The 57,671-nt window shown below is 45.1% G+C and carries 49 protein-coding genes and 1 tRNA gene (2 of these 50 cut by a window edge); 10 read left to right on the top strand and 40 right to left on the bottom strand.

Annotation, left to right across the window (positions count from 1 at the left end):
- The 9 genes from AACT42_RS03770 to htpX form a co-directional block, all read right to left on the bottom strand.
- Positions 1–189 carry the start of a DUF3833 domain-containing protein gene (locus AACT42_RS03770; RefSeq protein ID WP_094132082.1) on the bottom strand. 339 nt of this gene lie to the left of the window's left edge, so the window shows 189 of its 528 coding nt (coding positions 1–189); its start codon is at positions 187–189; the stop codon falls past the left edge of the window.
- Positions 186–764, bottom strand: coding sequence for a chalcone isomerase family protein (locus AACT42_RS03765; protein WP_094132083.1), 579 nt, complete (start codon positions 762–764; stop codon positions 186–188). Before AACT42_RS03765 ends, AACT42_RS03770 begins: the two co-directional genes overlap by 4 nt.
- Positions 742–1,239, bottom strand: a complete 498-nt coding sequence (locus AACT42_RS03760) for a DUF2878 domain-containing protein (RefSeq protein ID WP_094132084.1) — start codon at positions 1,237–1,239, stop codon at positions 742–744. Before AACT42_RS03760 ends, AACT42_RS03765 begins: the two co-directional genes overlap by 23 nt.
- Complete coding sequence (locus AACT42_RS03755; RefSeq protein ID WP_017049911.1) at positions 1,239–2,486, bottom strand: SAM-dependent methyltransferase; 1,248 nt, start codon at positions 2,484–2,486, stop codon at positions 1,239–1,241. Before AACT42_RS03755 ends, AACT42_RS03760 begins: the two co-directional genes overlap by 1 nt.
- A gap of 57 nt (positions 2,487–2,543) precedes the next feature.
- Positions 2,544–3,284, bottom strand: coding sequence for a DUF1365 domain-containing protein (locus AACT42_RS03750; protein ID WP_094132085.1), 741 nt, complete (start codon positions 3,282–3,284; stop codon positions 2,544–2,546).
- On the bottom strand, positions 3,284–4,558 hold the full coding sequence (locus tag AACT42_RS03745; RefSeq protein ID WP_176429060.1) for an NAD(P)/FAD-dependent oxidoreductase: 1,275 nt from the start codon (positions 4,556–4,558) through the stop codon (positions 3,284–3,286). Before AACT42_RS03745 ends, AACT42_RS03750 begins: the two co-directional genes overlap by 1 nt.
- Positions 4,559–4,588: 30 nt before the next feature.
- A complete protein-coding gene (locus AACT42_RS03740) occupies positions 4,589–5,311 on the bottom strand; it encodes an SDR family NAD(P)-dependent oxidoreductase (RefSeq protein WP_094132087.1) in 723 nt (240 codons plus the stop codon).
- Positions 5,308–5,727, bottom strand: coding sequence for a nuclear transport factor 2 family protein (locus AACT42_RS03735; protein ID WP_094132088.1), 420 nt, complete (start codon positions 5,725–5,727; stop codon positions 5,308–5,310). Before AACT42_RS03735 ends, AACT42_RS03740 begins: the two co-directional genes overlap by 4 nt.
- A 220-nt stretch (positions 5,728–5,947) precedes the next feature.
- Positions 5,948–6,811 (bottom strand): protease HtpX, encoded by an 864-nt coding sequence (htpX, locus tag AACT42_RS03730; RefSeq protein WP_017044602.1) that lies wholly within the window; start codon positions 6,809–6,811, stop codon positions 5,948–5,950.
- A 306-nt stretch (positions 6,812–7,117) separates the two neighbouring features.
- On the opposite strand from htpX, the gene AACT42_RS03725 reads away from it, so the two are divergent.
- Positions 7,118–7,285, top strand: coding sequence for a hypothetical protein (locus AACT42_RS03725; protein WP_017041998.1), 168 nt, complete (start codon positions 7,118–7,120; stop codon positions 7,283–7,285).
- Positions 7,286–7,390: 105 nt separating this feature from the next.
- Here the strand turns inward: AACT42_RS03725 and AACT42_RS03720 are convergent, their stop codons facing one another.
- Positions 7,391–10,276, bottom strand: a complete 2,886-nt coding sequence (locus AACT42_RS03720) for a DNA translocase FtsK (protein WP_094167951.1) — start codon at positions 10,274–10,276, stop codon at positions 7,391–7,393.
- A 187-nt stretch (positions 10,277–10,463) separates the two neighbouring features.
- Positions 10,464–10,958, bottom strand: coding sequence for a leucine-responsive transcriptional regulator Lrp (gene lrp / locus AACT42_RS03715; RefSeq protein ID WP_010317439.1), 495 nt, complete (start codon positions 10,956–10,958; stop codon positions 10,464–10,466).
- A 156-nt stretch (positions 10,959–11,114) separates the two neighbouring features.
- Between lrp and ald the strand changes: the two genes are divergently transcribed.
- Positions 11,115–12,239 carry an alanine dehydrogenase gene (gene ald / locus AACT42_RS03710; protein WP_094133669.1) on the top strand — a complete coding sequence of 375 codons (1,125 nt, stop codon included), beginning with the start codon at positions 11,115–11,117 and terminating at the stop codon, positions 12,237–12,239.
- Between the two features lie 59 nt (positions 12,240–12,298).
- On the opposite strand, the gene AACT42_RS03705 is transcribed toward ald, so the two are convergent.
- Both AACT42_RS03705 and cysB read right to left on the bottom strand, forming a co-directional pair.
- A complete protein-coding gene (locus AACT42_RS03705) occupies positions 12,299–13,495 on the bottom strand; it encodes a methyltransferase (protein ID WP_094133670.1) in 1,197 nt (398 codons plus the stop codon).
- Positions 13,496–13,574: 79 nt separating this feature from the next.
- Positions 13,575–14,549: an HTH-type transcriptional regulator CysB gene (gene cysB, locus AACT42_RS03700; RefSeq protein ID WP_010317444.1), complete on the bottom strand. Its 975-nt coding sequence runs from the start codon at positions 14,547–14,549 to the stop codon at positions 13,575–13,577.
- Between the two features lie 299 nt (positions 14,550–14,848).
- On the opposite strand from cysB, the gene AACT42_RS03695 reads away from it, so the two are divergent.
- Positions 14,849–15,613 carry a hypothetical protein gene (locus AACT42_RS03695; RefSeq protein ID WP_013857174.1) on the top strand — a complete coding sequence of 255 codons (765 nt, stop codon included), beginning with the start codon at positions 14,849–14,851 and terminating at the stop codon, positions 15,611–15,613.
- 80 nt (positions 15,614–15,693) lie between these two features.
- Here AACT42_RS03695 and pyrF read toward each other — a convergent pair whose 3' ends face one another.
- The 13 genes from pyrF to tig all read right to left on the bottom strand — a co-directional run bounded on the left by pyrF (position 15,694) and on the right by tig (position 29,854).
- Positions 15,694–16,389, bottom strand: a complete 696-nt coding sequence (gene pyrF, locus AACT42_RS03690) for an orotidine-5'-phosphate decarboxylase (protein ID WP_094133671.1) — start codon at positions 16,387–16,389, stop codon at positions 15,694–15,696.
- A gap of 87 nt (positions 16,390–16,476) precedes the next feature.
- Complete coding sequence (gene lapB, locus AACT42_RS03685) at positions 16,477–17,646, bottom strand: lipopolysaccharide assembly protein LapB (protein ID WP_026028046.1); 1,170 nt, start codon at positions 17,644–17,646, stop codon at positions 16,477–16,479.
- Positions 17,647–17,665: 19 nt separating this feature from the next.
- Positions 17,666–17,941: a LapA family protein gene (locus AACT42_RS03680; RefSeq protein ID WP_017044598.1), complete on the bottom strand. Its 276-nt coding sequence runs from the start codon at positions 17,939–17,941 to the stop codon at positions 17,666–17,668.
- A 141-nt stretch (positions 17,942–18,082) separates the two neighbouring features.
- The gene (ihfB, locus tag AACT42_RS03675; RefSeq protein WP_010317449.1) at positions 18,083–18,367 is read right to left on the bottom strand and encodes an integration host factor subunit beta; all 285 of its coding nucleotides are present in this window, start codon (positions 18,365–18,367) and stop codon (positions 18,083–18,085) included.
- A 76-nt stretch (positions 18,368–18,443) separates the two neighbouring features.
- Entirely contained in the window at positions 18,444–20,114 is a 1,671-nt protein-coding gene (gene rpsA, locus AACT42_RS03670; RefSeq protein WP_013857179.1) for a 30S ribosomal protein S1, read from the bottom strand.
- Between the two features lie 103 nt (positions 20,115–20,217).
- On the bottom strand, positions 20,218–20,898 hold the full coding sequence (cmk, locus tag AACT42_RS03665; RefSeq protein WP_013857180.1) for a (d)CMP kinase: 681 nt from the start codon (positions 20,896–20,898) through the stop codon (positions 20,218–20,220).
- Between the two features lie 164 nt (positions 20,899–21,062).
- A complete protein-coding gene (locus tag AACT42_RS03660) occupies positions 21,063–21,362 on the bottom strand; it encodes a ComEA family DNA-binding protein (RefSeq protein WP_017044597.1) in 300 nt (99 codons plus the stop codon).
- 136 nt (positions 21,363–21,498) lie between these two features.
- Positions 21,499–23,358: a peptidylprolyl isomerase gene (gene ppiD, locus AACT42_RS03655; protein ID WP_094133672.1), complete on the bottom strand. Its 1,860-nt coding sequence runs from the start codon at positions 23,356–23,358 to the stop codon at positions 21,499–21,501.
- A 158-nt stretch (positions 23,359–23,516) separates the two neighbouring features.
- Entirely contained in the window at positions 23,517–23,789 is a 273-nt protein-coding gene (locus AACT42_RS03650; RefSeq protein WP_026027116.1) for an HU family DNA-binding protein, read from the bottom strand.
- Between the two features lie 195 nt (positions 23,790–23,984).
- Positions 23,985–26,336, bottom strand: a complete 2,352-nt coding sequence (gene lon / locus AACT42_RS03645; protein ID WP_094133673.1) for an endopeptidase La — start codon at positions 26,334–26,336, stop codon at positions 23,985–23,987.
- Between the two features lie 120 nt (positions 26,337–26,456).
- Positions 26,457–27,737 carry an ATP-dependent protease ATP-binding subunit ClpX gene (gene clpX, locus AACT42_RS03640; protein ID WP_013857185.1) on the bottom strand — a complete coding sequence of 427 codons (1,281 nt, stop codon included), beginning with the start codon at positions 27,735–27,737 and terminating at the stop codon, positions 26,457–26,459.
- Positions 27,738–27,820: 83 nt separating this feature from the next.
- Positions 27,821–28,447: an ATP-dependent Clp endopeptidase proteolytic subunit ClpP gene (gene clpP, locus AACT42_RS03635; RefSeq protein ID WP_010317461.1), complete on the bottom strand. Its 627-nt coding sequence runs from the start codon at positions 28,445–28,447 to the stop codon at positions 27,821–27,823.
- 105 nt (positions 28,448–28,552) lie between these two features.
- Entirely contained in the window at positions 28,553–29,854 is a 1,302-nt protein-coding gene (tig, locus tag AACT42_RS03630) for a trigger factor (RefSeq protein ID WP_013857186.1), read from the bottom strand.
- A gap of 581 nt (positions 29,855–30,435) precedes the next feature.
- On the opposite strand from tig, the gene AACT42_RS03625 reads away from it, so the two are divergent.
- On the top strand, positions 30,436–32,223 hold the full coding sequence (locus AACT42_RS03625; RefSeq protein WP_094133674.1) for a sensor histidine kinase: 1,788 nt from the start codon (positions 30,436–30,438) through the stop codon (positions 32,221–32,223).
- 49 nt (positions 32,224–32,272) lie between these two features.
- Positions 32,273–33,613 (top strand): sigma-54-dependent transcriptional regulator, encoded by a 1,341-nt coding sequence (locus AACT42_RS03620; RefSeq protein WP_094133675.1) that lies wholly within the window; start codon positions 32,273–32,275, stop codon positions 33,611–33,613.
- A gap of 49 nt (positions 33,614–33,662) precedes the next feature.
- On the opposite strand, the gene AACT42_RS03615 is transcribed toward AACT42_RS03620, so the two are convergent.
- The 7 genes from AACT42_RS03615 to AACT42_RS03585 all read right to left on the bottom strand — a co-directional run bounded on the left by AACT42_RS03615 (position 33,663) and on the right by AACT42_RS03585 (position 42,479).
- Positions 33,663–35,024, bottom strand: a complete 1,362-nt coding sequence (locus AACT42_RS03615) for a TRAP transporter large permease (RefSeq protein ID WP_013857190.1) — start codon at positions 35,022–35,024, stop codon at positions 33,663–33,665.
- Positions 35,025–35,027: 3 nt separating this feature from the next.
- Positions 35,028–35,714 (bottom strand): TRAP transporter small permease, encoded by a 687-nt coding sequence (locus AACT42_RS03610; protein ID WP_094133685.1) that lies wholly within the window; start codon positions 35,712–35,714, stop codon positions 35,028–35,030.
- 133 nt (positions 35,715–35,847) lie between these two features.
- Positions 35,848–36,843: a TRAP transporter substrate-binding protein gene (locus AACT42_RS03605; RefSeq protein WP_094133676.1), complete on the bottom strand. Its 996-nt coding sequence runs from the start codon at positions 36,841–36,843 to the stop codon at positions 35,848–35,850.
- Between the two features lie 462 nt (positions 36,844–37,305).
- Positions 37,306–38,559, bottom strand: a complete 1,254-nt coding sequence (locus tag AACT42_RS03600; protein WP_026027514.1) for an ABC transporter substrate-binding protein — start codon at positions 38,557–38,559, stop codon at positions 37,306–37,308.
- A gap of 147 nt (positions 38,560–38,706) precedes the next feature.
- Complete coding sequence (locus AACT42_RS03595; protein ID WP_094133677.1) at positions 38,707–40,161, bottom strand: ATP-binding protein; 1,455 nt, start codon at positions 40,159–40,161, stop codon at positions 38,707–38,709.
- Positions 40,162–40,163: 2 nt separating this feature from the next.
- Positions 40,164–40,892, bottom strand: coding sequence for a response regulator (locus AACT42_RS03590; protein WP_094133678.1), 729 nt, complete (start codon positions 40,890–40,892; stop codon positions 40,164–40,166).
- 117 nt (positions 40,893–41,009) lie between these two features.
- Positions 41,010–42,479: a protein adenylyltransferase SelO gene (locus AACT42_RS03585; protein ID WP_094133679.1), complete on the bottom strand. Its 1,470-nt coding sequence runs from the start codon at positions 42,477–42,479 to the stop codon at positions 41,010–41,012.
- 123 nt (positions 42,480–42,602) lie between these two features.
- Between AACT42_RS03585 and AACT42_RS03580 the strand changes: the two genes are divergently transcribed.
- Positions 42,603–43,970: an L-serine ammonia-lyase gene (locus tag AACT42_RS03580; protein ID WP_094133680.1), complete on the top strand. Its 1,368-nt coding sequence runs from the start codon at positions 42,603–42,605 to the stop codon at positions 43,968–43,970.
- 47 nt (positions 43,971–44,017) lie between these two features.
- Here AACT42_RS03580 and AACT42_RS03575 read toward each other — a convergent pair whose 3' ends face one another.
- Positions 44,018–44,791, bottom strand: a complete 774-nt coding sequence (locus tag AACT42_RS03575; protein WP_019282010.1) for a hypothetical protein — start codon at positions 44,789–44,791, stop codon at positions 44,018–44,020.
- 324 nt (positions 44,792–45,115) lie between these two features.
- Here AACT42_RS03575 and AACT42_RS03570 point away from each other — a divergent pair, with 324 nt between their 5' ends.
- Positions 45,116–46,354, top strand: a complete 1,239-nt coding sequence (locus AACT42_RS03570) for a DEAD/DEAH box helicase (protein WP_094133681.1) — start codon at positions 45,116–45,118, stop codon at positions 46,352–46,354.
- Positions 46,355–46,551: 197 nt separating this feature from the next.
- Positions 46,552–48,333 (top strand): alpha-amylase family protein, encoded by a 1,782-nt coding sequence (locus AACT42_RS03565; RefSeq protein ID WP_094133682.1) that lies wholly within the window; start codon positions 46,552–46,554, stop codon positions 48,331–48,333.
- Positions 48,334–48,430: 97 nt separating this feature from the next.
- Here AACT42_RS03565 and AACT42_RS03560 read toward each other — a convergent pair whose 3' ends face one another.
- The 3 genes from AACT42_RS03560 to AACT42_RS03550 all read right to left on the bottom strand — a co-directional run bounded on the left by AACT42_RS03560 (position 48,431) and on the right by AACT42_RS03550 (position 52,401).
- Positions 48,431–49,966 (bottom strand): BCCT family transporter, encoded by a 1,536-nt coding sequence (locus AACT42_RS03560; RefSeq protein WP_094133683.1) that lies wholly within the window; start codon positions 49,964–49,966, stop codon positions 48,431–48,433.
- Positions 49,953–50,852, bottom strand: coding sequence for a homocysteine S-methyltransferase family protein (locus AACT42_RS03555; protein ID WP_017044584.1), 900 nt, complete (start codon positions 50,850–50,852; stop codon positions 49,953–49,955). The genes AACT42_RS03560 and AACT42_RS03555 overlap by 14 nt, the downstream gene beginning before the upstream one ends.
- Positions 50,853–51,066: 214 nt before the next feature.
- The gene (locus AACT42_RS03550; protein WP_176429029.1) at positions 51,067–52,401 is read right to left on the bottom strand and encodes a ferredoxin reductase family protein; all 1,335 of its coding nucleotides are present in this window, start codon (positions 52,399–52,401) and stop codon (positions 51,067–51,069) included.
- Between the two features lie 332 nt (positions 52,402–52,733).
- Between AACT42_RS03550 and AACT42_RS03545 the strand changes: the two genes are divergently transcribed.
- Entirely contained in the window at positions 52,734–53,147 is a 414-nt protein-coding gene (locus AACT42_RS03545) for a VF530 family protein (RefSeq protein WP_013857204.1), read from the top strand.
- Between the two features lie 118 nt (positions 53,148–53,265).
- Here AACT42_RS03545 and AACT42_RS03540 read toward each other — a convergent pair whose 3' ends face one another.
- Both AACT42_RS03540 and AACT42_RS03535 read right to left on the bottom strand, forming a co-directional pair.
- Entirely contained in the window at positions 53,266–54,372 is a 1,107-nt protein-coding gene (locus AACT42_RS03540; RefSeq protein ID WP_081244912.1) for a M23 family metallopeptidase, read from the bottom strand.
- A 233-nt stretch (positions 54,373–54,605) separates the two neighbouring features.
- A tRNA-Arg gene (locus AACT42_RS03535) sits at positions 54,606–54,682 on the bottom strand.
- Positions 54,683–54,883: 201 nt separating this feature from the next.
- Here AACT42_RS03535 and folD point away from each other — a divergent pair.
- Positions 54,884–55,744 carry a bifunctional methylenetetrahydrofolate dehydrogenase/methenyltetrahydrofolate cyclohydrolase FolD gene (folD, locus tag AACT42_RS03530; RefSeq protein ID WP_010317168.1) on the top strand — a complete coding sequence of 287 codons (861 nt, stop codon included), beginning with the start codon at positions 54,884–54,886 and terminating at the stop codon, positions 55,742–55,744.
- A gap of 105 nt (positions 55,745–55,849) precedes the next feature.
- Here folD and AACT42_RS03525 read toward each other — a convergent pair whose 3' ends face one another.
- Positions 55,850–57,671 carry the 3' portion of an Ig-like domain-containing protein gene (locus AACT42_RS03525; RefSeq protein ID WP_094133230.1) on the bottom strand. Its footprint extends 719 nt past the window's final position, so 1,822 of the gene's 2,541 nt are visible here — the last part of the coding sequence; its start codon lies off the right edge, out of view; its stop codon occupies positions 55,850–55,852.

The following is a 57,671-nucleotide window of genomic DNA, read 5'->3' as shown; positions in this document are numbered from 1 at the left end:
GGCAACCTCGAAACGACGCGTTTGCATCCCCGTATAATCTTGCACCATCCCCCATGCGAACGTTCGACCAGAGAAGTATTCAAATAGATCAAACTTAGGTTGCATGGATTGGTATTGAGTGAGATCAGCGCTGCACCCCACTAACCAAAGTAGAAGTAACAGATAACTGCGTCTGGCTATCGCTTTCATGGTTGCATTCCTATCAATTGTTTGCGTAAGTGTGGGTATTGCGTCTGTGGCGACAGCCATATCGCGAGAAAGGCGTCATTTAACGCTTCATCAACTACTGTACCAACCTGCGCTTGAACACCGTTCTTAGGATGAAAAATAAAAGCGCCCTGCTGCCCATCGGAGGTATAAATCAAGCGGTCGCCCTCAGTAACGCTGGGAAAAATGGACGATAGGTGCACCAGCCACGGTGCAATTTGTTGCTCGGTTAATTTGAGTTTTTGCCACTGCTCTGCGGTCGATTCAACCAGCTGTTTACTACTGATGTCGCGCTGATATTCAATTTCAAGCGCCAAGGGATGAGGTGATAAATCGCTTCCTTGCTCGTACTGCCCTAATGGGGTACGAAGCTGCGAGGAATAAATATCTAGCCATAACCAGCTTAAATTCGCTTGGCCAATCACTGGCCAAGTTTGCCACTCGGTCAGTTTATCGTCTGTCACCGCCGCAAAAGCGTTATTCACCAAGCTGTGAAAGGCAATCACTATCAGTAACAGGTTGAATTTTCTTAGCCTATTTCTCTTTGCTAACATCATCGCTAAATACCCTAAGTATCAATGCACCGATCATCACCCACTGCAGCCACAAGATGGCCATAGTCAAACCCAATGGCCAATCAAAATGTACAGCGCCTAAACGTTCTGCCGCCCAATAACTTAAACTGCCTAACACGCCGACCATCAAACAAATGAGTTTGGATGGATAACGTTTCATCAGCACCACTAAATGGGAGGCATACCAAGAAAAAGCGCCCCACAACACCATTAACCAAATGGGAAAGTCATTGGTAGCAAAGCGTAATAATCCGAAATACTGATTAAGGGCATCGATAACAATACCCACAATGGTTAAGGCAATTACCCTTTCCAAAGAGTAAGAGAAGTGCCGCAAGGAAAACATCAATGCGGCTAACATCATGGTCAATGCCAACCACTGCAAACGTTCTGTCCCCAACACAGCAACAAACCAGATCGCTTGAAACCAAAGAGAGACAGCAAACAGCATTTTCATTACATCGGTCTTTGCAAAGTCATATGTACGGTGCTGATGGATTTTGCTAAAAATCCCCCCTCGCAGTAGCAGAAATAGTAACGCCACATACGCGTGAATCGCTCATCATACCCAAGTTGTGAAACCTGATGTTTTGCAAGCTCAAAACGGTGACGCCAATGAGCAAGCGTATGCGCATAATCAGGACCAAGATCAAACAGGTTGCGAACCACTAAATCACTGTGCTGTGTCGCCGCCGTTGTCAATGCAGTAATTGAGGGTAAAAAACCGCCGGGGAAAATGTATTTCTGAATGAAATCGACATTATTGCTGTAATAATCATAACGTTGATCAGCAATGGTAATGGCTTGAATCGCCATCAAACCATTGGGTTTTAGTAGTGACTGGCACTTTTCAATATAAGAGTCGAGGTACTCTTTACCGACCGCTTCGATCATCTCTATCGAGACTAATTTATCGTACTGACCTTGTAGCAGGCGGTAATCTTGCTTAAGCAAGGTGATTTGACTCTCCAGCCCCTGCCGCTCTATTTGCTGTGCGGTGTAGTAATGCTGCTCTTCAGAAATGGTCGTCGTCGTGACCTGACAGCCGTAAGTTTTGGCCATGTAAATCGCCATCGCACCCCAACCGGTGCCAATCTCAATCACGTGATCGCTTGCTTTGAGTTGCAACTGCTGGCACAAACGTTCCATTTTATTAATTTGCGCCTGCTCTAACGTTTCATCCTGATGCAGAAACAACGCGCTGGAATAGAGCATATTACTGTCTAAAAAGGTGTGGTAGAGATCATTGCCTAGATCGTAGTGGGCATGAATATTCTCTTTGGCTTTATCGATTGAATTTCGGTTGAGCCAATGGCTGACTTTATAAAAAAGTTTGGTCAACACACTACTGCGAGCTTCAATGCCATCTAATGCACTGACATTACGAGCCATCAGTTCCATTAGGCTGGTCAAATTCGGGCTATCCCACCAACCATCCATATAGGCTTCACCCGCTGCAATACTACCCCCTTTTAATAAACGAGCATAAAAATGAGGGTGATGTATTTCAATAGTTGCATGGGGTTGATGCTCTTTAAGTACGCCAAAAGTCTCCTGACTGGACGCGCCTTCATTGGAAAAGGTTTCAATGATGGTTAAAGTGCCGACGTCTAAACGCTGTAGACAGCGAAAAATGAAGCTTCTTGCACTCTTTTGCAACCCTGTCAGTTGCTTGGGCAACGCGAGAGTTTGTGAATTAAGCATTGAGCGTTCTCCTTGTTATTGTTATTTAGACACTGTCTCTGTGTAGATCTTGCGTATTTATGAATGTGGATTGGAGTAGAAAGGTGCTCCTTTAAGCCACAGCTTTAAAGCATGCCAGTAAATACCTATTGTCACTTTTACGGCCATCACGGGTGTTTTGATCAATAACTTGAGTAAATTTTTTGAATTAAATGGTTGTGCCTTCATCGATAAAGTCGCATCGAAAACTTTACCTTCTTTATGGCATTCCAAATGTACACTCAATGACGAACCAAGCGGCTTCAACTTCCAATGATATTGCTGATCAATAGGATTGAAGGGAGAAACATGAAACGCCTTTTGATGACGCCACTGTTGCTGCTCTTCTCCCGCTTGTGCTTTCACCGCGTAGTAGTGCCGTTGATTCCAAGGTGTATTACTCACTTCGGCCAACAAGTATTGCCATTCACCTTGTTGATCATAAAGATAGTAGAAATTAACCGGGCTGAAATAGATTCCTAAATAACGAAGGTGACATACTGCTATCACCTTTCCAGAGCAGCGGTCGCCCGTCAGCTCATGAACTTTATCTTGTATGCACTGTTTTAAATCCCCTTCACCAAGATAATCGGCGCGCTGAAAACGCGCCCAGTGCCACCATTTTTCGCCAAACCCCCAAACTGAATCACTCAGTTGATCCAGTTCATCGAGATCAATACACGGCATAAACAATGGATAATTGAGCGCATGTTCAATCGGAGTAAAGCGTCGATGACGTACCATGCCAACCATCAAACAACTGTTGGGCTCCGTCCCCATCACGCCGCGCCTTTTAACTGCTGCGCTTGCGCTTCAAGCTGTGTCACCACATCCAGCGCACTGGTCACGCCATCTTCATGAAAACCATTGCGCCAATAAGCGCCACAGTACCAAGTGTTATTCACACCGTTGACTTCAGGCTTGCGTTGCTGAGCCGCAATAGATTGCGTGGTAAATACCGGGTGGTGATAAGTAAACTGTCGTAAAACTTTCTCATCAGCAATGCGGTCACCGCTGTTGAGCGATACACAAAAAGTATGAGCGCCTTTAATATGCTGCAAGATATTCATATTGTAGGTCAGCGCTGGTAAACGCGATTCTTGATCTGGGCTGCCATCAAGCCAATAGTTCCAAGCTGCCCAAGCGGCTTTTCGCTTAGGCAGCAGTGATGTGTCGGTATGTAAAGTGACTTCATTGGCTTGATAGTGCATTACGCCGAGCACCTCTTGCTCAGCCTCTGTCGCTTGCTCTAACATACCTAATGCCTGATCGCTGTGACATGCAAAAATTACATGATCAAAGTGGTGTGATTGCCCATTAACAACGAGCTCGACACCCGCCGAGCTGCGTTTGACTTGTGTAACTGGGCTATCAAGATGAATCTTATCTTTAAAACCTTGCGTTAAGGGTTCGATGTACGCACGCGATCCGCCTTCAACCACATACCATTGTGGTCGGTTAGTGATCTCTAGCAGGCCATGGTTGAGGAAGAAACGCAAAAAGAAACTTAACGGAAAAACCCGCATATCAGCCAAGGAAGATGACCAAATCGCCGCTCCCATCGGTAAAATATAATTTTCACAAAAATAGTCAGAAAATTGGTGCTCAAATAAGAAATTACCTAAGGTTTGCATCGATTGATGCGCTTGTTCTGCTTGCTGTTTCGCTAACCGATTGAAGCGAATGATTTCAAAAATAAAGCGATAAAAGACAGGGTTTAACCAGTTCCGCTTTTGTGCAAACAACGTAGTTGCGGTATGACCGTTATATTCCAGCCCATTCGCATCATTACGCACACTGAAGCTCATTTGAGTCGGAATGCCTTTTACGCCAATTTCATTCATCATTGCGATGAAATTTGGGTAGGTCCGGTCGTTGTACACGATAAAACCAGTATCAACTGCATGATTTTGACCATCGAGCTCAATATCGACGGTGGCGGTATGCCCACCAATGTAATGATTGGCTTCAAACACGGTAACATCATGATGTTTATGCAGATAATAACCGCATGTTAACCCGGAAATACCGCTACCAATAATGGCGATTTTCATACTCAATTCCTTTAATTACAAAACAGATAGTTATTTAAGTAATGCCGCAACTAATTTGCCTTGCCATGCGTAAGGTAAGCTGCCAATCAAACGTAATAGGCTCGTAAAACGGGCCGGAAAATAGAGGGTGGTTTTGCCTTTTTCCAACCCACGGCGAATCGCCTGCGATGCATACTCGGCACTGACCATCATTGGCATCGAAAAACTATTTTTATCAGTCAAAGGCGTGGCAACAAACCCAGGATAGATCATCGTCACAGCAACACCTTGCGCTCGCCAATCTTGCATGAGCGAGCGTGCTAGGTAACTAACCGCCGCTTTAGAAGCGCCATAGGCTTCTGCTCTTGGCAGCGCGATTTCACTGGCGATGGAACCAACGATCGCCACACGGTGGTTAGCAACAAAGTGATGCTGTATCGCCTCAATGCAATGAGCTAAACCCAAAACGTTTACGTCAAACACACGCTTAAACCGGAGTGAATCCATTTGACCATGATCGATGTATTCGCAATCGCCAGCGTTGAGGATCCACAGTGAAGGAGTAAAAGGCAGTTGCGATAAAGCCGATTTCGTTTGCTCAAAATCGGTAATATCAAACGCAATACCTTGGATCTGCGGATGCTCTTGATGCATTTGATTAAGCTTGGCTTGGTTACGTCCACAAGCAATAACTTGCCAACCCGTTTTTGCATAATCAACAGCTAGCTGATAACCAATACCAGAAGTGGCTCCCGTGATAAGTACACTCTTCATTGCCCTAACCTCTGTTTGATCGAACGAATAACACTTCCCAGCAGCGGAATGTGTTCATAGAGCATTTCTCCCAAGTCGAAGTAATCACGGTGATAAATGACTTGGTTGTCTTGAAACTTGAGATGGCTCATCCCTTGCACTTGTATAAGTTTTCCACGAGCTAGCCGAGGATGCTGCAAAGACATAGTCCATGTGAGAAAGCCGCCGTCACCGACTTGCTGGTGATCATGGATGGTAAAATCACAACGCTCTACGTTCTGATACAAACGAGCAAAATAATCCGATAGCGCACGCCAACCTTCTATTCGATGAGCGGCATCCTCAAAAAGGACATTGTCGTGATAAACCTGACGTAATAAAGGCAAGTTCTCTTTGTTGAGTTGACGATAAACTTGAGCAACCGATTCGACATCCATTGTACGTTTCCATAAGTTATACAAAAACTTCACATGTACAAAATAGTACAAGTCGCTTAGTTATACAAAATATTTCTTGTATAACTTTGTATCTTTTCAATGCATACGTGGTTGCAAGGAATTAAGATCAAAAAAGAAAATAAAGACCAAAATTCCAATAGTTACGACGATCAAAAAGGCCAGCGTAATTCGCTGGCCTTCTCTTTTTAGTTAGCTTAGATTAACTATTGCGCAAAGCGGCGATGCGTTTATCAAGCGGCGGGTGACTCATCAATAATTCCGTCATTGAACGTTTACCGTTGATACCAAAAGCCATCATGGAACCTTCTAATTGAGATTCTTGCCCCATTTTTAAACGCTCTAACGCCGCAATCATCTTGTGTTTACCCACAAGCTTTGCTGCACCTGCGTCGGCGTGGAATTCGCGATGACGGCTATACCACATCGTAATAAAGCTCGCGAGGAAGCCAAATACCAATTCCAGCACCATAGAGATGCCAAAATAAACCATCATATTGCTACCGCCACCCTCTTCTGAATCACGAGACGACACGATGTTTGCGATAAAGCGCGATAAGAAAATAACGAAGGTGTTAACCACTCCTTGCATTAAAGTCATCGTAACCATATCGCCATTGGCAATGTGGCTCACTTCATGCGCCAATACCGCTTCGGCCTCGTCACGCGTCATGCTGTGCAATAGCCCCGTTGAAACAGCGACGAGAGAATCATCACGTTTAGCTCCGGTTGCAAAAGCGTTGATGTCCGGTGAATCATAAATTGCTACCGTTGGCATACCAATACCCGCTTGCTGAGCTTGACGACTTACAGTTTGCAATAACCAGTGCTCAGTTTCGTTACGTGGACTTTCAATCACCATTCCACCTACCGAGCGCAGAGCCATGCTCTTTGACATCAATAATGAAATAAATGAGCCGCCAAAACCAAACAACGCGGCCATGACGAGCAAGCCAGATAAACTGCCCGGCTGCATCCCCGTCACAGCATAAACAATATTTAATACAAGGCTAAGAACCAGAACCACCGCAAGGTTGGTTGCTAGAAATAACATGACTCGCTTCATTACTTATCTCCGAATGAAAAGCTTATTATGAGTGTAGGCTGCAAGCGACGCTAGCATGAACCTACACAATTTTTCATATACATATAGTCTAAGATTTGAAAAACAAGGTTAAGCGATAAATTGAAACATTTAATGTCTGACGCCGAGTTTTCTAAAATCTGTTATTGAATAGCAAGATGGTTAACCTACCCTTACAGCACGTGATGAGCAATTGAACGCATAAGACTTTGGTCGTATTGAGAGTCCCAGCTAAAGTGACTACATTGCATGGGAAACAGACATTTTCGACGGACAAAGGACAGCATCATGGCTGAAACGAGCAACTATCAAATGGCGATTGATTTACTGTGTTGCCACTTAGGTCTCTCTGAAGATGAAGCTAAACAACAATTGGGAATTGGCAGTACACCATCCGCGCAGCAGCAAATATCTGACACGCAACAAGCACTGATGGGACTGATGCAAGAAAAATAGCCGTTAGCAAGGCTGGCGGGAGTTTATGCTAGCTAAATTGAAACAGCGCCGCTCATGGCATCATGGGTGGCGCTGTTTTGTTTGTGTTGCCTACAATGACCGTGATTAATCTCGCGGCGGCGCTGGCGATAGTACTTCGCGATTACCATTATGGCCGGGAGCGCTCACAATACCTTGTGCTTCCAACTGCTCTACAATTCTTGCAGCGCGGTTGTAACCGATTTTAAATCGGCGTTGTACACCTGAAACGGAACCTCGACGCGTTTCCACTACATGTTCAACCACTTGATCAAATAGCGGATCCACTTCTTCATCACTTTCCATCTTCTCACCGGGTAGCAAGGCTTCTGGTCCTTGGTCACCATAAGTGATCTCTTCTATGTAGTTCGGCTTACCGCGTGCTTTCCAGTTGTTTACCACCGCATGCACATCTTCATCCGAGGCAAACGCACCGTGAACCCGGATCGTGTGGCTAGAACCCGGTGGTAGATAGAGCATATCGCCCATACCGAGCAGTGATTCCGCACCACTTTGGTCCAAAATAGTTCTTGAGTCGGTTTTAGTCGAAACGGTAAACGCAACGCGGGTCGGAATATTCGCTTTGATTAAACCGGTGATCACATCAACCGATGGGCGCTGAGTGGCCAAAATAAGGTGAATACCCGCAGCACGAGCCTTTTGTGCCAAACGCGCGATCAACTCTTCTACTTTTTTACCCACCACCATCATCAGATCAGCAAATTCATCAACAACAACGACAATGTAAGGCAGTTTTTCCAGCAGCGGCGGTTCACTCTCCATACTGTCCCCTTCTCTCCACAAAGGATCGTGGATAGGGTGACCAGCAGCAGCGGCCATTTTTAGCTTATCATTGAAGCCTTTGATGTTACGCACACCAAGCACAGACATTAATTTATAACGACGTTCCATTTCACCCACACACCAACGTAAAGCATTTGATGCGTCTTTCATGTCAGTCACAACTTCAGCTAGCAGGTGAGGAATACCCTCGTAGATCGATAACTCTAACATTTTCGGGTCAATCATAATAAAGCGAACGTCTTCTGGGCTCGCTTTATAAAGCATGCTGAGGATCATCACGTTGACCCCAACCGACTTACCTGAGCCTGTTGTACCAGCCACCAACACGTGCGGCATTTTGGCTAAATCCGCGACCAATGCTTCGCCAGCAATGTCTTGCCCTAAAACGATGGTCGTGGGTGATTTCGCTTCTTGGAATTGACGGCTTTTTATAACATCTGACAAATAGACGGTTTGACGACTCATATTTGGCAGTTCAAGACCAACATAAGGTTTACCGGGGATCACTTCAACCACCCTCACCGCCATTGCCGATAAAGAACGCGCCAAATCCATCGATAGGCTAGAAATACGGCTCACTTTTACGCCTGGAGCTAAATCTAATTCAAAACGAGTGATAACCGGCCCCGGAAAGATATCAACCACTTGCGCTTGGATTTTGTAATCCGCGAGTTTAGATTCAACCAAACGAGCAACCTCCTCTAATGCATCTCGGTCAATAAAGTGTTCACGCTTTTCTGGGTGATACAGAAGCTCTAACGTCGGTAGTGGCTCCGTCGGTTTAGGCAGGTTAGTTTCTTTTTGCATTAAAAATGGATTTTGCTTGGCCGCCATATTGGCCTGAGCCGAAGACACCATGTTCTGAAAAGCCGTCACATCACTGTCTTGCTGGCCTAACGGTGGCTCGTCATCTTCTGACATCACATCAAGATCAGCAGCCAACGCTTGATCTGATTCATCTTCATCCAGCACATCTAAATTGGAAATAACCGGTTCAACACGCGACACATCAAGATCAACTTCTGTCATCGTAAGCGACGGCTCGCTCACCTCTTCGTCCTCTGCCCATGCATATTGCTGAGCTTCTTGACTGGCATCGAGGTCGGCACTGGCTAATGCTTGATGCTCATTAGCTCTTTCATCTACCCAGTCTGCCGATGAAAGAGCAAGGTCATCCTCTTCCAACGCAACAGTTTCTAACTCTTCAATCGTTGCACTAAGCTGCTTGCTGCGATCAAATGGCGCTTCATCTGAGTGAGTTTCACTGAATTCAGGAGAAGTGTTAGCCTGAGTTTTGGCCGCTGGCATGTGAATATTAAAACGTCTTGGCGAGTGAGTCTGTTCCAGCTCTTCTTCAACCCCTACCGCAGGCGTGTATTGCTCGGCCCCAAACGCATCGAGGTCTGATTTGACATATTCTTCATTTGGCGAACTAGACTCAACAACGGCTAAGTCTGCGGATGATGATTCAAGCGGCGACAACTCCATTGGCGACAAAACGGGCGCAATATCTTCATCTTTCTCACCACGTAATCGATTGATCAACGCAACGCCAAGAGAAATACTCATCGTGCCTAACCATTCCACGATGCTTAGCCAGGAGATACCCGTTAGCAGCGTAAAACCAGCGCCCCATAAAAAGAGTAATACTAGGGTTGAACCTAGTAAATTAAGCGTTGGTAGCGCCAAACTGGTTAATACATCCCCAATCACACCACCAGATGAAAAATACCAAATATCGTCAAAGTTGATATCTGCAAGGCCACAACTGGTCAAAATCAAGATGGTTAAGCCGAGTAAACGCGTTCCCCACAGCACAAAATCAAGGGATTCATTCTCTTCTCTTTTACGCAGAAAAACCCATGCTAGCACAGTAATCATGAGCGGTATTGGGTAGGCCAGCGATCCAAAAATAAAGAACAAGGTATCGGCAATCCATGCGCCAATAATACCGCCTGCATTTTCAATATCGCCTCCCCATGCGGTTTGCGACCATGAAGGATCGGCGGGACTAAATGTTAATAAAGCGATGGAAAGAAGCACAGAGGCAAGCACAGCGACAATAAGCCCGCACTCTTTCAGACGCTGCGATCCATTGAGGCGTGAAGACTGAGGCTCTTCGCTGGTCTTAATAATGGTCTCAACTTTATTTTGGTTCTCTTTGAACATAAACCTAGATTCTGATTAACGCCAACACTCAAGGTTTATTGCGGCTTGATGCGTTGGTTTGGGTGAAAACAGTCCGAGCGGCAAAAGCCGCTCGGTTTGTTGTGTGATTTAACCACATCAAGGTTAAAAACCCAATTGGCGAACGTCAGAATGTGGAAAGAAGTACCACTATTCAGACAATCTGGTGTTATCGAGTTTTGATAACCAACTGGTTACTTTGCTTCACTTCTTCCATCACAACATAAGTGCGAGTGTCATTGACTCCGGGCAAACGCAATAGCGTATCACCCAACAATTTACGATACGCCCCCATGTCAGAGACTCGAGTTTTGAGAAGATAGTCAAAATCGCCCGAAACAAGATGGCATTCTTGAATGTCATCCAGTTTTTGAACCGCAGTATTAAACTGTTCAAACACATCAGGTGCACCGCGATTCAATGTAATTTCCACAAATACCAACAGCGAAGCATCAAGATATTGTGGATTCAACAACGCGGTATAACCAGTAATGAAACCTTGACGCTCTAAACGACGTACACGCTCTAAACAGGGGGTTGGAGATAAACCCACTCGTTTTGATAATTCTACATTCGAAATACGACCATCTTTCTGCAATTCATTCAAAATATTGCGATCGATACGGTCTAAATCCTTGGACGGCCTTTTATAGTTGTCTGCCATTTTTTATTCCACCTTATTACTTCCTTGCAAAAATATATACTACAACTTTTTAATATTCAGTATCAAATTTTACACATTCACATCTATACTAGTCACAAATTCGAAACAACAACCCTACATATAGTTATAACAACCAAAAAAACCTAAGGAGTCAGGATGATCATTGGAGTTCCTAAAGAAATCAAAAACCACGAATATCGTGTGGGCATGATTCCCGCAAGCGTGCGCGAACTTGTCTCACACGGTCACCAAGTTTATGTTGAAACAAATGCCGGTTCCGGCATCGGCTTTTCAGACGATGATTACATCGCTGTAGGCGCATCCATTCTTCCTACTGCTTCTAACATTTTTGCGAAAGCAGAAATGATTGTTAAGGTCAAAGAACCTCAGGCTGCTGAACGAGCAATGCTCCGCGAAGGCCAACTTTTATTTACCTATTTACATCTAGCTCCAGATTTTCCACAAACTGAGGAGCTAATCAAGAGCAAAGCTGTCTGTATAGCCTACGAGACTGTAACAGATAATATGGGTCGCTTGCCACTATTAGCACCAATGTCTGAAGTCGCTGGTCGAATGTCTATTCAATCAGGTGCGCAGTGTTTAGAAAAATCACACGCGGGCTGTGGTTTGTTACTGGGTGGTGTACCCGGAGTCGCACCAGCAAAAGTGGTGGTGATTGGTGGCGGTGTAGTCGGTGCCAACGCAGCCAGAATTGCTGTCGGAATGCGTGCTGATGTGACGATTCTCGACCGAAGTGTTGATATGCTGCGTAAACTCGATGAAGAATTCCAAGGTCACGCTAAAGTCGTGTATTCAACAAAGGATGCGATTGAAAAATACGTCCTCGAAGCCGATTTAGTAATAGGCGCAGTACTGATCCCCGGAGCAGCAGCTCCTAAACTCGTAACTAAAGATCTGATTTCTAGAATGAAACCTGGCTCTGCGGTCGTTGATGTGGCAATTGACCAAGGCGGCTGCTTTGAAACCTCACATGCTACCACTCATGATGACCCGACCTATATCGTTGATGACGTCGTTCATTACTGCGTCGCAAACATGCCAGGCGCTGTGGCTCGCACATCAACTTTCGCCTTGAATAACGCTACGTTGCCTTACATTGTTAAACTGGCCAATAAAGGTTATCAACGTGCATTATTAGAGGATAAAGGATTCCTAGAAGGTTTAAACGTGATACACGGTAAAGTCACCTGTAAAGAGGTCGCCGAGAGTTTCAACCTTGAATATCTTGACCCATCTGAAGCTATCGCTCTGTTTAACTAACGATAACAATTTGCGGTAAAGCTCTCCATTCTTAGCCAAGTGCGTCATGCGCTTGGCTTTTATTTTTTATAAGCGTGAACCAATATATTGCGTGGCGTTACTTTCCTAGCGCAAAATTGCTCAATCTGCACCTCATAGCCTTGCTCTTGAAGATAAAGTGCCTTATCCAATACCAACCAAAGCTCAATCATGCGGCGAAATGCCTGTTGTACTAAGCCTATCCTTTCCATCTGCCAAAAACGCTGCTCGCCTTTACGTTCATAAGCAGGCCAATCCACTTCTGGTAATGCGATGCCTTTTTGTGCCGCCGCCCAATAACAAAAAGCTAAAAATCCTTCGGCTAGTTGTGATTTTTTGAGGCTCGGAATTGGGCAATATTGATGATGCCCAAGCTCAGATCTTAGCAACAAATCAAAACCCAAACGAAACGTCATTTCTTGCAAACGATGACGGCGAACCCGATCTCCCCCCGTAACGGTTTCTTGCAGCGGAATACGCAGCTCTTCTTTGGACAAGGCAAGAGAAGAAGTACGACCGTAGCTGGACATGGGTTGGTAGCTATCGGCTTTGATTAAATGGTAGCAACATGGTGAAAACGTAATCGCAGGCAAGCGATGAGCAACAGAATATTCGAGTAGGCGAACATGGAGATCACCACAGGCATGTAAAGCGACGGCATGCTGATTGGTATTGAAAACGCCAAACGCTTGCGGCTCAAAAGCGTCCCCTTGAATAAATTGCATCGGAAGATCATGTTCATCGGCGCAAGCTTGTCCTGCATGACAGAGCTGCAACTGATATTCAAAACTAGTGACTTTTTGTTTTGACTGTGCTGCGATAATTCGACCTAAAAAGCCTTTACCCGCGCACCACTCTAGCCATTCCGTTCCTGAATGCCTAGAGAGGAGTGATTCGCTCATTAAACGAATTTGTTCTAGCTTTCTGCCAGGGATCCCCTGCTCTAAGTAAGGGCTGAGTGCTTGCTGAGTATTACGAGGGGCATCTTGAAGCCTAATCATGATATCCGCTTCTTTTAACCCCTCGATATACGGATGAAGTTGCTCAATGAGCGCTTGCGGCGATGACTTTAAGCTATCGATACTGTCCAAAGATAGCGTTTGCAACCACTGATCCAGCCTATGGTCTGAATGTTTCCAAGGTGAACTGTCTAAGCCACTATGATGAAAGGGCTCAAATCGCCAAAAACGTTGATTTTCAATTAAAAAAGCATCGATATGTTTGAAAAGCGCGCGCATACATCCCCCCTAGAAAGGCCAATTCTAGGAGGTGATGGTTTAATTAGGAAGTGTTTCGTTTTAAATGATCAAAATTTGCTTAACGAACTGGCAATTCAATGTCTTTAAACATCTCTTCTATTTCGATATTCGATTTTAACGAGGTAGCCCGTTCGACGACAGGGCGAGTAAGATGAGGCGCGAAACGTTCCATAAAGTCAAACATATAAGAGCGCAGGAATGTACCTCGGCGAAACCCAATGCTAGTCGTGCTCGCACCAAAAAGATGGCTGGCATCAATCGCGATAAGATCGGTGTCGCGTGATTTATCTATCGCCATACTTGCGATAACACCCACCCCAATTCCCATTCGGACATAAGTTTTTATCACATCCGCATCGGTGGCGGTGAAGACAACTCGCGGCGTTAACCCTACGCGATTAAATGCAGTGTCTAACTCTGAACGACCAGTAAAACCAAACACGTAAGTGACCAATGGATACGCGGCTAAATCCTCAATCGTTACCCGTTCTTTTTTTGCAAGAGCATGATCTTTAGGCACAACAATAGAACGGTTCCAATGATAACAAGGTAGCATGATGGCATCTTGGTACAGATGAAGCGCTTCTGTTGCTATCGCAAAATTAGCGGTGCCTTTTGCAACCGCTTCCGACATCTGACTTGGAGTGCCTTGGTGCATGTGTAGCGACACTTTAGGATAACGCGCAGTGAATCCTTTGATTACATCAGGTAACGCGTAGCGAGCTTGTGTATGAGTCGTTGAAATATTCAGCGTACCCATCTCAGGGTGCGTATGCTCCCCTGCCACGGCCTTAATGCTTTCCACACGTGAAAGGATCTCTTGTGAGATACGAATAATATCTTCACCTGCACCCGTGACTTGTGTAAGGTGCTTACCGCTACGCTCAAAAATTTGAATACCCAATTCATCTTCGAGTAAACGAACCTGTTTACTAATGCCTGGCTGAGAGGTATAAAGGCTTTCCGCAGTTGCTGAGACATTCAGGTTGTGATTAACCACTTCAACAATATATTTTAACTGCTGTAACTTCATTATTGGCCCCGTAATCCATTATCAAAGATCCAGATCTTTCAATCATAGTTTATAATTATTAGTTATAACGCTTAACACTCTCAATTCAAAGCTTGATGATTCAAGAGCGAAGAAAAAAGTAAGTATTTTGCGTAGCTGACTAAATTTTTGCCAACTATCGCCCAATCTAAGCAATAAAAGGCAGTTTTTAGGGGTCAAAACAGGAATAATAAAAATAGTCAATTTGAAGGTGTAGTGATAACTAAGGATCGTGTATTCTTAATTGCTAGCCACTGAATTCTAATAAAGATACGGATTATATGAATATAGGTTTAATCATTGCTCTTGTAGCAGTCTTGCTGGTGTTAGTCCTTGGCTATAACATCATGCTTCAATACAAAGTAAAGGTCGAGTCAGCTAAAAAGCAGGAGTCGACTCGATATATCGCCATTATTGATGCGACAGAAGACCTTATCGGCAACGCACACCACATGCCGTTTAGTAAAGAACTCTTAGTGTGTTTAAATACCCGTATCCTTGATGCCCTACTTAGTATGTATGAGCTTGACCCGAAAAATAAGCAGTTGGCACAACGCATTGAGCATATGAAAGGGCAAATTAAGCATTTACAAGAAAACCACCCAGGTGGTGACAGTACAACGTTTAAAGTACCCACCAGCGATAAACAAGCTTTGATTATGCTTAAACTAGTGAAACGTTTAAGAGACACGATTCGTAGTGAGCACAATAAAGGACGTTTTGAAACACAATCTTACGTCGCTGAAAATGCGCGTCTAGAAACAATACAAATTCGAATCAACATTGAAAATGTTGTTAAGCGGGCAAATGATTCGATCGTTCGTGGGCAACCCGGAACTGCGATTCAGCTATTGCGTAAAGGGATCGATGTTCTTAGCTCAAAAAATGATGCTTATTCCAATCAAGCTCGTGAAAAACTTCAGTCAATGTATGATGACTTAGAAAAACGACGCCAAACAAAAAGTGCAACGGATCTTCAACAAATTGAAGATAACGAGAGAAATAGTGATATGGAAGCACTGTTTGGTGAAAAGAAAAAATGGTAGCCCATTATTTTTGCTTAGGAAGTATTTTTAAGGTCGCATAAGCGACCTTTTTCATACAACAACGTAAAGAAAACATTAATTTAAATTAACGTATCATTTATCGCTTTTAGGACTTCATCCGGTCTTGTTGCCTGAGTAATTGGGCGACCGATGACTAGATAATCTGAACCAGCTTTTATGGCCTCACTCGGAGTCATAATACGTCTTTGGTCTCCTGTTTCAGAACCAATAGGACGAATCCCTGGCGTAACTAATTTAAACTCTTGACCAAGATAGCTCTTAAGCATGTGCGCTTCTTGAGCTGAGCATACCACTCCATCTAACCCTGCATTTTGAGTTAGGCTAGCCAGACGCATTACATGCTCTTTAGGCGCAACATCAATGCCAATACCACGAAGATCAGATTGTTCCATACTGGTTAGTACTGTGACAGCAATAAGTAGTGGTCTATCGTTACCATAAGGTTCAAGAATCTGGCGAGACGCCGACATCATTCTCTCCCCACCACTGGCATGAACATTCACCATCCATACGCCAAGCTCAGCCGCCGCACGTACGGCTTTAGAGCACGTGTTGGGAATATCATGAAACTTTAGGTCTAAGAATACCGAAAAACCTCTTTTGTGTAGCTCACGCACAAAATCGGGACCAAACAGGGTAAACATCTCCTTACCCACTTTTAATCGACAGCTGCTGGGGTCAATTTTATCAACAAAAGCTAACGCTTCCGCTTGTTGCTCATAATCCAACGCGACAATTACTCTCTGGTCTTTCATTTTCACTCCTAAAATAATTAAGCTAAAAAAATGCAGCTTTCATAAGCTGCAGTTTTCGAGTCGATCAGTAACTCCAGTACATGAACTCTATTCACCATCCAAACCACGGATAGGTTTAATTGAACCCCAATTCTTACATGATGGGCAGTGCCAGTAGAGAGAATGGGTTGAGAAACCACACTTTCTGCATCGGTAGTGAGGTTTTACTTTTAGTTGCTCACCTACCAATTTTTGCAAGGTCGACAAGCTCTCTTTCGCTCGACCTTCCTCTGCTTCGATGAGATGGTAGTCAATTAAACGGTAGAAACCCTTCATGGTCGGATTTTTAACCAATTGCCGTGTCAAAAGTTCCTGTGCAGCTCCAGCACCATCATGTTGTGCCACCAACTGTGCGAGCATCAGTTCAGCTGACACTCCAGCTTCATTGATAATGCACTCGCGTAAAAACTCAACAAGTTCACCCTCTTTCCCAATATGGTGATAGCACTCAGCAAGCGTCGGCAATACCTCGCCGATAAAATCAATGTCCTGCTCCAAGACCATCTGCATATACTGGATTGTATGACGGTAGTCATCATTTTCAAGATACAGCTTACCTAAAGAGATCGTTGCGCGTACACACTTCGGATCTTCAGACAGCGCTTTTTTAAGATATTGAATCGCTTTGCTATCGCGTCCTTCAGCCTTCTCTTGCATTGCAAGTTCACACCAAAAATGGGCTATAACACTGTGCATCCTTTTTCTGCCTAATTTTACCAACGCATAGGCGTAATCGATAGCTTTATGCCACTCTCGAGTTTGTTGGTAAATAGAAACCAATTGTTGCAACGCCGCTTCTTTGTGTTCGGGCTCTTCAATCAGTTGTTCAAATATTTTTTCAGCGCGGTCGAGAAAGCCTGCCACCATATAATCTTTTGCTAATTGTTGTAAGGCGAGATTTTTTTGGTCAATAGTAAGGCTTGAACGGGATATAAGATTTTGATGGATGCGGATAGCACGATCAACCTCTCCTCTTGAACGGAATAAGTTGCCCAGCGCTAAGTGGGTATCAATCGTTTCATTGTCTACTTGGAGTAGCTCGATAAAATGGTCAACGGCCTTATCTGATTGATCAGAAAGCAGTAAGTTAAGACCCGTCACATACTGACGAGAAATTTGGTGAGAGTGTTTCTGCTTATCTTGCTGAGCACTGCGATTTCCCATATACCAGCCGTAGGCGGCGGCAATAGGTAATAGCAAGAAGAGAATTTCTAACATCAAGTCAGCCTTTATTTCACTACGCTTTACTTGTTACAGAGCTATTCTCTGCTGTTTGCTTTTTCAGTTGCTTATTCAACTTTCTAACTTGCAACTGAGACTTGAAGTAGAAGCTACTGCCAAGCAAACAAGCAAGTAAAAAACCAGAGACAAAGACAGTGCCAAGTAAAGTAGACAGGTGAAATTCGCCTTGAGCGATCAAATAGTTAAATGTCACAACTGCTTGATTTTGAGCCCCTAATGCTAAAGCAATCAAAAAAAGTGCAAGAATTAGAACGATTTTTATAATTTTCATATGCCACTACCTATCCAGTATTGATCTGGTCTGATTATGCAGGAAAATGGCCTTACAAACCACGTCTATTATGGATTCCTTTCTTAAAAAAACGGCATACTTAAACTGTATGCCGTTTTTTAGAATACTCTCTAAATCGCTTTAGATATTCTCATTAACTCGCTCACGTAACTCTTTACCTGGCTTGAAATGAGGGACGAATTTGCCATCCAACACCACTTTATCACCGGTTTTAGGATTACGACCTACTCTAGGCTCACGATAGTGCAAAGAGAAACTACCAAATCCGCGAATTTCGATTCGCTCTCCGCTTTCTAAAGTTGATGCCATATGTTCAAGAATATCTTTCACAGCGTCTTCAATTTCTTTAGCAGATAGGTGCGTTTTCTCAGCACAGAGTCTTTCTATCAATTCAGACTTAGTCATAGTTTCCCTCATTACTTATCAAAGTAGGCACTAACTGAAAAAAAAGGAGCCTTACGGCCCCTTTTAGCGAGTTAGATTATTCGCCTTTAGCAGCCTTGAATGCATCAGCCATAGCATTACCAAACGCACCTTCATCAGCTTTGTTCAGTGTAGCCATTGCTTCTTGCTCATCAGCTTCATCTTTAGCTTTGATAGATAGGTTGATTACGCGGTTTTTACGGTCTACACCAGTAAATTTCGCTTCAACGCTGTCACCAACGCTTAGGACTAGAGACGCATCTTCAATACGGTCACGAGATGCTTCAGAAGCACGGATGTAACCTTCAACGCCGTCTACAAGTTCAATTGTAGCACCTTTCGCGTCAACTGCAGTAACAGTACCGTTAACTAGAGTACCTTTTTTGTTATCAGCAACATATGCGTTGAACGGGTCGTTTTCCATTTGCTTAACGCCAAGAGAAATACGCTCACGCTCTGCATCTACTGCTAGAACAACTGCAGAGATTTCATCGCCTTTCTTGTAATCACGTACCGCTTCTTCTCCAGGAACGTTCCAAGAGATGTCAGATAGGTGAACTAGACCGTCGATGCCGCCGTCTAGACCGATGAAGATACCGAAGTCAGTGATAGACTTGATCTTACCAGTAACTTTGTCGCCTTTAGCTTGCGCTTCAGCGAATGACTGCCATGGGTTAGCTTTACACTGTTTAAGACCTAGAGAGATACGACGACGCTCTTCGTCGATATCAAGAACCATAACCTCAACTTCGTCGCCAACATTAACAACTTTAGATGGGTGGATGTTCTTGTTAGTCCAATCCATTTCAGAAACGTGTACTAGACCTTCAACGCCTTCTTCGATTTCAACGAAGCAGCCGTAGTCAGTTAGATTTGTTACACGGCCAGATAGTTTATGACCTTCTGGGTAACGCTTAGCGATAGCTACCCATGGATCTTCGCCAAGTTGCTTAAGACCTAGTGATACGCGAGTACGATCACGATCAAACTTAAGAACTTTAACTAAGATTTCGTCACCAACGTTAACGATTTCTGATGGGTGTTTAACGCGTTTCCAAGCCATATCTGTGATATGTAGAAGACCATCAACACCACCAAGGTCAACGAATGCGCCGTAGTCAGTAAGGTTCTTAACGATACCTTTAACTTCAGTGCCTTCTTGTAGAGTTTCAAGAAGTTCGTCACGTTCAACGCTGCTTTCTGATTCGATAACAGCACGACGAGAAACAACAACGTTGTTACGTTTCTGGTCTAGTTTGATAACTTTGAACTCTAGCTCTTTGTTTTCTAGGTGAGTAGTGTCACGGATAGGACGCACGTCAACAAGAGAGCCTGGAAGGAAAGCACGGATACCGTTTAGTTCAACAGTGAAGCCACCTTTAACTTTACCATTGATAATACCAATAACAGTTTCAGCTTCTTCGTAAGCTTTCTCAAGAACGATCCAAGCTTCATGACGCTTAGCTTTCTCACGAGAAAGTTGAGTTTCACCGAAACCATCTTCAACAGCGTCTAGAGCAACGTCTACTTCAGAACCAACTTCAACTTCAAGTTCGCCAGCAGCGTTCTTGAACTGTTCAGCAGGGATAGCAGACTCAGACTTAAGACCAGCGTCAACAAGAACGAAACCATTCTCGATAGCGACTACAGTACCTTTAACGATTGTACCTTGTTGAAATTGTGTTTCGTTTAAAAACTCTTCAAAGAGTTGAGCAAAAGATTCAGTCATTTATTTAATCTTCAATAATTAAACTTCCATGGGTATCCTACCGCATGGGGTTATTAAATTCGCCAGTCATCATCCTTGCGACCGACGCTCTTACCTAGCAGAACTACTCTGCCAGCTTAGATTCTACGTATTGTAATGCTTCTTCTACAACTTCGTCGATAGACATTGAGGTTGAGTCAAGCAATAGCGCATCCTCTGCAGGGCGTAATGGGGCCACTGGGCGGTTACGATCTCGGTCGTCACGCTCTTGGATCTCGCTTAAAAGGGCGTCAAATTTAACATCTAGCCCTTTGAGTTGCAACTGCTTAAAGCGACGTTGGGCTCGCTCTTGCGCGCTGGCATCGAGGAATATTTTCACTTCTGCTTGAGGAAACACAACTGTGCCCATATCACGTCCATCAGCAACCAGTCCCTGCCCTTTCGCAAAGGCTCGTTGGCGACGTAATAATGCCTCACGAACTCTAGGCAATGCCGCTACTTTTGATGCCGCCATTCCTGTCTCTTCTTTGCGCAATTCTTTCGATACGTCCTCACCTTCAAGAATCACTCTAACCAAGTCGCCTTCTGCGATAAATTGGACATCTAAATGTGTCGCCAGAGGAACAAGCGCTTCTTCCGACTCCGTATCCACACCGTGGTGAATCGCCGCCAATGCAAGAACGCGGTAAATAGCTCCAGAATCGAGCAAATGAAAGCCTAATTTCTTAGCCAACAACATACAAAGAGTGCCTTTACCTGCACCACTTGGTCCATCTACGGTAATTACCGGAGTGTGAGAGGACATGATTTACTCCACTTAGTTTTTATGCGGCTTGCTTGCTCGCTTTTGTCGGCGACAAATTATAGTGCTTATCCGTTACAGGCGCTAGGAAGGAATGGTGATATGACTGAAATTTCACAGTGATACAAGCGTCGCTTTTTAGGGGGCGACGCTTTTGATAGAGACTTTTATAAAATGATACGCTCAGCGTTTTGCCTGACAGTAGCGGCACCAATGCCTTTCACCAAGCTCAGATCTTCTTTGGTTTTAAAATCGCCATTTTGTTGACGATATTCAACAATCGCTTGTGCTTTTTTAAGTCCAATACCTTTCAACAAAGTAGCAATTTCCTCAGCGGAAGCCTGATTTATATTAACCGTAATTTCAATGCCTTGGTGCGTTTCTACCACCTTTTCTTCTGCTAATGTCGGTGAAAGAGGCAATACGATACTTAGAAGTAACAACCCGAGTTTTGTTTTCAATTTCATATGAACATTTCCTTGTTTATTAATGGGTACCAATATTAATTGAGCTTGGAAATGAGAGGGAATCAAAAAGGTAGAAATTGAAATGGGCTGCATAAGCAGCCCATTTTGAGTTTCATATCAATTACATTACTAGCCTTTATTGGCTCACAACATAATATTCAATGTCTGTATTTTTACGCAAAGTTGTAAGTATCGCAGCCAAATCACGTTGGCTACCGATGCGCTCTAACTGAGCCGTAATTTGATCGTTGTACTGAGGTGTGACTTTAGCCTCAACCTTATGTAGTTCAACAAGAACAATATCACCGTTCATTGCTTTCGCTTGACCGTAAACCACACTATCTGTAGCGGGTTTAGGGAGAGAAAACACCGTACTCGCCAATGGAGAGCTACGATCAATCATTTCCAACTCAGCAAATTTTAACCCACGCTGTTCCAATAAGGATTGGTCACCTTGCTTTAGGGTATCAATCAATTTTGTGGCTAACTCAATCGCTTGTTGTTCGCCTTTGACTTTAGAAAGCTGAGTAACCACTTGCTCTTTCACTTCAGCCAAAGGAAGAACCATTTGTTCCCGAGCATCATCAACACGAACAACGATAACGTGTTCTGGGGCAACTTCTAATACCTCAGAATTGAGCCTATCTTCTTTTACCTCTGGGCTTAGAATAGCTTGAAGAACAGCTGGATTTTTAAGAATTTCAGGCGCATCTTGCTGAGAAATAAAATCGGTTTTCTGAATCTTAGCTGAGATAGCGTTTGCTGCTTCATCCAGAGAGTCAGGTGATTCAAATGCCACTTTTTCTAGCTTGGTCTGCAACTCATAAAACTGATCAGCGGCCTTTTGGTCTACCATTTCAGCTTTGATTTCAGAGGCAACCTGTGCGTAGGGCTGTGCGATAGGGGCTTTAACATCATCAAGACGGATAATGTGATAGCCAAATTCAGATTTGACCAACCCTGTGATATCCCCTATCTGTTCGATAGCAAAGGCTGCTTGTTCAAAAGCTGGGTCCATCACATCATGTTCAATCCAACCTAGCGAACCACCCTCTTCTGCGCTTCCTACGTCTTCTGATTTTTCTTTCGCTAAAGTCGCGAAATCAGCGCCAGCATTCAGTTCATCGAGAATCGCCTGCGCTTTAGTTTTATCATCACCTTGAACCAAAATATGGCTTACTTTACGCTGTGCTTGAGTGGAGTATTTGTCTAAATGCTCTTGGTAGTACTGCTCGGCCTGTTCATCAGACACTACAATTTGGTCTTTCAATTGTTGGGCAGAAAGCTCGATATAAGCCACTTTAACCTGCTCTGGACGGGTATAGCGCTCTGCATTTTGTTGATAATATTGAGTAATTTCTTCATCACTCAACTCAACATTTTTAGCAAAGTCGCTGAGTGACAATGTGAGCGCACGGATATCACGGGTTTGAGAGATCAGTTCACTTTGCTGATTAACCTCACCCTGCAACGTAAATTCACTACCTTGGATAGCACTAAGTAACTGGTTACGGATAAGATCACGACGTAGATATTCTGCAAAGCTTTCAGCAGAGAAACCTGCACGGCGAAGAGCCGCTTGATAGATTTCTTGGTCAAACTTACCGCCAGTCTGGAATTGGGGCATGTCTAAAATCATTTTACGAACCTGATCATCGCTCACTCGTAAACCTAGTGATTGTGCATGCTGCTCCAACAATAAATCGTTAACCATACGATCAAGCACTGACTTACGAAATGACTCGACATACTGAGGATCAGCGAGCAAGTTAGCAAAATAATCCCCTAATTGGGATTGCATGCGATTGCGCTCGTTCTGGTACGCTTGTTCAAATTCACCACGGCCAATCTCACTATTGCCAACTTTAGCCGCAGCATTACTGCCACCGCTGACCAAGTAGCTACCGACACCTGCGAATACGAATGATAAGATAATCATTCCTAGAATAATTTTCACCGCGATGCTGTTCACGCCTTCGCGTAATCGATCCATCATAATCTAACTGCTCTCCGGATAAGAAGCTTCACACTTCAGCCTAAAAATTGAATAGCGCGATAATATCAGAAAAAGAAATGCGCATCAGTAGGATGCGCATAATTTCAAAAGGTTCGAATTAATTTTGCGCTTAAGCCGCAAAAAAATAACGATTTTGATTAGTTGCAAGCGTCTTTAAGCGCTTTGCCTGCTTTGAAAGCAGGTACTTTTGCTTCTGCGATTTGGATCTCTTCACCCGTTTTAGGGTTACGACCCGTGCGCGCTGCACGAGTGCGAACGCTAAATGTACCAAAGCCAACAAGCGCTACTTGATCGCCAGATTGAAGAGTGCCACTAACGGCTTCGATGAATGCATCAAGAGCACGGCCTGCCGATGCTTTAGAGATGTCAGCGTTTTCTGCGATTTTTTCTACTAATTGTGTTTTATTCACTGTGATTCCCCTTTGCGTCACCCATTATTATTTTTTAACGGTGACTTTTCGTTCCATTAAGTTCCCAAACTAGCTTGAAGCCTTATTACATCTGGGCTGCAAGCTATAGGGGCTTACGTTAGCGCCCAAAAAAAACGCTGACAAGCCTTTTTAAGCCTATCAGCGTGATCTTTTACTTATTTTTGCTGCACATCACTATTTTTTAGCATCAAATTCAACCCCAGAAGGGTCTCGTTCAAGTGCGATCTTCAAAACTTCATCAATCCATTGAACGGGAATGACTTTTAGATCAGCAATCACATTTGCAGGGATCTCTTCCAAATCACGCTCATTCTCTTTTGGGATCAATACGGTGGTGATACCACCACGATGTGCTGCGAGCAGTTTTTCTTTCAAACCACCGATAGGTAATACTTCACCACGCAACGTTATCTCACCCGTCATCGCGACTTCCGCTTTCACAGGATTACCCGTCAAGCTAGAGACAAGCGCCGTACACATAGCAATACCCGCGCTTGGGCCATCTTTTGGTGTTGCGCCTTCTGGCACGTGAACGTGAATGTCACGCTTTTCATAGAAATCAGCGTTAATCCCTAATTTCTCGGCGCGTGCGCGAACCACAGTCATCGCAGCTTGAATGGATTCTTGCATCACCTCGCCCAGAGAACCAGTTTGCGTCAACTTGCCTTTGCCAGGCATTGATTCGGTTTCAATAGTCAGCAAATCACCGCCTACTTCTGTCCATGCTAAACCCGTAACTTGGCCAATTTGGTTACTGTCGTCGGCTTTGCCAAAATCACAACGTTGCACACCTAGAAACTCTTTTAAATTCTCTTGGTTGGCTACCACGGTTTTTACGTCTTTATTCAACAAGATTTTCTTCACCGCTTTACGGCAAATTTTTGAAATCTCTCGCTCTAAGCTTCGTACACCCGCCTCACGTGTGTAATAACGGATAATACCAATGATGGCTGAATCTTCGATAACAATTTCATGAGGCTTCAAACCATTCCGCTCAACTTGCTTAGTCACTAGATGGCGTTTAGCAATATTCAGCTTTTCGTCTTCTGTATATCCGGAAAGGCGGATAACTTCCATACGGTCAAGCAGCGGACCTGGGATGTTCATTGAGTTTGATGTCGCAACAAACATGACATCAGACAAGTCATAGTCCACTTCTAAATAGTGATCGTTAAAGGTGCTGTTTTGTTCAGGATCAAGCACCTCCAACAATGCGGAAGATGGGTCACCACGCATATCTGAAGACATTTTGTCGATTTCATCAAGCAGGAACAGTGGGTTTTTCACGCCAACTTTCGCCATTTTTTGAATCAACTTACCCGGAAGAGAACCGATGTAAGTACGGCGGTGACCACGAATTTCTGCTTCATCACGCACTCCACCTAACGCCATACGGGTATATTGTCGACCTGTTGCCGCCGCTATCGAGCGGCCAAGAGACGTTTTACCAACGCCCGGGGGACCAACAAGACACAAAATTGGCCCTTTCAGCTTGTTGATACGACTTTGTACCGCGAGATATTCTAAAATACGCTCTTTGACACGATCTAAACCATAGTGATCGGCATTTAAAATCTCTTCAGCTTTTGCCAAATCTTTCTTAACTTTTGAACGTTTGGCCCAAGGAACATTGACCATCCAATCAATATAGCTACGCACAACGGTTGCTTCTGCAGACATTGGAGACATCATCTTTAATTTCTGCAGCTCTTGTTCCGTTTTTTGGCGCGCTTCCTGCGGCATTTTGGAATCGTCAATCTTCTTCTTCAGCATTTCAAATTCATCAGGTGCGTCATCCATCTCACCTAATTCTTTCTGAATAGCTTTCATCTGCTCGTTGAGGTAATACTCACGCTGAGATTTTTCCATCTGCTTTTTAACGCGACCACGAATTCGTTTTTCAACCTGTAATAGGTCGATCTCCGCTTCCATTTGTCCCATTAAAAATTCCAAACGTTCACTGACATCAACAATTTCGAGAACTTTTTGTTTTTCAATCAATTTCAATGGCATGTGAGCGGCGATGGTATCAGCCAAACGCGCTGCTTCATCAATCCCATTTAACGACGTTAATACTTCAGGCGGGATTTTCTTATTGAGTTTGATAAAACCATCAAATTGGTTGATTGCGCTGCGAACGACGACTTCCTGCTCTTTATCATCCAACTCAGGAGTGACAAGATACTGCGCTTCTGCGGAGAAAAATTCACGCTCGATGAAGCGATCAATTTTCGCTCGCTGTTGGCCTTCAACCAACACTTTCACGGTACCGTCAGGTAATTTCAGAAGTTGTAAAATCGTTGCAACTGTCCCGACTTCAAAAAGATCTTCAATTTTCGGTTCGTCGGTTTCCGCTTGCTTTTGTGCCACAAGTAACACTTGCTTGTTGTTATCCATCGCCGCTTCAAGGCATTGGATGGATTTTTCTCTGCCAACAAACAAAGGAATGACCATGTGAGGATAAACCACCACGTCACGTAGAGGTAGTACGGGGATCTCGATACGCTCGGAACGTTCCAAGTTCATATTATTCTCTCTTCCGCTTCAACTGATTACCGAGTATATGGGGGCTAACTCACTGGATTCAATAACAGAATAAAAAAAAGGAGGCATTTGCTACCTCCTTTAAATATTTCTGATTGAGATTTACTCTGCGCCAGCCGCTTGGCTCTCATTTCCGCTGTAAATTAGTAGCGGTTGTGATTCACCATTAATGACTGATTCATCGATAACCACTTTGCTGACATCGTTTACCGATGGCAGTTCATACATGGTTTCGAGTAGTACGCCTTCCAATATAGAGCGTAAACCACGTGCGCCCGTTTTGCGGTTCATTGCTTTTTTTGCAATGGCGCGCAATGCGTCTTCACGAAACTCTAGGTCAACGTTCTCTAACTCAAACAAGGCTGCGTACTGTTTCGTCAGCGCGTTTTTCGGCTCACACAGGATTTGAATCAGTGCTTCTTCATCCAGCTCTGTCAAGGTAGCCGTTACGGGAAGACGACCGATAAATTCAGGGATCAACCCATATTTTACCAAATCTTCAGGCTCTACTTGATTGAACAACTCACCGATAGTTTTGGTTTCATCTTTAGAGCGAACTTCTGCACCAAAGCCAATACCTGAGCCTGTCGCAACACGTTGTTCAATCACTTTATCTAGGCCCGCAAATGCACCACCACAGATAAAGAGGATTTTAGATGTGTCTACCTGTAAAAACTCTTGTTGTGGATGCTTACGGCCGCCTTGGGGCGGAACTGAAGCGATAGTGCCTTCCACTAATTTCAACAGCGCTTGCTGAACCCCTTCACCTGAGACATCTCGGGTAATTGAAGGATTTTCTGCTTTACGAGAAATCTTATCAATTTCATCGATGTAGACGATACCCCGTTCCGCTTTTGCAACGTCATAATCACATTTTTGCAGCAGCTTTTGGATGATGTTTTCAACATCTTCGCCGACATAACCTGCTTCAGTTAATGTGGTGGCGTCTGCCATTGTGAAAGGTACGTCTAGGAAACGAGCTAATGTTTCTGCAAGCAGTGTTTTACCACTACCTGTTGGGCCAATAAGAAGAATATTACTCTTACCTAACTCAACCCCATCGCTCGTTTTATCACCGTTTCGTAAACGCTTGTAGTGATTATATACGGCCACTGCGAGCACTTTTTTTGCATGTTCCTGGCCAATCACATAGTCATCAAGATGTTCACGGATCTTATGCGGCGTAGGTAACGCCTCAGATTCCTTTTTTGGCAGAACATCCTTAATCTCTTCACGAATGATGTCGTTACATAAATCAACGCATTCATCACAGATGTAAACAGAAGGACCGGCGATCAGCTTGCGAACTTCGTGCTGGCTTTTGCCACAGAAAGAGCAATACAACAGTTTACTACTACCGCTCTCTTTGCTTTTGTCTGTCATTCGCTAACCTCTTAGCCTTTACTTTTAATCGTCTGAGTGTAACTCAAATTACGCCAAAATGCGTCAAACAATTCTGAGAACTGTTATTCGCCGCGGTGACGCAAGACTGCATCGACTAAACCGTATTCCACAGCTTGGTCAGCAGACATAAAGTTATCACGGTCGGTATCACGCTCGATAACTTCAAGCGGTTGGCCTGTATGCTCAGCAAGCAATTTGTTGAGTTTTTGCTTGATGGTAAGGATCTCTTGAGCATGGATCTGGATATCCGAAGCTTGGCCTTGGAAACCACCTAAAGGCTGATGAATCATCACGCGTGAGTTAGGCAACACATAACGTTTCCCCGGAGCGCCACCAGCCAATAGGAATGCTCCCATTGAACAAGCTTGGCCCATACAAACAGTGCTAACATTCGGCTTGATGAACTGCATGGTGTCATAAATTGACATACCAGCAGTCACACTACCTCCTGGCGAGTTGATGTAGAGGAAAATATCTTTATCAGGGTTTTCCGATTCTAAAAACAACAGCTGCGCTACAACAAGGTTAGCCATGTGATCTTCAACTTGACCTGTTAAGAAAATCACTCGTTCTTTGAGTAGGCGAGAATAAATATCGTATGAGCGCTCACCGCGGGAAGTCTGCTCAACCACCATGGGTACTAGCGCGTCAAAAATTGGCGACATTGCGTTTTTTTCTTGGTAGCTCATATTGTTATGTCCCTAAAATAAATGGCCCGAATGATGGGTATCACACGGACCATTGTTAGCAGAATAGTTAACCTGTAGTCAACCACCTACGCTACATATTGCTTATTAAGCAGGTTGCTGGTTCATTAGCTCATTGAAGCTAACAGCCTTTTCAGAAACCTGTGCTTTAGCAATGATCGCGTCGATTGCTTGCTCTTCTAGAGCAAGGTTACGCATGTTGTTCATCATTTGCTGATTTTGAGAATAGTATGCCATTACTTCAGCTGGATCTTCGTACGCTGTTGCCATCTCTTCGATCAATGCTTTCACTTTATCTTCGTCGGCTTTTAGCTCTTCAGACTTGATCACTTCACCAAGAAGTAGGCCAACCACTACGCGACGTTTTGCTTGTTCTTCGAACAATTCACGTGGTAGTTGAGCGGCGGCTTCTGGGTTACCGCCAAAGCGTTGCGCAGCTTGTTGACGCAGTACGTCGATCTCTTGATCGATCAGTGCAGAAGGAACATTGATATCGTTCTCTTTTACTAGACCTTCAATCGCTTGCTCTTTAATGCGGTTTTTTACTGCTTGCTTAAGTTCACGTTCCATATTCTTGCGAACTTCAGCTTTCAGCGCTTCAACGCCACCTTCAGCGACACCAAATTTGGCAACGAACTCGTCGTTTAACTCTGGTAATTCACGCACTTCAACTTTGTTGATTTTAATTGCGAATTTCGCCGCTTTACCTTTTAGATTTTCCGCGTGGTAATCTTCAGGGAAGTTAACGTCGATTTCAAATTCCATACCTTTGGTTTTGCCAACGATACCGTCTTCAAAACCAGGGATCATGCGACCTGCACCCATTTCTAGAGGGAAGTTTTCAGCTTTACCGCCTTCAAACTCAACGCCATCAATAGAACCAACGAAATCGATCGTCGCGCGCGAACCCGCTTCCGCAGCTGCGTCTACTTCTTTCCACGTTGCTTGTTGCTTGCGTAACGTTTCTAGCATCTCAGCAACGTCTTCTTCCTTCACTTCAACCGCTGGTTTTTCAACAGTGATGTTTTCTAGACCTTTTAACTCAACTTCTGGATATACTTCAAAAGTTGCATTGAAAACAAGGTCTTGGCCTTCTTCGATAGAAACTGGTGCGAATGTTGGTGCGCCTGCTGGGTTGATTTTCTCTTTTACGATAGCTTCAATGAAGTGGCGTTGCATCACTTCGCCCATGACGTCTTGACGTACCGCTTTACCGTACATTTGCGCAACCATTTTCAAAGGCACTTTGCCTTTGCGGAAACCATCGAAACGACGATTCTTAGCGATATTGCGTAGCTCTTTTGTAACTGCATCTTCGATGTTAGCAGCAGGAACAGTAATATTCAGACGGCGCTCTAGGCCTTCTAGCGTTTCAACAGTAACTTGCATTATTTATAAACCTCAAAACTGGCCCAGTATTTCTGAGCAATATGAGCCGCAACTTAGGCGATGCCTTGTGCTTGGCTGCATCCTTGTGTTGTGCTCTATCCGAACACTTATATTAAAACCAGCATCAACATTGGCCAAAAGACCCAATATTGGACTAATAAGCGATATCTTTAGAGACTCTAATGCATCACAAAAGGTATCTCTGATTAGTCTCAGGACAGAAAATTTAGACGCGACATTCTACCGACCAGAATCAGTGCTGTCGAGCCAATCACCGCAGAGAGATGATTCCGTACCCTAAATTGCTTTCTAAGTGCTAAAAATTCCACCAACGTGAAAAAGCACAGTTTTGAAATGGGGACAATAAAGGCTTTTTCAAGGGAATCGAGGCTTTTTTTACCCCAAAAGCGTAAAAAGAGATCTTGCTCCTGTTTTGCACCCCACAATTGCGCTCTTTTTAAACATCACCCAAAGGAAAACCAGTAGAATTATGAGTCAATGCTGGGAGCATTATCACTTGCAAAAATGGATATCTCTCGCAAAAGAACTGCCCTTGTCGCGCCGCTGAACATGGAGAAAGGATGCTACATATTCGCCGAGTAAACCTTATTTTTGTAACGTTATTCCTTTTGTCTACCGCGGCTGGGGCGCATTTTGTTTGGCGGCACAACTACCAAAGTTTATTGATTGAACATCAAGCTCAGCTAGAGCGATTCTCTAGCCACATCACCACAAAACTTGATAAATATGCACATATCCCAAGATTGCTAGCCAAAGATAAAGAACTCATTGACGCTTTACACAGCCCCAGCAATAGCGCCCAAATTGAAATCACTAATCGCTATTTAGAACAGGTCAATGAAGTGATTCAAGCCGCTGACACCTACCTCATCGACCAATATGGCAACACGATCGCAGCAAGTAACTGGCACCTCACTCATTCATTTATTGGCCGAAACTTCGCTTGGCGGCCTTACTTTAAAACGGCCATAACTGGACAAGAGAGCCAATATTTTGCGTTAGGATCAACATCGGGGCAACGAGGATATTACTACTCCTACCCTATCGTTTATGCCGCGGATGTTATTGGCGTAGTGGTAGTGAAGATGGATCTTTCCGCGATTGAGGAAAACTGGCAGAGCAAACAAAGCTATTTTGTCGCCACCGACAACAACAACATTATTTTCATGTCCAGCCAACCAGAGTGGCTGTTTAAAAGTGTTGCCATGCTGAGCGAAAGCGATCGAATTGCGGTTCAAAATAGCCGCCAATATCTTGATACCTCTATTCGCTCACTCGGATTGATCGGCGATTTCAATGCATCCGTTGCCGAATGGGAAAATCCTTATCAAACTTGGATTAAAGGCGATTTCATCGTTTCAACCAAACCGCTGCTCAGTATCGGGCTCAACATTCGGGTTTTATCGCCCAAAATAAACATTTTCTGGGATAGCTTTGGATTTACTCTGATCAACAGCATGCTGTTTGCCATCGTCTACTTAGGGCTATTACTGGTTCATCACCGCCAACTCAAACAGCGCCAAATCGAACAGTTACAGTCTGAAGCAAAACAAAAATTAGAGTTTCTGGTGATGGAGCGAACCTCTGCACTGCACGCGGAAATTGCGGAGCGAAGTAAAACAGAGAGCATGTTACGCCAAACTCAAGATGAATTGATTCAAGCAGCGAAACTGGCTGTGCTTGGTCAAATGTCCGCCAGTATTAGTCACGAGCTGAATAACCCACTGGCCGCTATCCGCAGTTTTGCCGACAATGGGCGGCGTTTCTTAGCCAATGGTAAGCCGGAACGGACCGATGACAACTTGACTCGCATTTCAGCGCTCACCGAACGCATGGCTAAAATCAGTGAACAGCTCAAATCGTTTGCGCGAAAAAGTAACACCGATGAGAAAGTGAACGCGCAATTATTACCGATTATTTTGTCGACAAAAGAGTTGATGCAACCGCAATTTAAATCGAATTTGATTCAGTTTGAGATGGAATTACCCACAATGGATCTTTGGGTGCGTGTCAATCCAATCCAACTAGAACAAGTCTTGATTAACTTGCTAACCAACGCGATACAGGCCCTTGAGGAACAGCATCAAAAATGCGTTCGTTTGAGCACTGAGTGCAAGGCCTCTCAAGTGTTGATCCATATTGATGATAACGGCCCGGGAATTACACAAGAAAAAATAGCTCATCTTTTCGAACCGTTTTTCACCACGAAAAAAAATGGCTTAGGCTTAGGCTTGTCGATTTCACAGCAGATAATACAAAGCATGGACGGTGAGTTAACGATGACCAGTTCACCGCAGTGTGGGGCGCGATTTTCAGTCTCTCTACCGATCGTTACGCCAAGCGCGTGATTTACAGACAAAGTATGGTTTAAAGATAAAAAGCAGTTAAGGACAACCAATGTGTGATGTATTTTTTATCGATGATGAGGCGGATATCCGTATCGCCATTGCGCAAAGTTTCGAGCTCGCCGACCTCACAGCGCGGTTATTTTCCAGTGCGGAAGAAGCCTTACTGGCGGCCAAAGCCGACGGGCTGCCTCTTGTGGTGGTGAGTGATATTTGCTTACCTGGCCTCAGTGGCCAGAGCTTACTCAACTCGATTCATCATCAAGATGCTGAGGTCCCTGTTATTTTGATCACAGGACATGGCGATATTTCGATGGCCGTACAAGCGATGCACGATGGCGCATACGATTTTATCGAAAAACCTTTTGCTACTGAACGCTTGATAGAAACCATCCACCGTACGATAGAAAAACGCCACTTAACGTTAGAAAATCAGCAGCTAAAACGCAGCTTAAAAGCGAGCCAAACTCTTGGACCACGCATTATCGGTAATACTGGCAACATCCAAGCGTTAAGGGACACCATCACTCATGTCGCCGACACTCAGGCTGACATTCTACTGTTTGGCGAAACTGGCACAGGAAAAGAGCTAGTTGCTCGCTCGTTACATGAGCAGAGTTCTCGCCGCGAGCTCAATTTCGTCGCACTGAACTGCGGCGCAGTGCCTGAAAATTTGATAGAAAGTGAACTTTACGGCCATGAAAAAGGCGCCTTTACTGGCGCTGAAACCAAACGCATTGGTAAATTTGAACACGCACAAGGCGGCACCTTATTTCTGGACGAGATTGAATCAATGCCGATGCAGGCACAAATTCGTTTATTACGCGTATTGCAAGAAAGAGTCATTGAACGAGTTGGATCCAATACCTTGATCCCTCTGGATATTCGAGTCATCGCCGCAACAAAAGTCGATTTAAAGCAAGCAGCTCAAGCAGGCACCTTTCGTCAAGATCTCTACTATCGCTTAAACATTGTCACATTAGATATTCCACCACTTCGCCAACGTAAAGAGGATATTCCTGCGCTTTTCCATCATTTTTTGTTAGTGGCCGCGGCTCGTTACGGTAAAGCGGCAACCGCACTCTCTCAACCTGAGATGCAGCGCTTAATCAGCCATGACTGGCCGGGAAACGTGCGCGAACTACGCAACGCCGCAGAGCGCTATGTGCTATTGGGGAAACTGGCTCAGTTAGGCGACAACGAGCCATCACAAAAATTACCCACCCATTTAGTCGAACAAGTGGCCGAATTTGAAAAATCAGTGATTGAACAAGCATTGATTGAGTGTGGTGGGCGTATCAATGAAACAATGGAAAGGCTCAACGTACCGCGTAAAACGTTGTACGACAAAATGCAGCGTTACGGATTAGACAAAGAGCTCTATAAAATATAGAGCTCTAATAACATGCCGCAGCCATAGAAATTTCAGGTCAGCATTTTGGTTACTTAGTGATGATTTCCGGCCCCATTAAGGTGGTTGGTAACCAAGTGGAAATCCAAGGCACGTAGGTCACAATCATCAAAAATAGGAACATAATCGCCACCCACGGTAGCGCCGCTTTCACCACATTCATCATCGACATTTTGGCAACCCCTGCAGTGACAAACAAGTTTAACCCGACGGGCGGTGTGATCATCCCTATTTCCATGTTCACCACCATCATGATCCCAAGGTGAATGGGGTCAATACCGAGTGCGATGGCGATGGGGAAGACCAATGGAGCAACAATGATCAGCAGCCCTGATGGCTCCATAAACTGACCACCAAGTAGCAGTAATATGTTGACTACAATCAAAAATGTTATAGGCCCGAGACCGGCAGAAAGCATCGATTCAGCAATAATTTGCGGAATGCGCTCTTCGGTCAGAACATGTTTCAATATCAATGCATTGGCGATAATAAACAGCAGCATGATGGTCAGTTTGCCTGCATCAAACAAAGTCGCTTGCGTATCTTTATGGAAAAAGGCTTGCACAATTTTGACCAAGGCTGGTTTGGTATTTTCTTTGTCGGCGAACGGCCCCATATCTTTGTAAACAAAATTGGCAATCAAGAAAGCGTATACCGCTGCCACCGCAGCCGCTTCGGTTGGCGTAAAGATACCACCGTAAATCCCGCCGAGAATGATCACCACCAGCAACAAACCCCAGCTGGCATCTTTGGCGGCGAAGATCGCTTCTTTCCAACCCACAAAAGGTTGTTTCGGTAGGTTTTTAATTCGTGCAAAAATGTAGATAGCAACAATCAGCATCAAACCCGCTAATAAACCTGGGATCACACCGCCTAAAAACATGCGCCCTACCGATACATCAGTAGCAGCGGCGTACACGACCATCACAATCGAAGGTGGGATCAAGATGCCCAATGTGCCAGCATTACAAATAACCCCAGCGGCAAACTCTTTGCTGTAGCCATTTTTGACCATTCCAGCAATAACAATACTGCCGATCGCCACCACTGTCGCCGGTGAAGAACCTGACAGCGCTGCAAACATCATACAGGCCACTACCGAAGCAATCGCCAGCCCTCCCCGAAACCAACCCACCATAGCGATAGCGAAACGGATAATGCGTTTTGCCACACCTCCGGTTGACATAAAGCTGGAAGCCAAAATAAAAAATGGAATCGCAAGCAAAGTGTAATGGCCTTCAAAAGCGTTAAACAAGGTTTGAGCCACTGACGCTAAAGAAGTATCGGAGTGCCAAAGTAGGAACAGAACGCTGGATAATCCGAGCGAGATAGCAATGGGTACACCGACTAACATAAAGCCGATGACCATAACAAACAGCAGTAAAATATCCATGAATTAACGCTCCTTGCGAGAATCAATAGGCGGGGTCGCTTCGCGGTTCGGCTCTAACATGGTCTCGCTCACTTGAGCCATTTCCGCTTTCAGCGCTTCAAGATCTTCCTCGGCTTCATGGCCAGAAATCATTCTGTCTAACTTACCGCTGAGAATTTGATAGGCGATTTGTAAAAAGCGAAAAGTGAGTAATCCCATTCCGATAGGCAATGCCATGTATGGAATAAAGCGCGGTATTTTTTCATAGCGCTCCCCTTCATTGAGCCAATCGGAGAGAAATTGCAGCATTTCCGGCATAGGAATATCGTCGGTTTCATACCAAGCACGCTCAGTCGCAAACGGATACCAGTAATTCCACGAACCGATGAGCAGTAAAATAGAAAAGGTTAAACAACAAGCCACCGCGACCAGTGCAGACACTTTTCGCATGGTTGCAGGCACCATGTTAATGACCACATCAACTCCGATGTGAAAGTGTTTCTTTACCCCATAGGACGCACCAACCAGTACCATCCATGCAAACATGAACACGGTTAATTCCAATGCCCATAAAATGTTGCCGTTAAAAACATAGCGATAAACAACGTTAACGAACGTTAATAAGGTCATCGAGCCCAAGAAGAATGCAATCAGCATTTCTTCAATCGCATCGGTAAATCGGCCGACTTTAGAGAAAAAAGAGTGTTCCATGTGATACATCGCTCTCATAGTAATTATCGGAATTGACTCAAGGTCACCGCACGGCTTCAGGTTAGTTATCAATGAGACGAGCAATAAACGCGTTGAGTCCAACCCCACCACGCAAGGTGGGGTTGGAGGCTTATTATTTGTTTGAAGCCAGCGCTGCCTCAATCAAATCTGAACCGATGTCTTTTTCAAATTTCTGCCACACAGGCTTCAGCGTTGTAACCCATTGCTGGCGCTGTTCAGGTGTGAGAGTGCGGATCACGCCTCCGGCTTCCAACACGTATTGTCTATTTTGGAGCTCGACTTTATTTGATTCCGCATTACGTGCTTCAGTGACTTCTTTTAAAATGGTCGCGAACTGGTCACGCACGTCGGCTGGTAGGCTGTCCCACCACTTGGTTGACGTCACCACTAGGTAGTCCAAAATGCCGTGATCGGTTTCGGTAATGCCATCTTGCACTTCAAAGAATTTCTTACCGTAAATGTTGGACCATGTATTTTCTTGACCATCAATAACTTTAGTTTGCAAACCGCCATACACTTCTGCAAAAGACATTTTTTGCGGGTTTGCACCAAGCTGCTCAAACTGAGCCACCAGTACATCAGATGCTTGCACGCGGAACTTTAATCCTTTTGCATCCGCTGGAACGAGTAGAGGTTTATTGGCTGACATCTGTTTCATACCGTTATGCCAAAACTCCAACCCTTTCACACCACGACGTTTCATTGAATTCTTTAGTTTTTCACCGTCAGCCGAGCTTTGGAAACGGTCAACTGCGTCCACATCCTCAAATAGGAATGGCAGGTCAAAAATACGGAATTTTTTGGTGAATTTTTCAAATTTTGATAATGAAGGCGCCGCTAGCTGCACATCGCCGTTGAGCATGGCTTCCAATACTTTGTCGTCATCGTATAAGGTTGAATTAGGGAAAACTTGTAGGCAAGCCTTACCATTCATCTCCTTATTAACACGCTCTTCAAGCAGCGAAGCCGCAATGCCTTTAGGGTGCTTATCTGTATTCGTGACGTGGCTAAACTTAATGACGATTTCGCCGGGGTCGCAATTTGCGGCCGCATTAAAACTGGTTACAGCAAGAATGGAAGCGGTCAGCAAAGTCAGTGGCTTTAACATTATTATTCTCCTTGATTGAACATATCAGCCCCATCAATGGGTGCTGGTTGTTTTCTATAAGGCAATTAACAAGCCAACATGACACATTCCATTAACAAGCCAGTAACCATAAGGTGTCACCAGCTATTCAGTTAACAACAACCCATAGAATCTTATGATAGAAAGCAAAAATGGGTAGAAAATGACCCAAGGAATATGAATTTTGGGTGGGAAATGACACCCAGCTAAATCCATCAAAGGGCGGCGATGAGAATGACAAAAAAATGTGAAACAGGAAGGAAGCGCACCCTCCGCCCAAACAGCAAGCCTAGTTTGGGCACTCCCCCCGAGCTCTTTATCGGAGAGCGCGCTAATTGGTTAGAACCGACAGATTATGTTAGTAGCACACTGAAAGTGGTGTGCTACAAAAAAGAAGAGGGTGAGCAGGCAGGCTAAAAAACCTACCCACTCTGGGGGTTAGGGCTACATCGCAGCTTTCACCGCTTTCGCTAGTTTTTGTGCTGCTTGTTTTGGATCCGCTTTTGGATCATTGAAGAAGTTCGTTACGACATCAAAAATCGCGCCTTGGGCATAGCTGGTTGTCGACATACCATGGGCAATACTGGGCACAAGGTTGTTGGACTTAGCCGTCGCTTTAAAGGCCGCCATTGAGTCCAACGCGCACTGGTCAAATTTTGACATATTCATATCTGTGCGTACCGGGATCGAGCCTTTGTTGAGGTTAAATACCTCTTGGAATTTAGGATCTAGGATCGTGGCGGCTAGCGCTTTTTGCGCCTGCTTATTGTCTGCATCAGTTAGCTCAAAAAAGACAAAACTATCGACATTATGGATAAATTGATCGGCCGTACCTGGCGCGGCCACGCACAGGTAATCTTTACCCGCAACTTTGCCCGCTGCGGTAAACTCCCCTTTTGCCCAGTCGCCCATGATCTGCATCGCCGCTTCACCATTTATCACCATTGAAGTCGCAACGTTCCAATCACGGCCTGGAGAGTTAACATCAATGTAGTCATGAACTTTTTTAAACTGGCTGAACACGTCAACCATTTTGTCGCCCGCGAGCACAGCCATATCAAGCTCAACAAATGCTTTCACGTAATCTTGTGAGCCAAGAACGCTCAACGCCACCGTTTCAAAAACCGTCGCGTCTTGCCAAGGTTGACCACCGTGCGCCAGTGGCACATAACCCGCGGCTTTGATCTTATCGCCCGCAACAAAAAACTCGTCTAACGTAGTTGGCACTTTAGCACCCACTTTAGCCAGTACCGCAGGGTTAACCCACAACCAGTTGACGCGATGCACGTTAACTGGCACGGCCACATACTGGCCATTCCACTTCATGACATTGGTGATCATCGGTGGTACGACTTCATCCCAACCACCCTGTTTGGCTACGTCATTAAGGTTCGTGAGAAAACCAAGCCCCGCCCATTCTTGAATATCGTGTCCTTTAATTTGAGCCGCCGACGGTGGGTTACCCGACACCGCGCGCGTTTTCAATACCGTCATGGCACTTTCACCACCACCACCTGCGACAGCGAAATCTTTCCAACTATGGCCTTGCTGCTCCAACATTTCGGTGAGCACAGCTATCGACTTGGCTTCACCACCGGAAGTCCACCAATGGAGTACTTCCACTTCACCAGCGTGAGTCGAAGGGATGAAAGAGACAGAGAGGAAAGATAAAGCAAGCAGAGTGTTATGAAATTTCATCATCATCTTCCTTGGTTTTGATTCGGCAAACCTGATTCGCAAACTTTTATTAACCATTAAAGTGCTGATCGTTTACCTACTAGTCTAATCAAAGAAAATTTTTTTCGTTGAAACAAACCGTAATTTTAACGTAACGAAAGCGTTACACTACACCGCTAAGGTAGGTGGGATAAAGACTTGTGCTTCCAGACCACCATGAGCTGGATTGCGTAAAATGAGATCTCCGCCGTGTCCATGTAAAATACTTCGGCATATTCCAAGGCCAAGACCGTGGCCTTGGTCATCATCGGCAAGGCGAAAATAGGGCTCAAAGACCGCTTCTAATTTATCTATCGGGATCCCCGGGCCTTGGTCTTGAATGGTGATAACCACCCACTCTGGATTTTCTTCCAACTTCACCCACACTTGCTGACCATACTTCACGCCATTGTCAATCAAGTTTGTCAATACTCGTTGAATAGCTAGAGGCTTAGCGATTATCGGTTCAAGCTGTGTAGGCGAAAAATGGACCACTTGGCGAGTTAAGTTGTACCCTTCAGCAATCATCTGAATCATCTCATTGAGATCAATACTGCTGTTATTTTCGTGTAAATCGGTATCTCGCACGCACTGCAATGCCCCTTTAACCATCATCTCTAGCTCATCGAGATCGCGGTTAAATTTTTCGCGCTTAACATCGCTTTCGAGCAATTCAGCCCTTAGGCGTAAGCGGGTGATGGGTGTTTTTAAATCATGAGAGATGGCAGAAAACAGATGCTCTCTATCGGCCACGTAACGTCGAATTCGTTGCTGCATACGATTGAATGCGCGGGTCGCCGTGATCAATTCTGTCGCCCCCTCTTCACGCAAGGGACGCTGGGCAATATCCATACTCATCTCATTCGCCGCTTTGGCTAAATTTCTCAGTGGCCGAACTTGGCGGCGCATAAGCAAGTAGGTCAACGCTAACAAAATAGTGGTGGAAAAAAAGAGAAATAAGATCTGCTCTTTTCTTAATAGAGTGTCATCCAGTTTCACGTATGGGGCGGGAAGTAGCGCCGCCACGTAAACCCATTCATGGCTTGATAGTTCGATTTGTACCACCAGCACTGGCGGGTTTAGCGGTTCAAGTGTGAGTGTATGGTAGGCCCACGACTTAGGTAAGTCGCTGAGAAAAATATCGTTTTTTAGTAACCGCAAATGTTCTGGTTTGGTAAATTCAACTTGAATACTCTCAACGTTATTGAGCTTTTGTTGCAACACTTCCCTCACTGCATCGACTGAAGCTCGCTTGAGCGGCGTATCGATAATCGGCTCCACAGTCAATGGCTCTTTATTGAATGAGACAAAAAAACGGGTTCCCCCCATATTGCGAATTTGATCCAGCACGATATGCCGATATTTGACGGGCAGTGATTGAAAAAAGGTCACGGTGGAAGCAAACATACCTGCCATGCTAGAAGAAACGGAACTTATCCCTTCCAACTCTTTTTGTTTAGATTGGCTGTACCAAATCGCCGTTGCAATGCCCTGCGCTATCACCACTGCCAACAAAGTCAGCAGCAGTGTTCGTGAGACAAGAGAGTTGGGTTTTAAGCGTGAAAAGAGACGTCTTAGCGTCATTTTTAATGGCCGTAACTGACCGAAACGGCCAGAATATAGCCGTTGCCACGCATAGTTTTAATGTAGTGAGGGTATTTTGCACTATCACCCAATCGCTGACGTAAACGGCTAAGTTGCACGTCGATACCTCGCTCAAAAGGGAGCGCTTCACGTCCACGAGTAGCAAATGAGATGGTATCGCGATCAAGCACTTCCTTAGGCCGGGTTAAAAACAGCATCAGTAGTGCAAAATCACTGCCCGACAAGTCATGCTCATCGGCACGCTCTAGATGTGTAATTCGGTGTGACAAGGTATCGAGTTGCCAATCACCAAACGTAATCTGTTTGGGCAGCGCATCGGTTGTTTTTTCATCATTGACTTGTACCCGGCGCAGCAAAGCCTTGATGCGCGCCATTAACTGACGCGGGTTGAAAGGTTTCGCCACATAATCATCCGCACCAATTTCTAAACCAATGATTTGGTCAGTTTCATCAGAAACCGCGGTCAACATAATAATAGGAACGTTCGAATGACGACGGATTTTTTGGCATAAAGTAAAACCATCGTCTCCGGGCATCATCACATCCAACAAAATAAGATCGGGATAACTGTTACGTTCCAAATAGGCTAATAGCTCGATGCCATCCGCGGTGGTGACGATATCAAAACCAGACTTCGTCAAGTACTCATCTAATAATTGCCGAATCTCTTCGTCATCATCCACGACTAGAATGCGCGTTCTTGCCTGCATGTCCACTATCCATATTTTCAACTGATCGGCCTAGTGTAGCTATAGGTCATTTTTTTGATTATTGATATTTATGTAAAGTTTGAATTCTGTCTAGATAGAGATCACAAAATGCGTTACTTATGAGGAACAACTGATTTCCATTTTTTTCCCCCATTCAGGAGGAAGCTGGGCAAAATGACTCTTTTCTGGCTGCTCAGCATAAGGGTTGGCTAACAATTGTGCTAATTGGTGCACTTGTTGGTAATCACCTTGTTCTGCTTTATCGATCGCTTGTTGAGCCAAATAATTACGCAAAATATATTTCGGATTCACTTTTCTCATCTCTGCGCAGCGCTGCTCAATCGAAATCGCGTTCCCCGAACTGTCGATTTCTCGCTCACAACGAGCCAGATACTGTTCAAGCCAAGACTGAGCGGCAGCGCGGTCAATGAAGAGATCCAATACAGGTTGCTCCCCTTCTCGATCCAAGTTAGATAGTTGCCGGAAAAAGCGAGTGTAGTCGGTGTGATTTTTGGTTAATAACTCAAACATTTGCTCAAACAACACCGAATCACCGGGCAGAGAGGCCAACACCCCCAATTTACAACGCATTTGCTGGCTAAAATAACGGCCGAGCTGCGCTTCAAACTGAGCGAGAGCCGCTTCCAGATCGCTTCTTTCAACTAACGGTGACAATGCATGTGCTAAAGCGGACAGGTTCCACAACGCCACGCGCGGCTGCTGATCAAACGCGTAGCGGCCTTGATAATCGGAGTGATTGCCAATATAAGTCGGTTCATAATCGTCGAGAAAAGCAAAAGGACCGTAGTCAAAGGTTTGACCGAGGATAGACATGTTGTCGGTATTCATCACACCATGGGCAAATCCAACCGCTTGCCAATCGGCAATCATCTTAGCAGTACGCTCAACAATGTGACTAAACATGGCCGCATAAGGTTTTTCTTGTGTATGGCAATCAGGGTAATGCCACTCAATCACTTTATCAGCCAGTTGCTTTTGCTCTGCTAATTGGTTGGTATAGAAAAAATGTTCAAAATGACCAAAGCGAATATGGCTCTGCGCTACACGTACCAGCAGCGCACCTCGCTCTTGTTTTTCTCGATAAACAGGCGTGTCACTGCTCATCATCGCTAATGCTCTTGTGGTCGCAATCCCAAGACCCGCCATCGCCTCACTACACAAGTATTCACGAATAGTGGAGCGCAGTACGGCGCGGCCATCCCCCATACGCGAATAAGGCGTAAGCCCTGCCCCCTTCAAATGCAGATCATACACTTCACCCGTTTTACTCTCGATTTCGGCCAACAGTAAGCCACGGCCATCACCTAAATCAGGGTTATAAATACCAAATTGATGGCCTGCGTATTTCATCGCTAATGGCTTAAATTGCGCGGGAATAACTTGGCCAGACAGGCTGTGCAGTAGCTCATCATTAGGTTGTGTTGGTAAAGACAAATCGCCAGCCAGTGAGGCATTCCAAGCAACCCAACGCACATTGTCTAAAGGCGCTGGGTTCACTTGAGAATAAAAAGCCGAGGGTAATTCACCATAGCGAGTGTGCAGTGTTACTTCATCCCAAATCGACATGCGAAGTCCTCATAATATGGTTTTTGGTTAGACTTTTGCACGTTAGCAAATACTTGAGCTCTAGACTAGGGTATTATTAGGCAAAGTTGTCACCTATTACAGGTCACATTCAAGGTGAAGTCGATGTTATCCATTTTTGATATTTTTAAAATTGGTGTGGGCCCTTCTAGCTCACACACCAATGGGCCAATGATTGCGGGCTATCAATTTAGCCAAATCATTGCTGATTTAACGCAAGTGGCAAGAGTGCAGATTGACCTTTACGGTTCATTATCACTTACAGGACGTGGCCACCACACGGATCGCGCCGTGATATTAGGCCTGCTGGGCAATAAGCCTGACACCATCAAAATCACCAGCGCCAATCAAGCGCTAGCGCATGCTATTGAACACGGCGAGCTTAATTTAGCGGGAAAACAGCTCATTCCATTCCAGCTAAAAACAGACCTCCTCTTCCAAAATACTAATCTTCCCTTACATGAAAATGGTATGACGATTACCGCTTTTGGATCGCAAGGAGAAACGTTAGCCTTTGAAACTTACTACTCGGTGGGAGGCGGTTTTGTTGCTACCGCCAAAGAGTTGGAACACGGTAGTGCAAATGCACACGTGGAGGTCGAATTTCCTTTTACTTCAGCTGATGAATTACTCTTTAAAGCCGAAAAACATGGCTTAAGTTTAGGCAGTCTCGTTTTGCGCAATGAAATAGCGTTTCATGATCTTGAAACGATTAACCACAAAGCCGATCAAATTTGGAAAGTGATGTCACTCTGCATGCAGCGCGGCTTTGAAACGGAAGGCATTCTCGAAGGTGGGTTGCATGTCACGCGCCGCGCGCCAGCACTGCTCAAAAAGCTGGAAGCTAACGCGGCGATTGAAAGTGACCCAATGGAGATCATGGACTGGATTAACCTGTTTGCTTTCGCGGTCAGTGAAGAAAATGCAGCGGGAGGGCAAGTGGTCACCTCGCCAACCAATGGCGCGGCAGGAGTGATACCCGCCGTATTAATGTATTACCACCGCTTTATCCGAGAGCTTGATACTAAGCAGTTGAAAGATTTTCTCGCCGTGGCTGGCGCTATTGGTATTTTGTACAAAACCAATGCTTCTATTTCGGGGGCCGAAGTAGGCTGTCAAGGGGAGATTGGAGTCTCTTCCTCAATGGCGGCGGCAGGGTTGACCGCACTAAGAGGTGGCAGCAACGAACAAATTTGCATGGCGGCTGAAATTGCCATGGAGCATTCATTGGGTATGACATGCGACCCAATGGGTGGCTTAGTTCAAGTCCCTTGCATCGAACGCAATGCAATGGGAGCCGTGAAAGCGATTAACGCTTCACGCATGGCCTTAAAACGGACCAGCAAATGCTTAATTTCTCTAGATAAAGTGATTGAGACCATGTACCAGACGGGGAAAGATATGAATCGGAAATATCGTGAAACCTCGTTAGGTGGCTTAGCGTTAATCCACCTATCACCACCTTGTGAATAGTAATACCGTTCAATCCTCATCAAGCCCTGTGTGAATACAGGGCTTGTTTAAGCGGTAAATTCAGGAATGCGTAACTCTTGGTTCTGGGTAATCGCTTCTCGCTGCACAATCCACTGAAAGCTGAGCGACAACACACAAATCTCAACCGCACAAACCACTAACCAGACGAGTGACAATAGTAATGTCAATGGCAGAAAATGCAGATTAAACAAGGGCTGTAGTAGTGCGTTGATAAGCATGGGGATCACACCTATCAGCACAAATAGTGCTTTGGCGTGGGGCTTTGACATTTGCCACGCGACACTCAAACCTCTAGGTTGATGATCTAGTGCTGTTGCTGGCAAAACTAATGACCAGCGGGAGATAAACCAGCCAATAGGCAGCATTGCGGCATAGGTACAAAGCTGGATTAACCACATTGGCATAGTCACTATATTTGCCAGCGAGCCAATGATAAACATGGGTATGATTAGAATGGCAAACAGCATAGCGCCTAACGCAGCCCACCATCCAATAAAGCGCAATTCACGCGAACTTAAGTAAAAAATCGTGCTCAAACGGCAAGATTTTTCACCCAGCAGAACCAAACGATGCAAGCGCACTGTCGCCATCGCCGCCGTTACCGTATAAAGCACATAAACAATGACATTCGTTAATGTGAACAACTGTTGTGGATCATCAAAGTCAACAACACCAATCGTGAAATAGAGATTCACCACCAAAAAAGGTGAAGATTGCAGCATGAGAGTCAGCCAATTTTTTTGGACTAATTTTAACGCACTCACCACAGTATACTGGATCGGTAGCTGCTGATATTCCATGAATCTATTCCCTGACAAATAAGTAAGGTTAATATATCGAAAATAGATCCCACTTGTTCTAAAAGCTCTGTGATGCCAATCCAACTCCACGCACTCATTGATAACAATCTTATTGGTATCTCATATTAGTGACTCGGCAACGAGGCGCTATTCTGAATAAAGAGACAATCGCTGACACTGAGGTATCTCACCGCATTTGAAGAGTTCATGCTAGAATGCGCCGAATTTGCGATGAGTTGCATTCAAAGTATTAGGGCGTAGCGCCTTACGATGAGAAAGCCATCGCTTGCTAACTGTTTTGACTTTTTAACACTGAGAGCCCGCATGCCATTTTCCAACCTAGGATTGAGCGATCCAATCTTAAAAGCCGTTCACGAACTCGGCTATTCTGCCCCAACACCGATTCAAGAACAGGCAATCCCAGCCATTTTGACGGGTAAAAATGTCATTGCGGCAGCGCAAACCGGCACGGGTAAAACCGCTAGCTTTGTACTGCCCATTTTGCAGATGCTTAGTCAAGGAACAACTCAGCGCGCCAAACGTGTTCGCGCATTAATTTTAGCGCCCACTCGCGAATTGGCTCTGCAAGTGGAAGAGAACGTCACTCAATACGCAAAGTATCTGCCCTTAACCTGCCTTGCGATGTACGGCGGTGTCGATTCGCAAAAACAAAAACAACGCTTGATTGAAGGGGTGGATATTTTGATCGCCACTCCGGGGCGCTTGCTTGATATGTCTGGCCAACGCGCCGTTCATTTTGATGAGCTTGAAGTGTTGGTGATGGATGAAGCTGACCGCATGCTCGACATGGGTTTCATTGAAGACATCAATAAAATTGTTGATCGCCTGCCACTAAACCGTCAGAACTTGCTGTTTTCGGCGACCCTTTCTCGCCCAGTGCGCGAGTTGGCCAAATCAGCCATTAATGATCCGATTGAAATTGATGTCGCTGGTTACAACCGCACGCCAAATCAAATTGAGCAGTGGATTATCACTGTCGATAAAGATCAAAAATCCGCACTACTGAGCCATTTGATTACTGAAAACCAATGGCAACAAGCGATGATTTTCATCGAAACCAAACACGGTGCGGCAAAGCTGGCGAGCCAACTGGAAAAGCGTGGCATTGCGGCAGAGGCGTTTCACAGTGGCCGTAGCCAAGAAGTTCGTGAAAAATTATTAGCCGATTTCAAAGCAGGTAAACTGCAATTTTTGATTGCAACGGGCGTTGCCGCGCGCGGTATTGATATTGACAACTTAGAAAGAGTGGTGAATTACGACTTGCCTTATCCTGCGGAGAACTACATTCACCGTATTGGACGAACCGGTCGTGCTGGTGCAACCGGTGAAGCAATTTCTCTCGTATCACGCGATGATTTTAAAAACTTGTGCATGATTGAAAGCCGCTTAGGACATTTGCTTGTGCGTAAAGAAATTGAAGGTTTCACACCGAAAAAAGACGTGCCTATTTCCATTTTAAATTACCACTTGAAAAAGCGTGATAACGAGCACTCAAGTGCACCGCGTCGTAGCCCTCGCCCTAAACAAGAAAAACGCTCATAAGCATAATGCTTCTTTACAAATCCCACCGCCCGGTGGGATTTTGTTGACTAAACCATTCCCGCATCACACTTTGACGCCTTCTTTCTCTCTACGCCCCAAAATCACTACTCAAGGATGATTCTGTCTTCATCAACTTCTATTAGCCTGCAACTCATCTCCTATTTCTCGCATCCCATCATCGCTTAGGTTGACACGTTATGGCTTACAAAAAATACACTATCTATCAAGTTTTCACGCGCTTATTCGGTAATACAAACCGTTGCAACACACCTTGGGCAACGAAAGAACAAAATGGCGTCGGTAAATTAAGCGACTTCACTGACGATGCACTCAATGCAATTCATCAACTTGGGATCACTCATATTTGGTATACCGGTGTTTTACATCACGCACTGGTGAGTGATTACCGCGCATGGGGAATAGAGAATGATCACCCAAGTCTTGTCAAAGGTAGAGCGGGCTCGCCTTACGCCATTAAAGACTACTATTCGATAAACCCTGATTTAGCCCACGACCCAGCTCAGCGCAATCACGAATTTGAAGCCTTGATTAAGCGTACACACCAAGCGGGCATGAAAGTCATCATTGACATTGTCCCTAACCACGTGGCGCGCCAATATCAAGGGCTCAATAACCCTCTCGGGGTCAATGATTTTGGTGAAAATGATGATACCAGTGTGCAATACGCCAGGGACAATAACTTCTATTACCTACCCGACACCTCCTTTAAACTGCCAGATATTCCCACCTCATTGCTACCGTTGGGCGGTGAATGCCACCCAGATTTAGCCACCCCGTTTTACGAACACCCCGCAAAATGGACAGGCAATGGATCTCGTTTAGCCAAGCCGAACATCGATGATTGGTATGAAACCGTCAAAATAAACTACGGCATCAAACCTGATGGAAGCAAAGATTTTACCGAACTTCCGCAGCAATACCGTTTTCTATCTCACCTTGAACACGCCGTTTTCTGGCAAGACAAAAGTGTCCCGGATTCATGGCGTAAATTTCGGGATATCGCTCTTTATTGGCTCGATAAAGGCGTCGATGGCTTTCGTTATGATATGGCCGAAATGGTACCGATTGAATTTTGGAGCTATCTCAACTCGGCAATTAAACTACACAACCCCGATGCTTTTTTAATGGCAGAGGTGTATCAGCCAGATTTATACCGCGATTACATCCAGCTCGGGAAAATGGACTATCTGTACGACAAAGTCGACCTTTACGATAGTCTCAAAGCCATCATGCAAGGACACGGCTCTACCAAAGAGATTGGTCGTATTGAATATCAACTGCGCGACATTGAGCATCACATGCTGCATTTCTTGGAAAACCATGACGAGCAGAGAATTGCCTCGCCTGAATTTGCAGGGGAAGCACATAAAGCACGCCCAGCCATGTTGATTTCAGCCTGTTTATCCAGCTCACCAACCTTGCTTTATTTTGGGCAAGAAGTGGGCGAACCTGGAGCGGAACATGCCGGCTTTGGCCAGCCTTCTCGCACCTCTATTTTTGACTATATCGGTGTTCCACAACACCAAAAATGGATGAATAACGGCGCATTTGATGGTGGCCAATTAAACGAGAGCGAGAAGCAGCTGCGCCATTTCTACTCAACATTACTGAATTTAGTCAAACAGAGCCCCGCACTGACCGGTGAATATCATGATCTGTACGCCGCCAATGTTGAACACTTCTCCGACCAACAAGATTACTTATTTGCCTTTGCTCGCTCTAACCCGTCACAAAAGCTGATCATCGCAGCGAACTTCAGTGCCACAAGTGGCAAAACCGTAAAACTGCATTTACCTAAAGCATTGACCACTTATTGGCAGTTAACCTGTGGTGAGCACACTCTATTCGACCCGCTAAATCAACAAACGCTGACGCTCTTCGTCAACGAACAAGAGAGCTATGTGATGATCGACTTCACCCCACTTTCGACCCATTTCATGGTTCTCAATAATATTTAAACCTCAAAGAGAGTCATTGGTCTTCTTTCAATACAACAAGCCAGCATCTTCATCGTGCTGGCTTGTTTTGCTAAAGGCTATAAGGTTAAGGCTTGCTTTAAGTGACTTTCATTAACACGGGTTCTTGATCAGATTCCCGCTCATGCTGATTGGGCAAAATGCCTAAAGTATGTAAAAAGGTTTTGAGCATGATGGCGTAAATGAACATCATAGGAAGGCCTGCGACCACACAAAGCGACTTAATGGTTTCAATCCCTCCCCCAGCCAAAAATACACTTAAACTGATCAGCCCAATCGCACAGGCCCAAAGCAATTTTACTCGGTTATCGGGATCACCATTCAAAGCCAATTCATTGGTGGTGAGCATCGCCGTCGCAACACTCGCACTGGACATAGTGGTCAGCATCAATAAAAACTGAATGAGCAGAAATAGCCCAAGCACCCCATTTCCCCCAGGCAAGGTTTTTATCAATGAAACCACTGCGTAGGTTAAACCACCTTCTGCCATCCAGCCCTGAACGGGTAAACCGCCCAGCATTTGAGCCCACACCGCATAGCCACCAAAAATGGAGATAAAAAATGCACAACCCAAAGCGCCCATCGAGATGGTGTACAAAACCACTTCACGAATCGTTCGTCCACGAGAAATTCGCGTGATGAATAGGCCCATCATAATCAAGTACGCGTAATACCAAAACCAATAGTACTGAGTCCAGCCTTGTGCAAAACCACTTTGCTGAACAGGGTCTGTCCACAATGACATTCTAAAGAAATTATCCAACATCACGCCCAGTGAGTCAGTGAAACTATTAAGAATGAAAGAAGGTTGAGTCGCCAATAATACAAACAGGGCAAACAACACCGCCATGCTGACTGTCAAGTTAGAAATCATGTTGATACCTTGATTAAAACCAACCCCCATCACAACCACTAACGCAGCCACAAAAAGCACAATAATTGCACCTTGTAAGCCAAGGCTATTCTCAATCTGTAACAGATCTGCCACACCGGCGCTGACCAAAGTCACAGTTAAGGCCAGCGAGCTAGCAAACGCGGCCAACGTACCAAAAATCGACAATAGATCGATACTTTTTGCCACCAAAGGATGGTCACCCACTACCGAAGAACACAAACTGGAAACTTTTAACGTGCGTTTTTTTTGTACATAAAATGCGTAAGCAAACGGAATCGCTGGAAAGCAGTAAATCGCCCAGCCTGTAATACCCCAATGAAAAATAGAGTAGGTAACGGCCCATGCCGCAGCAGGATAACTATTAGGCTCAGCAAATAACGGCGGCGATTGTAAGTAATACATCGGTTCACCTATCGCCCAGTAAATGAGTGACGCTCCAACGCCAGCGGTAAAAATCATCCCACCGTAAGAAAAATTACTGTATTCGGTCTTTTCTTCACCTAAACGAATGCGGCCGTATTTCGAACACGCCAGCCACAGTAAAAAAACCACTAACGCCAAACTTGCCATCTGTACTAACCAGCCAAACCAGTGACTCACCCAGCCCATAGCTTGCGCCGCCATCGCTTGAGAGATGGCTGGATAAAACGCAGACACCGTTAACAAAACAAGCACTAACGCAATCGCAGGAAAAGCCAATCCATAATTAAGATTTTTCAAAACTGCGCCTCCATTCATAAAGTGCTTGAATATGGCGAGGGGTGATGCCGCAACATCCGCCGATCACGGTTGCACCGAGGGCATACCACTGCTTGGCAAATGCGAGATAATCTTCTGCACTAAACTCACGCATGGCTTGTACGGTTTCGTTAGCAGCGTGATCCGATTTAATCGGCGTAAAACTGTTTGCATAAACGCCGATTTCAATCTTTTGCGCTCGGCCTTCCAACACCATTTTCGCCTGTTGAATGGCATCAGCCATCACCTCAGGTATTGAGCAGTTAAAGAAAATACCCGCCCCACCCGCAGAATAGATTTGTTCTGCGGCTTCAGACACTGACTGCCCAGAACGCAATTGTGCGATATTAGAGTCATCTTTCAGAGTCAGTGCGTAATAGCAAGGCTTGGTTGATGAGGCAAACACCGATTGAATCATGCTCAACTCTTCTAAACTGGCAATCGTCTCCGCTAACCAAACGTCCACATAAGGATCTTGTGCTTGATACAAAGTGAGTGAAATCGCTCGTGCGACTTCGGCTTGAAAGAGATCAGGCCGATAGCTTCCCATCGCCGGTGGCATAGAACCCGCCACTAAAATCGGACGTTCTGACTGCTGTGCTACTTCCGCAGCAATCTGCGCGGCTAAGTTTGCTAACCTTGCACCATCGGTTTGATATAGTGACTCGCCTAAGTGAAAAGGGACACACGCATAGCTATTCACCGTGATAATGTCGGCACCGCTATCAATAAATCCTTGGTGAGCTAAACGAACATGTTGTGGAGATTCAATCAGCGCTTGCGCGCTCCAAAGTGGCTGAGAAAAAGGAGCGCCAATTCTTTTTAATTCACGCCCCATGCCACCATCAAGAAGGGTTAATTTGCTCATAATATCGTATCCATAATGCTTTATTGGTCAGTGCCATTGAAGCATACTGTGAGCAAGATCATAGTGAATAACATTGAACTGCAATATGAATTTTATTCAAGTAAGTGACTTGATTTATCTATTCTTTTTCGCAAGGTCACTATCTGTTGTTCATGCTGTCATTCGTGCTGTCATTCGTAAAAAACATGGGGCTTGGTCATTTCACAACAAATACTCAACGCATAATAAACAACTCTTCATGGAACTGAGTTTCAACGTCTACATGGTAAGGCTTCAACGCCTGTTTTAAAGTCCGTGAAAACGCAACAGGGCCACAAAAGAAAAACTCAAAACCACTTAAATCACCACACTGGCGAGCAATAGTCTCGGCAGACAAATGCGGCGCAATGCTTGAATCAATCACTGTGAGGGAGACACCTGCACGCAATGCTTTCTGCTTAAGCTCATCACACAGGGCTTGTTGCTCTGCATGGTGGCAGCAGAAAAACAGATAAGTAGCCGGATGCGCTTTTACCGTGTGTAAATAATCTAACCCAGCCATAAATGGAGCGATGCCGACACCGCCACCAATCCAGACTTGTGGCCTATCACTATAAAACTCAAATCGTCCATATGGACCTTCGACCTCAATCGGCTCACCCACGGTAATTCTCTTATAAAGGCCTGTGGTAAAATCGCCGAGCTCTTTGATCAAAAATCGCAGCTCATTAGCCTCATTGTACGAAGCAATAGTAAACGGATGTGGCTCTTCGCCAACAAAACTCAAATAGGCAAACTGCCCTGCTTTATGCCCGGGCCAAGGTTTCTCCATCTTAATTCTTAAATCTAACGTTTGGCTCGCTGCGCAGTAGTGGTATGCGCTAACCTTCGCTGAATAACGTGCATTTCGGCCCACAAATCCAAGCAAACTGTAGACTGCTGCCGCGGAGCCAAGCGCAATAAACATCAACACTAACCAATAAATCGGCCAGCCCCAATACACCTTTTTCAACAATAATACCGAATGCCCAGCCAGCAAAAGGTACACCACCGCCATCAAACGGTGCGATAAGCGAAACGGTTTGTATTTAATGGTTAGCCACAGTGATACACCCACCAGCAGCAATAATGAGTAGAACCCCCATTCGCCAATGGCTAACCCAATCGGGCGCATCTCTTTTACCCAAAGCGCAAAACCCGACAAGTTCCCCTGTGGGCCCGAGCCATTGAGCCGATTAGGTTTAGTCAGGAGCTCAAGTGCGATCATCCATTTCGGTATCTGGTAGCAAAGCCAGTGAAATAAACCAAGCAACGTGGCCGAAATACCCAGCCATTTGTGTATCCGATAGCCTTTATCGATTCCTTGCGTCCACTGCTCAACAAGGGGCAAACGAAGCGCCAGCACCATAGCCAATGACATCGCCACAATGGCCAAAATGCCTGACCACTGGATAAAAGCCGATCGCCACTTGAAGAGGTTTTCAGACACCAAAAGCGTTGGCTCGGCTTGCATCCATAATACCGAGACAACCACCATCACAATCAATACCGTTTTGCTTACTCTGCTCATCACAATAACCACTTAAATAAAAAGGTTATCTAAGAGTAACAAGCACAACGTAAAGTAGATGAAGTAACAAGTAAATCTGTGTAAAGACAGCAATCCAAGCTCTTTAAGCGCTATGTCCTTTTATTTGAACGCAGAAAAATCTGACCAATCAAACAACGCTGATCTTCTGCACGATAATCTTAGGGAGGGTCACTGAATTCTGTTAGAATGCGGCCCCTTCAACTAGCGTGTTAAGAGATGATCATTCGTGATGCCACGTTGTTTGAATAAAAAACCAACGAAAACCATACACCCCTGCTGGCCTCGGTTAGTGAACTACTTAGGAACTCGTTATGATGACTGAAGAAGAAAGAATTGAATTACAAAGAAATAACCCATTACACGGTCTTAAGTTAGAAACATTACTGCAAGAACTAGTGGATTTTTACGGTTGGGATATTCTCGATACGGCAATGCGTTTTAACTGCTTCCATACCAACCCATCGGTTGCCAGCAGCGTGAAATATCTCAATAAAACCGATTGGGCGAGAGAGAAAGTAGAAAACTTCTACCTATATCGCTTTAAACGTATGCCACGCGCTTCAGCTGAAGAATATGATCTGCCACCGCGCGCGCGCACTTTCCCACATGGCCTCAAACCTAAAGAGCCAATGGAGCTGACGGTTGATTCCATTTTAAACTCACAGGCTAAAGCGGCTTCTGCCCATAAAGAGCGTTCCGCACGTAACCGTTCGTTTCGTCGTTAAAGAACGATAAGTCAGTGATCGGCTCACGACACAACAAATCGGTTGAGCACAAAATGAATGTTGGTGTAAGAGAGAACCTTGCACCAACATTTTCCATCACAACATTTCAGCGTGAACCTTAATTATAAATAGGTTGCCATAAGCAGACTTTCTGCTGCTTACGTTGGTCATACAGCCATGTATATTGGCAATGATTATCGTAACTATATCGCCCAGTCTGAACCTTATATGGCCCAAAACTCACACCTTGTAAAGATTGAAAACGCCCTTGATAAAGCAATGAGAAGTGCAAGTGAGGGCCGGTGGACGATCCACCTTCACACAAAGCAATGGAACGCTGATTAGCATAAACACCCAACTTACTGTCTTTCGTCACCCACTGATTATTCGCGACTTGGATTCCGTCCATATGGTAATAGTTCGTCGCCCAACCGTTTGGATGCGTCACGCGCAGTTGGCACCGAGACATCACCGACACGTAGCCATCATGCGCGGCCGTTACACTGTAAGTTGGCGCGCCCCAAGCTGGCCAATCGTAAGAAACGTCGATTGAAGAAAGCGGAAAACCTGAGCCACTGTGCGCATGCGTACCGTTAGGTATCCACTGGTACCCTTTGCGCCATGGCCACTGCATAAACCCCTCACTAGGCGAAGCAATGAGGTTTCCCATACGCATAGGAGCTGGTGTGTTTTGTGGTTCGCTGAAAGCACCAAACCAAAGCTCATATTGCGATTTCCATAATGCCCAATCATCCACCCGATTCAATTGCTGCATGACCGCTAACGTCGCAGCATTGTATTGAAGAGCCGATGAACTTTCTTGATAGTGATAAAAACGCTGAGACAGTTGATTCGCAATATCTTTGATCTGCCGCTGTCTATCGTCCAAGCTTTGCTCCGAAGCACTCTCTTGTTCTAATAACGCTAAAGTGGTCAATAACACTCGAGGATCAACCCCCGTTGCCCCAGCCCAATGGCTAACTGACTCGACAAGCTCAAGCCAATGTGGCTGATGGGTGCCAATAAAATCTTCAATATTGAAAGGACGTTGATGAGGTCGAAAAACAAACTCATCATCGCTAATCAGAGAAAATGGCAGTTGACTCTCTGCAAGCTGCGCTTCGTTAAGTCGTGGTGTATCGACATCAGGATACAACTGATGGCTTACCACCATTGGGCTAAAACAGATAAACCATGTCACTAAAGAAGATTTGGTTAGATTCATCACGCATCCTTCATATGAATTAAGTTTCACTTGGAGTGTGGCACAAAATATTCGTGGGATAGCTAAGAAGGTGCGTTTTGCGAGGCCAGTAGGAGCAAGATGTAATAAGATGAAAGCGATGAAATTATCAACACTCTGCACAAAAGTACCATCGGAGTAAAAAACCGAACGGATGAACATGAAAAACAAAAGCCCCGACAACTTTTTGAGTTATCGGGGCTTTCTTGAATAAATGGCGCGCCCTGTAGGATTCGAACCTACGACCACATCCTTAGAAGGGACGTGCTCTATCCAGCTGAGCTAAGGGCGCGCTACAGGGACAGGATTATACGAGTTGAACTCCGTAAATCAATCGCTTTCTCTAACATTCTGTTTCAAATGCCTAAAAAACTACCATTCGCTAACCATGTGACGAAAAACAGAACAAAGCAAACGTTTGCTTATAGATGTTACTTTAAATATCTGCGACAATGCGCCCAAAAATATTTGCGACCAATGTGTAAGGAAAGCCATGACTGCTCAAAATATTGATGGGACACTCATCTCCCAGACGGTTCGCTCTGAAGTAGCGGCGCGGGTAAAAGCTCGCACTCAAGTGGGTCTTCGAGCTCCGGGGCTAGCGGTGGTGCTGGTGGGAGAAGATCCTGCGTCACAAGTGTATGTCGGCAGCAAACGTCGTGCTTGTGAAGAGGTGGGTTTTGTTTCTAAATCCTATGATCTTCCGGCCACTGCAGGTGAAGAGGAGCTACTGGCGTTAATCGATAAGCTCAATGCCGACCCTGAAATTGACGGCATTTTAGTGCAACTGCCCTTACCTGCTGGGATTGACACAACCCATGTGCTTGAACGCATTGTTCCTGAAAAAGATGTCGATGGTTTTCACCCTTACAATGTGGGCCGTTTAGCCCAACGCATTCCTAAACTGCGCTCTTGCACGCCCAAAGGGATCATCACTTTGCTTGAGCGCTATAACGTTCAACTGCGTGGTAAGCATGCGGTGATTGTGGGCGCATCCAATATTGTCGGCCGACCAATGACGTTAGAGCTGCTACTGGCTGGTTGCACCACAACCACATGCCACCGCTTCACTAAAGATTTAGAGCACCATGTTCGCCAAGCTGATTTGTTGGTGGTGGCCGTTGGTAAACCCAATTTCATTCCCGGTGCATGGATTAAAGAAGGTGCCGTAGTGATTGATGTGGGCATCAACCGCTTGGAGTCAGGCAAACTGATTGGCGATGTCGAGTACGATGTAGCGCGCACCAAAGCAAGCTTGATCACCCCTGTTCCGGGTGGTGTCGGGCCAATGACGGTTGCCAGTTTGATTGAAAACACCCTGTTGGCGTGCGAGCAATTTCACCCCAATAACTGATCTTGCTATTGATTATTGCTAGTGGTTATTGATAGCTATGATCAGCGAGCCAAAAAGAACCCCAGCACTGCGCTGGGGTTCTTGCGTTATAAACCAACTTAGCCTTTATTGGGCATTATTCATTTGCGTTAGTTTGTTGCCTATTGGCGTAGAGAAATTGTAGCCGTCGTGTTCGTCCCAGTTAATAGACCATGTCATCACACCACCGTAGTTAGGGTAGTTGAAACTCGGTTTCACCGTCGCGCAAGAGGTTCCCTTGGTTAAGCAGTCCAACGCATCAAGAATGTTTTGCGTGGGCGCTTGCCCAGAGTTGGCAGAGCTCGGGCCAGAAGGCAAACCGATTGCAACTTGATCGTCACGCAGTGGTTCAAAGCGTGAACCATCGGCTAAATCAAACCCTTCTAACAGCATTTTTGATTGAGCAACCATCATATCCACCGAACCTTCAGGTGCTGCACCCGGTAGATAAGGGTTTGGTAACCCACCGTTGTTATAGAGCTGGACATGAAGTAGATCGAGTGTGTCACGAACCTCATTGATGATAGGAATATACGCACCCCAAATGCCGCTATAAGCCACCATTCCGCCTTGAACATAAGGGTGTTCTGGTGCCATGGTCAGGTACATATCACCGCCGATGTTGGCTTCAATTTGCTTTAATGCCCGGCCCAAGCGCGCTTGAATTTGCGAGCCATGCATTAAGTTAGAACCACTTTCTAAATCAACATCCAAGCCATCAAAACCCCACTCTTTGATCAACGCCGTCAAACTATCAACAAAGTGCGCTTCATCACTGTCAGTATTGAGCGTAATGTTGCCTTCCGCGCCACCAAGTGACAAAACAAAAACTTTGCCTTTGGCTTGCAAGGCCGCCATATCTTGCTTGAACTGGGTAGCATCTAAGGCGGGACAGCTACTATGCGCCTCGCCTGAGAAAAGATTGAAATGCACGGTTCCATTACTGTTGCGGTCATTATCGGCAAATGCAATATCGATCACATCCCACGCATCGGACATATCAGCGAGACGCATTGGGCAGCCAGCAGCATTGACAAAATTATGCCAGTAACCGATCAATTTGTGCTTTTTCTGTGTCTGTTCAACCACCTTCACGGCAGCTGCGTCTGACAATACACTACTGCCTGCATCATAAGCTTGCGCAGCCACTGTGTATTCGCCGATAGCCGTAGGTGTCCAAGTGTAGGTATAAGGCGCACTGATATCAGTTGCGACCACCGCTCCATTCACTAAAAAATCGACTTTAGAAACAGCACCAGTGAGTGACGTCGCATTGGCAGCAATATTGACTGGTTTACCTAAACCGACGGTTTGCCCTGACGTTGGCGATGTTAACGACACCACTAACGCTTGATCGCTCACTGAAACGTTAATCTGACTTTCAGCGTTATTATTGTCATTATCGGTTGCGATGGCTTTGAGTGTGGTACTTCCTACCTTGTTCGCAACCCACTCAACCGAATAAGGCGCTTGGTTTACTACGCCAAGGCTCGTGCCATCAGCAAGAAATTCCACTTGTACTACACTGCCATCGGCATCATTAGCTTGTGCGCTGAGCAGGATGGTAGAACCAGCCAGAATCACTTCATTATCAACAGGGCTTGTCAATGAAACGGTAGGTGGCGTGGCGCACGCGCCCATTCCTGTCCACGCTTCTTGCCAATAACTTCCTTTGCCCGGCTCATAGGCCCACGCTGAGCTGGAAGAGCACCAACCTGCGATATCACAACGGAACTTTTGATTATTGTTTTGCACCAGTTCGCCCGCAGCGTAACTGCTACCCGCCACATAGGTTGCTAAACCTGCACAACCACCACTTGAGCCTCCAGATACAACCAAGGCGACCTCTTGGCTATGAGTCGTTTGGTTATCATTATCCGTCGCTTTGGCTTTAAAGGTGTGAGAGCCT

The sequence above is a fragment of the Vibrio sp. V15_P4S5T153 genome (assembly GCF_963874485.1).
GTDB classification, from domain to species: domain Bacteria; phylum Pseudomonadota; class Gammaproteobacteria; order Enterobacterales; family Vibrionaceae; genus Vibrio; species Vibrio anguillarum.
Note: the sequence above shows the minus strand (reverse complement) of the source record. Positions and strands in the feature narration are given on the sequence as shown.

What these genes read in the sequence shown, in the direction of transcription:
- AACT42_RS03615 (WP_013857190.1), bottom strand. Translation starts at nt 35,024, where the DNA reads ATGGATATTTTACTGCTGTTTGTTATGGTCATCGGCTTTATGTTAGTC.
- AACT42_RS03750 (WP_094132085.1), bottom strand. Translation starts at nt 3,284, where the DNA reads ATGGGGACGGAGCCCAACAGTTGTTTGATGGTTGGCATGGTACGTCAT.
- rpsA (WP_013857179.1), bottom strand. Translation starts at nt 20,114, where the DNA reads ATGACTGAATCTTTTGCTCAACTCTTTGAAGAGTTTTTAAACGAAACA.
- ald (WP_094133669.1), top strand. Translation starts at nt 11,115, where the DNA reads ATGATCATTGGAGTTCCTAAAGAAATCAAAAACCACGAATATCGTGTG.
- AACT42_RS03755 (WP_017049911.1), bottom strand. Translation starts at nt 2,486, where the DNA reads ATGCTTAATTCACAAACTCTCGCGTTGCCCAAGCAACTGACAGGGTTG.
- AACT42_RS03725 (WP_017041998.1), top strand. Translation starts at nt 7,118, where the DNA reads ATGGCTGAAACGAGCAACTATCAAATGGCGATTGATTTACTGTGTTGC.
- AACT42_RS03680 (WP_017044598.1), bottom strand. Translation starts at nt 17,941, where the DNA reads ATGAAAATTATAAAAATCGTTCTAATTCTTGCACTTTTTTTGATTGCT.
- cysB (WP_010317444.1), bottom strand. Translation starts at nt 14,549, where the DNA reads ATGAAGTTACAGCAGTTAAAATATATTGTTGAAGTGGTTAATCACAAC.
- AACT42_RS03570 (WP_094133681.1), top strand. Translation starts at nt 45,116, where the DNA reads ATGCCATTTTCCAACCTAGGATTGAGCGATCCAATCTTAAAAGCCGTT.
- AACT42_RS03590 (WP_094133678.1), bottom strand. Translation starts at nt 40,892, where the DNA reads ATGCAGGCAAGAACGCGCATTCTAGTCGTGGATGATGACGAAGAGATT.
- AACT42_RS03620 (WP_094133675.1), top strand. Translation starts at nt 32,273, where the DNA reads ATGTGTGATGTATTTTTTATCGATGATGAGGCGGATATCCGTATCGCC.
- AACT42_RS03740 (WP_094132087.1), bottom strand. Translation starts at nt 5,311, where the DNA reads ATGAAGAGTGTACTTATCACGGGAGCCACTTCTGGTATTGGTTATCAG.
- clpX (WP_013857185.1), bottom strand. Translation starts at nt 27,737, where the DNA reads ATGACAGACAAAAGCAAAGAGAGCGGTAGTAGTAAACTGTTGTATTGC.
- folD (WP_010317168.1), top strand. Translation starts at nt 54,884, where the DNA reads ATGACTGCTCAAAATATTGATGGGACACTCATCTCCCAGACGGTTCGC.
- AACT42_RS03585 (WP_094133679.1), bottom strand. Translation starts at nt 42,479, where the DNA reads ATGTCGATTTGGGATGAAGTAACACTGCACACTCGCTATGGTGAATTA.
- AACT42_RS03605 (WP_094133676.1), bottom strand. Translation starts at nt 36,843, where the DNA reads ATGTTAAAGCCACTGACTTTGCTGACCGCTTCCATTCTTGCTGTAACC.
- clpP (WP_010317461.1), bottom strand. Translation starts at nt 28,447, where the DNA reads ATGAGCTACCAAGAAAAAAACGCAATGTCGCCAATTTTTGACGCGCTA.
- ihfB (WP_010317449.1), bottom strand. Translation starts at nt 18,367, where the DNA reads ATGACTAAGTCTGAATTGATAGAAAGACTCTGTGCTGAGAAAACGCAC.
- pyrF (WP_094133671.1), bottom strand. Translation starts at nt 16,389, where the DNA reads ATGAAAGACCAGAGAGTAATTGTCGCGTTGGATTATGAGCAACAAGCG.
- ppiD (WP_094133672.1), bottom strand. Translation starts at nt 23,358, where the DNA reads ATGATGGATCGATTACGCGAAGGCGTGAACAGCATCGCGGTGAAAATT.
- AACT42_RS03705 (WP_094133670.1), bottom strand. Translation starts at nt 13,495, where the DNA reads ATGCGCGCGCTTTTCAAACATATCGATGCTTTTTTAATTGAAAATCAA.
- tig (WP_013857186.1), bottom strand. Translation starts at nt 29,854, where the DNA reads ATGCAAGTTACTGTTGAAACGCTAGAAGGCCTAGAGCGCCGTCTGAAT.
- AACT42_RS03625 (WP_094133674.1), top strand. Translation starts at nt 30,436, where the DNA reads ATGCTACATATTCGCCGAGTAAACCTTATTTTTGTAACGTTATTCCTT.
- AACT42_RS03545 (WP_013857204.1), top strand. Translation starts at nt 52,734, where the DNA reads ATGATGACTGAAGAAGAAAGAATTGAATTACAAAGAAATAACCCATTA.
- AACT42_RS03695 (WP_013857174.1), top strand. Translation starts at nt 14,849, where the DNA reads ATGAATATAGGTTTAATCATTGCTCTTGTAGCAGTCTTGCTGGTGTTA.
- AACT42_RS03565 (WP_094133682.1), top strand. Translation starts at nt 46,552, where the DNA reads ATGGCTTACAAAAAATACACTATCTATCAAGTTTTCACGCGCTTATTC.
- AACT42_RS03610 (WP_094133685.1), bottom strand. Translation starts at nt 35,714, where the DNA reads ATGGAACACTCTTTTTTCTCTAAAGTCGGCCGATTTACCGATGCGATT.
- lon (WP_094133673.1), bottom strand. Translation starts at nt 26,336, where the DNA reads ATGAACTTGGAACGTTCCGAGCGTATCGAGATCCCCGTACTACCTCTA.
- AACT42_RS03760 (WP_094132084.1), bottom strand. Translation starts at nt 1,239, where the DNA reads ATGAAAATGCTGTTTGCTGTCTCTCTTTGGTTTCAAGCGATCTGGTTT.
- AACT42_RS03765 (WP_094132083.1), bottom strand. Translation starts at nt 764, where the DNA reads ATGATGTTAGCAAAGAGAAATAGGCTAAGAAAATTCAACCTGTTACTG.
- AACT42_RS03660 (WP_017044597.1), bottom strand. Translation starts at nt 21,362, where the DNA reads ATGAAATTGAAAACAAAACTCGGGTTGTTACTTCTAAGTATCGTATTG.
- htpX (WP_017044602.1), bottom strand. Translation starts at nt 6,811, where the DNA reads ATGAAGCGAGTCATGTTATTTCTAGCAACCAACCTTGCGGTGGTTCTG.
- AACT42_RS03735 (WP_094132088.1), bottom strand. Translation starts at nt 5,727, where the DNA reads ATGGATGTCGAATCGGTTGCTCAAGTTTATCGTCAACTCAACAAAGAG.
- AACT42_RS03745 (WP_176429060.1), bottom strand. Translation starts at nt 4,558, where the DNA reads ATGAAAATCGCCATTATTGGTAGCGGTATTTCCGGGTTAACATGCGGT.
- AACT42_RS03595 (WP_094133677.1), bottom strand. Translation starts at nt 40,161, where the DNA reads ATGACGCTAAGACGTCTCTTTTCACGCTTAAAACCCAACTCTCTTGTC.
- AACT42_RS03550 (WP_176429029.1), bottom strand. Translation starts at nt 52,401, where the DNA reads ATGAGCAGAGTAAGCAAAACGGTATTGATTGTGATGGTGGTTGTCTCG.
- lapB (WP_026028046.1), bottom strand. Translation starts at nt 17,646, where the DNA reads ATGTTAGAAATTCTCTTCTTGCTATTACCTATTGCCGCCGCCTACGGC.
- lrp (WP_010317439.1), bottom strand. Translation starts at nt 10,958, where the DNA reads ATGGCAGACAACTATAAAAGGCCGTCCAAGGATTTAGACCGTATCGAT.
- AACT42_RS03600 (WP_026027514.1), bottom strand. Translation starts at nt 38,559, where the DNA reads ATGAAATTTCATAACACTCTGCTTGCTTTATCTTTCCTCTCTGTCTCT.
- AACT42_RS03720 (WP_094167951.1), bottom strand. Translation starts at nt 10,276, where the DNA reads ATGTTCAAAGAGAACCAAAATAAAGTTGAGACCATTATTAAGACCAGC.
- AACT42_RS03580 (WP_094133680.1), top strand. Translation starts at nt 42,603, where the DNA reads ATGTTATCCATTTTTGATATTTTTAAAATTGGTGTGGGCCCTTCTAGC.
- cmk (WP_013857180.1), bottom strand. Translation starts at nt 20,898, where the DNA reads ATGTCCTCTCACACTCCGGTAATTACCGTAGATGGACCAAGTGGTGCA.
- AACT42_RS03575 (WP_019282010.1), bottom strand. Translation starts at nt 44,791, where the DNA reads ATGGAATATCAGCAGCTACCGATCCAGTATACTGTGGTGAGTGCGTTA.
- AACT42_RS03540 (WP_081244912.1), bottom strand. Translation starts at nt 54,372, where the DNA reads ATGAATCTAACCAAATCTTCTTTAGTGACATGGTTTATCTGTTTTAGC.
- AACT42_RS03555 (WP_017044584.1), bottom strand. Translation starts at nt 50,852, where the DNA reads ATGAGCAAATTAACCCTTCTTGATGGTGGCATGGGGCGTGAATTAAAA.